Here is a 56,339-nt window from a genome sequence, read left to right as displayed (position 1 = left end):
GCCGGATGGGCGCGACGACGTACGCCGTACCGGCCCTGGTCGTGCTGATGTCGTGGCTGGCGCTGGGTGAGGTGCCGGGACCGGTGACCCTGGTGGGCGGGGCCCTGTGCCTGGCCGGAGTGGCGGTCTCCCGCTCCCGGCCGCCCCGCCGGGCCTCCCGTACGGCGCACGAGGAGCCCCGTCCGGAACGCGTGCCCTGACCCGGGCACGCGCGGCGGGTCTCAGAACACCACCAGCGCCCGGCCGCCCTTGCCGGCCAGCATGTTCTCGAAGGCGGCCGGGATGTCGTCCAGGGAGATCCGGTCGGTGACCAGGGTGGTCAGGTCCAGCCGGCCGGTGCGGACGTGTCCGGCGAGCACGGGCAGGTCCCTGGCCGGGTCCGCGTTGCCGTAGACGCAGCCGGTCAGGGTGCGGCCCCAGTGGAAGAGTTCCAGGGCGTTGAAGGTGACCTGCTCGTCCTTTCCGCCGATGCCGACGACCGTCGTACGGCCGCCGCGGCGGGTGGACTCCCAGGCGGCGCGGATGGTGACCGCGCGGCCCACGCACTCCACGGCTGCGTCGACCCCCTGTTTCCCGGTGAGGGCGCGGATCTCGCGGGGGATGTCCGCCGTGGCGGGAAGGAAGTCCGTGGCGCCCGCCCGGCGGGCGAGTTCCTCCTTCTCCGGGGAGACGTCCACGGCGACGATCCGCTCGGCGCCCGCGATCCGGGCGGCCTGGAGGGTGGCGAGGCCGACTCCGCCGACGCCGAACACCGCGACCGTCTCGCCGGGGCGCACCTTCGCCGCGTGATGGACGGCGCCGTAGCCGGTGAGCACGGCGCAGCCGAGGAGCGCGGCGTCGGTGACCGGGACGCCGTCCGGGAGGGGCAGCACGCAGGAGGCGGCGACCACCGTCTCCTCGGCGAAGGCGGCCACGTTCAGGCCAGGGTGCAGCTCGGTGCCGTCGGCGGTGCGGGCGTGGACGTCGGCGGCGCCGTTCATCGCGTTGGCGCACAGCCAGACCTCGCCGAGCGAGCAGGCGTGGCATGTCCCGCAGGACGGGGCCCAGTTGAGCACCACCGTGTCGCCCGGCGCGACCTGGGTGACGCCCTCACCGACCGCGACGACGGTCCCCGCGCCCTCGTGCCCGAGGACGGCGGGCACCGGAACCCGCAGGGTGCCGTTGGTCAGGGACAGATCGGAGTGGCAGACACCGGCGGCAGCGAGCCGCACCCGGACCCGGCCGGGCCCGGGCTCCGGCAGCTCGATCCCGATGACCTCCAGCAAAGACCCGACGGCGGGCAGAACGGCGGCACGTACGGCCATGGCGCGTGACTCCCTTAGAACTGGAGGGACTTGGTCTGGAGATATTCGGTGAGGCCGTGGGTGCCGAGTTCGCGGCCGACGCCGGACTGCTTGTAGCCGCCGAAGGGGGCGAGGGGGTTGAAGCGGCCGCCGTTGATGTCGACCTGGCCGGTGTCCATGCGGCGGGCGAAGGCCACCGCCTCCGACTCGTCGCCCGCCCAGACGGCGCCGGCGAGGCCGTAGACCGTGCCGTTGGCGATGCGCAGGGCGTCCTCCTCGTCGTCGTAGCGGAGGACGGTGAGGACCGGGCCGAAGATCTCCTCCTGGGCGACGGTCATGCCGGGGGTGACGTCGGCGAGGACCGTGGGGCTGACGAAGTAGCCGCGTTCACGCGGGGGTTCGGTGCCGCCCGCGACGAGGCGGGCGCCCTCGGCGACGCCCTTGTCGATGTAACCGCGCACGCGCGCCCGCTGCTCGGCGTTCACCACGGGGCCGATGCGCTCGCCGTACTTGGCGGCGGCGGTCGCGGCCAGTCCGACCGCCTCCTCGTACTGGTCGCGGTGGACCAGCATGCGGGTCCAGGCGCTGCACGTCTGGCCGGAGTTGGACATGACGTTGGCGACGCCGACGTTCACCGCCCTGGCGACGTCGGCGCTGGGCAGGATGACGTTGGCGGACTTGCCGCCCAGTTCCAGGGCGACCCTCTTGACCGCGCCGCCCGCGATCGCGCCGATCCGCCGGCCGACGGCGGTGGAGCCGGTGAAGGAGACCAGGTGCACGTCCGGGTGTTCGGCGAGCGCCTGCCCGGCGACCGGGCCGACCCCGGTGACCAGGTTGAACACGCCCGCCGGGAACCCGGCCTCGTGGACCGCCCGGGCGAACAGCCGGGCGGTGAGCGGGGTGTCCTCGGCGGGCTTGAGGACGACGGTGCAGCCGGCGGCCAGCGCGGGGGCGGCCTTGGCGACGATCTGGTGCAGCGGGTAGTTCCAGGGGGTGATCGCGCCGACCACGCCGGCCGGCTCGTGGTACACGGTGGAGTTGCCGGTCTTCTCCTCGAAGGCGTACGTCGCCGCGAGCTCGGCGTAGGAGCCGGCGACCGCGATCGGCACGCCCGCGTGGACCGTCCGCGAGAAGGCGAGCGGCGAGCCGAGTTCGGCGGTGACGGTCTCGGCGATCTCCTCCTCGCGGGCCGCCAGCACGTCCCGCAGGGCGGCCAGCCGGGCGGCCCGCTCGGCGGGCGCGGTCGCGGACCAGCCGGGTAGGGCGGCGCGGGCCGCGCGTACGGCCGCGTCGACGTCCTCGGCGGTGCCCGCGGGCACGGTGCCGATCACCTGCTCGTCGGCCGGGTTCACCACCTCGATGACGTCGCGGCCCGCGGCGGGACGCCAGGCGCCGTCGATGTACATGCCGTCGTGTGCCTTCATCGTGCTCCTCCGGGGCGGGGGCCGTCGTCGGTCTCGTCCGCGTGAACACCGTCGCGGATGCTGACAGTCCACAAACTAGCGCCGGTAGCTTCGCCTCGCGGCACGCCCCTCACGCGGCCGGCCCCGCCGGGGGTGCTTCACTCCTCCAGGTCGGGCAGGCGGTCCGGGGCCGGGCAGATGCGCTCGCCGCGCTGGTCGAAGACGAACAGCCCGGCCAGGTCGACCAGGAGCGGCACCTGCATGCCGTGCCGCAGCTCGACGTCCGGTGTGGTCCGCACGACCAGGTCGCCGGGCAGGCGCGGTTCGGGCGCCGCGACCGGATCCGGCGTGGGTCCCGCGGGGTGGTCGAGCACCACCACGGGGCCCGCGCGCAGGGCGCCCCGCCCCCGCAGCCGGTTCAGGACCGTCCCCTCGCGCCGGCGCCGCCGGGTCGGGCGCCGGGTGGGGCGCGGCGCCTCCAGGTCCGGTACGACAGCCGGGCGGGAGCCGGTGTTGAAGTGGACGAGGACCTCGTGGCCCTGGAACTCCATGTGCTCCACCAGCCCGGTGATCGCCACCTCCCCGGGCCTGGCGGCGAGCGTGGAGCCTCCCGGCCGCCGGGACGAGGCCGAGAACTTGGGGGCGATCCGGACGGCCTCCGAGCGCAGCCCCACGATCACCTCGCGGCCCTGCTGCACACGCAGCAACTGGTGGTCCAGGGACAGGGGTTCGGGCAGGCGCAGGAACTGCTTGCCCAGGCTGATGGTCATGGCGCCGTCGAGCGGGGCGCGGATCAGGCCGCGCAGCAGGTTGATGCGCGGGGTGCCGATGAAGGCGGCGACGAAGACGTTGCGGGGCAGCGCGTACACCGCGCGCGGGGTGTCCACCTGCTGCAGGACGCCGCCGCGCAGGACGGCGACCCGGTCGCCCAGGGACATCGCCTCGGACTGGTCGTGGGTGACGTAGACCGTGGTGACGCCCAGCTCCCTGGTCAGCTTGGATATCTCGGCGCGCAGGTGGTTGCGGAGCTTGGCGTCGAGGTTGGACAGCGGCTCGTCCATCAGGAAGGCGGAGGGATGCCGGGAGATCGCGCGGCCCATGGCGACGCGCTGGCGTTCGCCGCCGGAGAGCTGGCTGGGGAAGCGGTCGAGGAGGTCCTCGATGCCCAGCATCCGGGCGGTGGCGTCGACACGGCCGCGGGGGTCGGTGCCGGGCGACTCGATGCGCAGCGGGAAGCCGATGTTGTCGCGGCCGGTCATGTTCGGGTAGAGCGCGAAGTTCTGGAAGACCATCGCCATGTCCCGGCCGGAGGGCGGCAGTTCGTTGCCGTACTCGCCGTCGAGCAGGAGCTGGCCCTCGGTGATCTCCTCCAGTCCGGCGATCATCCTGAGCACGGTGGACTTCCCGCAGCCGGACGGCCCGAGCAGCACCAGGAACTCGCCGGGCGCGATGTCGAGCGAGAGGCGGTCCACCACGCGGACGCCCTTGGCGTAGGACTTGCTCACGTCGTGCAGAGAGATGGCGCGTGTCATGAGGCATTCCCCCGGGACTCACCAGAGCACTGAGGCTCCGCGGGTCGAACGCCTCGTGCGGGTCGTACGGGGCGTATGAGTCACGGAAGTTAACGGACGGTGCGCGCCCGGGGGAAGAGACCGGGCAGGATCGGACGCCGCCGTCCGCCGGACGAGAAAGCGGACGATCATGTTCAAGGGCGGGCAGCCTGTCGTGGGCCACCCGCCCGCCGCGCCGCGCGGGGTCAGGTCGTCGAGGTCAGGTGGGCGAAGACGACGACGTTGCTGGAGTAGCCGGCTCTGTGGGTGTAGAGGCCGCCGCAGGTGATCACGCGGAGTTCGGAGCGGCGGGCCGTGCCGTACACCTCCTTGTCCGGGAAGCGGGCCTTGTCGAAGACCTTGACCTTGTCGACGGTGTAGACGGCGGTGCGGCCGTCCTGGCGCCGGACCTCGATGCGGTGGCCCGGACCGAGTTCGCCGAGCGCGGCGAAGACGGCGGCGCCGGTCCTGGTGTCGCGGTGCCCGACCGCGACCGCCGTGCCGGGCTCCCCGGGTGTGGGGCCGCCGTCGTACCAGCCGACGAGCTTGGGCTTGTCGACCGGTGGCGTCTGGAGCTCCCGGTCGCCGTCGAGGCCGATCCGGATGATCGGCGCGTCGACGCCGAGGGAGGGAATGCGCAGGGTGGTCGCGGGTGACCGGGGCAGCGGCGCGGGCGGGCGCGAGGAGGAGGCGCCGGGCCGCGGCGAGGCGGACTTCCCGCGGGCGGGGCCGTCGCCGTTCGAGCCGTCCGCGCCGGAACCGCCGCGCTCCGGGCCGCCGCCGTCCGCCCTGCCGCGGTCCGCCCCGCCGCCGTTCGCCGCGTCGCCGTCCGCGCCGGAAGGACCCGGGCGGGCCGGGGCCAGGGCGCCGGGCCCGGCGGCTCGCTCCGGCGCGGTGGCGTCGTGCTGTCCGCCGCACCGGTTCCCGGCCGTGACCAGGACGACCGCGAGCACGGTCGTCCTGGCCAGGCGGTAGGCGCGGGTCCGGTACCAGGGCCTGCGTCTGCGCCTACGCGGCGCCATGCGGGCGCCGGCGGACGAGCCGCGTGTACACGACTCCGCTGACCACGACCAGCCCGACGGCCGCGGCCCCGGTCACCGGCGAGTAGGCCGCGACCGAGGAGGCGAGGCCGCCGCCGCCCGCGTGGACTCCGCCCCGCGGGCCGCCGCGGTCGTCGCGGCCCGCGCCCGGCACCTCGTGGCCGCGGCCCGGGTCCTCGATCCGGCCGCCCGGACCGAGTGCGCCCTGCCTGCCGCCGTCCGCATGGCAGTTGACGCGGAAGATCTTCTCCTTGGGGGTGCCGGCGATGGTCCAGACGATCTTGTACTGACCGTCGGCGAGCCCCAGCGGGTCGGTGTGGCCGGCGCCGGCAGCCAGCGGGATGGTGCCGGTGACGGTGGCGCTGTTGGGCAGCGGCGGCTGCGGCTGGATGGTGTAGGCGATGCTGGGCAGGACGTCGAAGTTGACGGCGTCCAGGTAGAACCGGCAGACCACGGGGTCGTCCTTCGAGACGCCGAAGGGCACGCCCACCCGATGGATCTTGATGTCGCCGGCCTCCCCCTGGGCCATGGCGGACGGCGCCGCCAGCCACGTGGCACCGGCCGCGGTCAGGGCCGTCAGACCGACGGCGACGGCGCGGGAGCCGAAGGTGCGTGGGATTGTCAGGGTGGGCATGCGTGTTCCTCCGAGTCAGACGATTTTCATACAAATCGCTCTTTCATCTGACTGTCTTTCACATGCGCTCGCGTCACGCGGCGACCCGCACCCGACGCGCCGTCAGGGATCCCCCGGCCGGCCCAACCGTTTCCCGCGGGGGCCTCACGGCAGCCGGGGAACGGGGCTCAGTCCAGCACCCGCGCCAGGTAGGCGCGCAGCATCCGGCGCATCTCCTCGATGATCCGCTCGTCGCCCTGCGCGTCGACACGGAAGGCGAGTTGGACCAGGGTGTCGGCGGTCTCGACGGCGATCAGGAAGGCGCGGCGCAGGTCGTCGTCCGGCGGGCGGCCCAGGTAGCCGGAGAGGAGGTCGGTGAGCCGGTCGGCGACGCGGTGGTTGGGTTCGGCGTGGCGGACGCCGACCGGGATCTGGTTGCCGAAGTCGACGAGGGAGAACCCGGGGGCGGTCCGCTTCATGGCCAGGTACTCGTCGAGAACGGTGTCCATGGCGGCACGCCATCCGCCGTTCCCCGTCTTCCTCGCCTTCCTCAGCCGCTCGGTGACGCGCTCGGTGTACCGGTCGAGGTTGCGCCGGGCGAGCGCGTCGGCCATCGCCCGCTTGTTGCCGAAGAACCGGTAGACCGAGCCGATGGGCACACCGGCGCGCGCCGCGACGGCCCGCGTGGTCAGCGCGTCGTAGCCGACCTCGTCGAGGAGGTCGGCGCAGGCGTCCAGGATCCTGGTCAGCCGTTCGGCACTGCGCCGCTGCACGGGCGCGCGGCGGAGGGGGGTGGGGTGGGACACGGCTTCATCATGCCTTCCCCCGGCGAGCGGGTGAAGCGCGCCTCCCGGCATCCCGGGCCGTCCCTGGCCGCACCCCCTAGGGCGCCGCACCCCCTAGGACTTCGAGGGCAGGGTCAGGGACGACCCGTGCTGGTCCTGCGGCGCGGCCGTGATGTCGGCCGTGCTCTGGACCGGCTTGCCGGCCACCGCCCAGACGGTGCCGTCGTCGGCGTGGAGGCGGACGGTGACGTGATGGGTGCCGTGCGGGACGAGCCCGCCGGAGAGGCGGTACTCCGTGGTCCGCAGGCTGACGACGAGCCTGCCGTCCACGAGCAGTCGGGCGTGTCCGCGCCCGGCCGTCGCCCGGGCCGCCGTGCCGGCCGGGGAGAAGCGGAAGCGGCGCACGGCCAGCCGTACGTCCCAGTCGCCGCCGGCCTCCGGCCGCACCTCGACACGGACCTCGGGAGCGCTCTTCCGGTCCACCTCGCGGTAACGCCGGCCCTCCTCGTCCGTGTGGTCGAGAAGCTTGCCCACGGGCACGGCCGGCTTCTCGTCCCCCTGCCCGTGCTCGACCTTCTGTCCACAGCCCGCCGGCCCGGCGAAGAGCAGGGCCGAGGCCGCGAGCGCAGCGAGTGACCCCCGCGTCCACGACGACATGACGGGGAGCGTAGAGCAGCGGCCGGGCCCGCCGGATCCACCGGAAGTCGGGTTCCGGCCTCCGCCCGGAGTAGGGGGTCTTGCGTCCCGGAAAACGCAATCCTACGGTGTTCCATAGGAATCAGGTTGCAAGGGAGCGATCATGAGCGGGGACGCACGCAAGGCCGCCGAGAAACTGACCTATCTCTCCGGGTTCGGCAACGAGCACAGTTCCGAGGCGGTTCCGGGCGCCCTGCCCGACGGCCGCAACTCCCCGCAGCGCGCCCCGCTCGGGCTGTACGCGGAGCAGCTCAGCGGTACGGCGTTCACCGAGCCCAGGGCGCACAACCGCCGCTCGTGGCTGTACCGGATCCGCCCGTCGGCCGCGCATCCGGCGTTCACCCGGACCGGTAACGGCACCATCCGCACGGCGCCGTTCACCGAGACGGTGCCCGACCCGAACCGGCTGCGCTGGAACCCGCTGCCCGAGCCCGCCCGCGGCACGGACTTCCTCGCCGGCCTGTGGACCCTGGGCGGCAACGGCGACGCCACGCAGCGCACCGGCGTGGCCGTGCACCTGTACCACGCCGACTCCTCGATGGAGCGCGTCTTCAGCGACGCGGACGGCGAGCTGCTGATCGTGCCGGAGCGCGGCGGGCTGCTGCTGCGCACCGAGTTCGGGCTGCTGCACGCCGAGCCGGGGGAGGTGGCGCTCATCCCGCGCGGGGTGCGCTTCCGGGTGGAGCTGCTCGACGCCACCGCCCGCGGCTACGTCTGCGAGAACTACGGCGCCCCGTTCCGCCTCCCCGACCTCGGCCCCATCGGCGCCAACGGGCTCGCGAACGCACGGGACTTCCGCGCGCCGGTCGCCGCCCACGAGGACACCGAGGGCCCGGTGGAGGTGGTGAACAAGTTCTGCGGCAACCTGTGGACCGCCACCTACGACCACTCCCCGCTCGACGTGGTGGCCTGGCACGGCAATCTCGTGCCGTACGTCTACGACCTGCGCCGCTTCAATGTGATCGGCACGATCTCGTACGACCACCCGGACCCGTCGATCTTCACGGTGCTGACCTCGCCCTCCGACACCCCGGGCCTGGCCGGCGTGGACTTCGTCGTCTTCGCGCCGCGCTGGCTGGTCGGCGAGGACACCTTCCGGCCGCCGTACTTCCACCGGAACGTGATGAGCGAGTACATGGGCCTGATCGAGGGCGCCTACGACGCCAAGGCGGAGGGTTTCGTGCCGGGCGGCGGCTCGCTGCACAACATGATGTCGGCGCACGGTCCGGACCGGGAGACCTTCGACAGGGCGAGCGCGGCGGAGCTGAAGCCGCAGAAGGTGGACGACGGGCTGGCGTTCATGTTCGAGACGCGCTGGCCGCTGACGCTCACGCCGCACGCGGCCGGGGCCGGGCACCTTCAGCGGCGGTACGACGACGTGTGGCAGGGGCTGGAGCGGAACTTCCGCCCCTTGCCCTGATCGATTACCTACCGGTACGGATGACCCGTGACCTCCTTCGCTCCGGATTCGATCGTCCTCAACCGCAAGTTGCCGCTGTGGTACCAGGTGTCGCAGTCGCTGCGCGCCTCGATCCTCGGCCGTTCGCCCCAGGATCCGCTGCGCCTGCCCACCGAGGAACAGCTGGCGGGGCACTACGGGGTGAGCGTGCTGACCATGCGGCAGGCGCTGAAGGAGCTGGAGGACGAGGGGCTGATCAGCCGGCACCGGCGGCGCGGCACGTTCATCGAGCCCGGTGCCCGGCGGGGCGCCCCGGTGCGGCTGCTGGGCTCGGTGGACGCCATCGTGGCCCAGCAGTCCGGTATGACCACGGAGCTGCTGGCCCACGGCACGGAGGCGGTGCCCGCCGAACTCGCCGAGTTCTTCCCCGATCTGGACGACGTGGCGGCCTATCACCGGCTGCGCGGCGACGAGAAGACCGGTGAGCCGACCAACCACGCCCGCAACTACGTCCGTCCGGAGCTGGCCCGCCGGATGGCGCCGGAGGATCTGGTGCGATGGCCGATGACCAAGGTGCTGCGGGACGTGGTGGGCGCGGACATCAGCCGGATCACGGACACCGTCGAGGCCCGGCTGGCCGATCCGGAGACGGCCCGGCTGCTGCGCGTCCCGCTGCTCAGCCCGATCCTGCACTACACGGGGATCACCTACGACACTGCGGGGCGGCCGCTGGACGTGGCGGTGATCCACTACCGGGGGGACCGTTTCTCCTTCACGGTCAGCCTCGACGCCACCTGACCCGGCCGCCCGGGTCAGGTCGTACGATGCCCGGCGTGACGCACGACGACGCTCCGCCGCTGGCCGACCTCATGCCGTGGTCCGTCGCACCGCCGCGGCTGGGCCGGGGCTGGCCGGTGGCCCCCGACGCGGGCTCTCTCAAGGCCCGTTGGGAGGCCCTGCTGAAGGCCGAGGGCCCCGACCGGGAGGCCCTGTTCGAGCCGACGCGGTCGCGCACGCCGTACACGGCCGTCGGGCAGCTGCCGGGACGTACCGGCGGCACCGAGAGGCTGATCCGCGCCTCCGGTCCCTGTCCGGAGCCGGTCCGTGTGCTCGTGGCGCCGTTCGACGAGCAGTGGCTGATCCCCGACCACCGCCTGATCGACGCGGCCCGCCCCGAGTTGTGGCGGGTGGCGGACGCCCGGCAGGTCTTCGTGGCGGAGACGGCCGCCGCGCCCGGCGCCGGACCGCCCCTGCTGGCGACGTCCCTGCTGCCCGTCCTGCGCACCGGCCGGATCCGGCCCCTGTACCGCCGCCCGGCGGCGGCGGAGCCGAACCTGGCGCCCGGCCTGCTGGACCACCTCGCCGCCCGCCTCGGGCACCGCCCCGCCCCGGAGGACGTCCTCGCCTGGACACTCGCGGCGGCGCGCCCCGGTCCGGACGGCCCGGTGGTCCCGCTCACCGGGGACGCCGAGGCGTGGTCGGCCGGGGTGGAGCTGGGCCGCCGAACGCTGTGGCTGATGCGCCGCGACGGCGAGCGCCCCAAGCTGCCCGGCGGGCGCCGCCCCTACGTCCGCGCCCCACTGCCCGCACGCCCGCCGGCCCCGCGCTACGACCGCGACGAGGAGACCCTGTACCTCGACGAGGGCCGCATCTCCCCCGTTCCGCCGCAGGCCTGGGACTTCGAGGCCGGCTCGGAGCGGGTCCTGGAGCAGTGGTTCGCCGCGCGGACCGCTCGGGGCGAGCCGGGCACCCTCGCGGCCGTGCGACCGGCGACCTGGCCGCAGGCCTGGACGTCCGAGCTGCTCGAGCTGATCACGGTCCTCGCCCTGCTGGCGGAACTGCGGCCGGGCCGCGAGTCGTTGGAGGTGACCGCCCCGATCACCGCGACCGACCTGCGCGCCGCGGGAATCCTGCCGGTACCGGCCACGGCCCGCCGGCCGGCCTCGGTCCTCGATCACCGCGAGGAGGGTCCGGAGGGTCAGTTCGCCCTGCTCTGAGGGGCTGCCTCAGCCACGCGGAGCGAATCCGTCCAGAACCGGAACCGTGCCGGCGGGCCGGGCGGGATCGCTCGCCTGGTGCGGGCTCCTGATGGCCCTGTGCGTCCCCCTGGCCGTCCGGCGCCACACCCGCGGAGCGGGCTGACAGGAGGCATCGGAATGCGGGCAAGCGGGCCCGCGCCCCGGCCGATTGGAGGGCACGGGCATCGCCTGCGCGCGGCTGAGAGACGTGCACGAGCTCGCGGGACATCCTCAACTGGCGGCCCGGGAGCGGTGGTGGGAGGTGGGGACGCAGGCCGGGCCGCTCAGGGCGCTGCTGCCACCGATCACGCTGCCGGGCGGGACCGGGCCGAGCACGGGGGACGTGTGCCCGCGCTCGGACGGCACACCAGGGCGCTGCCGCGTGCCGTGGGAATGACGGACGGCGAGATCGTGGCGGCTGCGCCGGGACGGTGTGGTGGTCTGAGCGCGGGTCAGGCGAGCGGGCCGGGGTGTGGCCGGCCGGGACTCAGCGGGCGCCGAACAGCGAACGGCGCAGCCGGCGCAGCGGTGCGAACAGCGACACGCGGTGGACCCGGGCGCGCCTGCCCGTGCGGTCGTGGGGACCACGCGCGGTCAGCTCGCGCATCAGCGACGTCGCCTCGACCGTCTCCCGCTGCGGCACGGCGGGGCCGGCCAGCACCGACAGATGGCGGTCGAGACGCGAGCTGGTCGCGCTGCTCCCGCAGGTGATCGCAGGGACCCTGGCCCTGCTGCGCACTGTTATCTGCTCCATGTCACTCCCCACCCGTACGAGTCCACCCGGCCCGGGCAGAGTAACCCTATCGCCCCGCCCGGGCACTCGTGTATCGCGGTGCCAGGATTCACCTTCCCTGGAGGGGTGTTGACGATTACTCTCCGAATCCGACAGATTTCAAGGCGAGTTGCACCATTGGTTGCGTAGTGGGCTGAGGCGACCCCCCGTCGGGTTCGACGGTCACGGCGAGTGATGTAGCCGACCGGGTGAGACCCGCGACGACCAGGGGCGCGTCATCCGCGAACAGGCCGAGGGAGCGCGGTGGTGCGCCGGGGCGCATGAGCCACAGCTGGCGTACCCGGCCACTGGGCGGATCCGCGTACCCGCCCAGGGTCACCACGGCCCGCCCCCGGGAGGCGGAAGCGATCACTCCGATACTGCGGCCCCGCGCGTCCCGGCTGGTGGCGGCCCGTGTGTCCGGGGCGGCGAGAACGTGGTCGATCTCACGCGCCCGCTCCCGCTGGACCGCCAGCTCGTCCTGGGTCCGGTTCGCCTCGACGGCGAAGAGCGCGGCGACGACGAGAGCCGCGGCGGCGGTCACGGTGGCGAACGGGACGAACAGGGGGCGCGGCCGGGGCGCACGGGTGCGCGCGGGCGGTGGCCGGTTGCCCCAGACGTGCGGGGGCAGTTGGGGTGTGTGCTGCTCCCGCGCCGGCGCGGGATCCTGAGGAATGTCCCGTATCGCGGTCAGCACCCGCTCGCGCAGCGCGGCGGGCGCCGGTACGGCGGTGGACCGGGCCAGCCGCACCGCGTCCTCGGCCAGGGCCCGCACCTGGGCGGCGCAGGCGGGGCAGTTCCTCAGGTGCTTCTCGAAGCGGACCCGTTCGGCGGGTTCCAGGGCGTCGAGGGCATAGGGCGCGGCGAGGGAGTGCGGGTCCTCGCGGCGCAGCAGGCGGTCGAGCAGGCTCATGCGGCACATCCCAGGCACTCGCGCAGCCGGATGAGCCCGTCGCGCATCCGCGTCTTGACCGTGCCCAGCGGCAGGGACAGCCGCTCGGCCACTTCACGGTACGTATAGCCGTCGTAGTAGGCCAGGGTGACGGACTGGCGTTGCAGGGCGGTGAGGCGGTCCAGGCAGCGCCGTACCCACTCGCGTTCCAGGCCGGCCTCGACCTCCTCGGCGACATGGTCGAAGGCGGGCGAGGCGGCGCGCGCGGCCTCGCGCCGCTCCCGCTCGCCCGCGGCGCGGGCGCTGCGCACCCGGTCGACGGCGCGGCGGTGGGCGAGGGTGAGCACCCAGGACAGGGCGCTGCCCCGCCCGGGGTCGAACCTCGGGGCGGAGCGCCACAGTTCGAGCAGCACCTCCTGGGCGACCTCCTCGGACTGGGCCGGGTCGCGCACCACGCGCCGCACCAGCCCGTAGATGGGCCCGGACACCAGCCCGTACAGCTCCTCGAACGCCTTGTGGTCGCCCCCCGCCACGAGCACCAGTAGCTCGTCCGCCTCCACTCGCCGTCCCCCCTCCGCCGGCCGCCGTGGGCCGCGTCCTCGCGCACGCGGGGCGCGCCGCGTGCGCGCCCCTTCGATGAGGTACGGATCGGCGGGCCGAAAACGCGGGTCGGGCGGGGAGAAAAGAAATCCGGCGAAGGACCGATCCGCACCGGCCCGGTCTCCGAATCCCCGTGCGACAGGCAAGTCGGCACTGAGGACGGATCGGCATGACAAGTTTCTCCAGTCTCTCCAGGCGCGGCGGGGGCGCCTCCAGGCGTTCGGCTCCCGGGGAGGGACGCAGAGGCCTCGCCTCTCTCCTCTGCGGCGCGCTGGCCGCCGGGAGTCTCGCGGCCGCCGGCACGGCCGTGCTCGAACCCGGGCGGGCCGCCGCCTCCAGCCACCGGGAGGCGCCGCTCGTCTCGGGCACCCCGCAGTACGACAACACGGACCTGTACGCGTTCGTCAGCCCGGACAAGCCCGGCACGACGACCATCGTGGCGAACTGGATACCGTTCGAGGAGCCGGCCGGGGGCCCGAACTTCTACACGTTCGCGGACGACGCCCAGTACGACCTGCACATCGACAGCGACGGTGACGCGCGGAGCGACCTGGTCTTCCGGTACACGTTCCGGACCCATGTCAAGAACAAGAACACGTTCCTCTACAACACGGGTCCGGTGCACAGCCTGGACGACCCGAACCTGAACGTGACCCAGACGTACGACGTCGACCTGATCAAGCTGCGCCACCAGAAGGAGGTGTCCTCGACACGGCTGGCGGACGGTGTGCCGGTGGCGCCGTCGAACGTCGGCAAGGCGTCGATGCCGGACTACGGCGCACTGCGCAGGCAGGCCGTCCACAGCACGGCGGGCGGTGCGGTGACGTTCGCCGGGCAGGCCGACGACCCGTTCTTCGCGGACCTGCGCGTCTTCGACCTGCTGTACGGCGGGGACCTCTCCGAGGTCGGCAACGACACGCTCGCGGGATACAACGTCAACACGATCGCCCTCCAGGTGCCGAACGACCTGATCCGCGAGTCGGCCGGGCAGCCCGTCGTGGGCGTCTGGTCGACCACGCAGCGCAGGAACGCCCACGGCGGCTTCACCCAGGTCTCGCGGCTGGGCAACCCGCTCGTCAACGAGGTCGTCAACCCGCAGAAGGACAAGGACACGTTCAACGCGTCCTCGCCGGACGGCGACGCGCAGTTCCTGGGGAACGTCACCCATCCCGAACTGCCCAAGCTCATCGAGCAGATCTACGACATCAAGGCGCCCGCGGAGCCGCGCGACGATCTCGTGGAGGTGTTCCTCAAGGGCGTGAAGGACCTCAACCAGCCGCCGTACGTGCGGCCTTCGGAGCAGCTCCGGCTGAACACCTCGATCGCGCCGAGCCCGCACCCGAAGCGTCTTGGCGTCCTCGACGGCGACATCGCGGGCTTCCCGAACGGCCGCCGGCTCACCGACGACGTGGTCGACGCCGCGCTCCTGGTGATGGAGGGAGCGCTGCTCGGCGCGAAGAACGACCTGAGCGACGGGGTCGACGCGAACGACCAGGAGTTCGAGAACTCCTTCCCGTACGTGGCCGAGCCGGCGTCCGGCTCGCAGGCACGGGCCGCGGCGAGTTCGAACGCTGAGGTGCGCAGCGGGCTGGGCGGCGCGCTGCGGCCGGCGGGCGACTCCGGCGACACGATGCTGATGGCCGGCTCGGCCGCCGCGGGAGCGGCCGGGGTCCTGCTGATCGGCACGGGCCTGTCCTGGTGGCGCCGCCGCGCGCAGCGCCCGTACTGACCCACGCCCCCACCGACCGGCGCGGTCCGCGTTTCCACCCATCCCCCACGACGCGGGCCGCGCCACCCACGCGACCACGGCCGTACGTGCGGTACGGCCCGAAGCACCCAGGCGACCAAGGAGAGGGCATGGCCCGGCGCGACGACCCCACCCCACCGAACCACGAACACGCCACGGGCCCCACGCCGCCCCCGGAACCCGAAACCCCCGAGCACGACCGCACCCCGGCCACCCCACCGGGGGGAGGCGGCCACCGCGAACACCCGCACGAGGACACCCCCACGTCCCCTGCGGAACGCGGGGCCGAGGACCCGCAGGACGGCACCCCCGCCACCCCGGCGGAACGCGGGGCCGACGGCCCCGGCGACAACGACGCCGCAGCTCCGGTGTCCCCGGATGGGCGGGGCGCCAGGGTGGGGCGTCGGCGGCGGTGGGTGCCGATGGCCGGGATGGTGGTGCTGCTGGCCGTGGTCATGACCGGGAGCGCGCTGGCCGTGGGGGCGGTGCGGGACGGCCGCAGGGTGACCGGCCCCGCGGCGCCGGATCCGCTCGCCGGCGGACGTCAAGGCGCCGACGTCACGTCGCTTCAGGCGCATCTGCGGGCGCAGCCGAAGGACCACGGCGGATGGGCCGCCCTCGGGCTCGCCCTCGTCGAGGAGGCGCGGACCAAGGGCGACCCCTCGCGGTACCCGCAGGCCGAGAAGGCGCTGGCGCGGTCACTGAAGCCGGCGCCCGGGAACGAGCAGGCCCTCGCCGGCCGCGCAGCCCTCGCCGCCGCCCGGCACGACTTCGCCGGCGCCCTGGCCTACGCGGACCGGGCCCTGAAGCAGAACCCCTACAGCGAGCGCGCCCTGTGCTCCCGCATCGACGCCCTCGTCGAACTCGGCCGGTACGACGAGGCGTCCCGGGCCGCCGACACCGCCGACGCCCGGCGTCCGGGAGTGCCGGTCTTCACGCGCTACGCCTACCTGCGCGAACTGCGCGGCGACGTCACCACCGCCCGCCGCGTCCTCGAACAGGCGCTCGCCTCCGCCACCTCCCGTGGCGACATCGCCTACGTCGCCACCCAGCTCGGCCAACTCGCCTGGAACCAGGGCGAGTACAAGGAGGCCCTCAGCCGCTACGCCCGGGCCCTGGCCGCCGACGACGGCTACCTGCCCGCCCTGGAGGGCCGCGCCCGCGCCCGGGCGGCGAGCGGTGACCGCGCCGGCGCCGTCAAGGACCTGGAGGACGTCGTCTCCCGTTACCCGCTGCCGGGGCCGCTCGTCGAACTCGGGGAGCTCTACGAGACCCGCGCCGCCACCGGCGACCGGGCGAAGGCGGAGAACCAGTACGCCCTCGTCGACGCCTGGATCGCGCTCGCCCGCGCGGGCGGTGTCAACGCCGACCTCGACACCGCGCTCGCGGCGGCCGACCACGGCGACGCCCGGGCGGCGCTGCGCGCGGCCCGTGCCGAGTGGGCCCGCCGGCACACCGTGCACACCGCCGACGCGCTCGCCTGGGCGCTGTACCTGAACGGCCACGCCCAGGAAGCCCTCCCCCTCACCCGGCAGGCCACGGCCACCGGCTACCGCAACGCCGCCTTCCTCTACCACCGGGGCATGATCGAGCGCGCCACCGGCCACGCCGGCGCCGCCCGCACCCACCTGACCGCCGCCCTGCGGCTGAACCCCGGCTTCTCCCCGCCGGCCGCCCGTGCGGCACGTACGGCCCTGAAGTCCCTGGAGGCGGGCCGGTGAAGCACCTCCGTACGCTCCGCGCCGCTGCGGCCACCCTCACCGCGGCCTGCGCGCTCGTCCTCGTCCCGGCCGGCGGCGCGAGCGCCCACCCGCTCGGGAACTTCACCGTCAACCGCTACGACGGACTGGTCGTCTCCCCCGGCGCGCTCCGCGTGGACCACGTCGAGGACCTCGCCGAGATCCCGGCGACCCAGGCCAAGCCGGACATCGAGCGGACCGGCCTGGCCGGGTGGGCCCGGCAGCGGTGCGAGAAGGCCGCACGGGACAGCGCCGTAACCGTCGACGGGCGCACGGTCGCGCTCACCGCGCACAGCAGCCACGCGCGCGTGCGCCCCGGCCAGGCGGGGCTCGACACCCTCCGGGTGGAGTGCGGGCTGAGCGCGCCGCTGCCCGAGGACGCCGCCGCCGTCGGCTTCCGCGGCCCGGAGGCGGCGTCCGGGCCCGGCTGGCGGGAGATCACGGCGCGCGGCGACCGGATGACGCTCACCGCGTCCGATGTGCCGGCGATCTCCGTGTCCCGTGAACTGACCCGCTATCCGGAGCGGTTGCTGTCCTCTCCCGCCGACACCTCCGCCGCGTCCCTGCGGGTGCGGCCGGGCGGCCCCGCGCTCGCCGACGACCGGCGCGACGCGCCCGCCGCCTCGGTGCTGCCCCGCGGCGCCGACCGCTGGACGCGGGCCCTCGACGACCTGGTCGCCCGGCACGACCTCACCCTCGGCTTCGCCGTCCTCGCCCTGGCCGTCGCGGTCGGGCTCGGCGCCCTGCACGCCCTGGCACCGGGCCACGGCAAGACCGTGATGGCGGCGGTGGCGGCGGCACGCGGCGGCCGGGCCCGCCTGCGGGACGTCCTGCCGCTGGCCGCCTCGGTGACCGTCACCCACACCCTCGGCGTGGTCGCCCTCGGGCTGCTGGTCGCCGCCGGCTCCGCGGCCGCGCCCTCGGTGATCGCCTGGCTGGGCATCGCGAGCGGCGTCCTGGTCACCCTGGGCGGCGCCGCCCTCGTACGCCGCGCCTGGCACCACCGCGACCACGGGCACGGTCACAGTCACGCACACGGGAACGGACACGGGCACAGTCACGATCACGACCACACTCCCGGCCTCGAACACACCCACGGCGGCCACACCCACACCCACCCCGCCGTCCCCACCCTCCGCGGCACCCTGCTCCTGGGGTTCGCCGGCGGGCTCGTGCCCAGTCCGTCCGCCGTGGTGGTCCTGGTGGGCGCGGCGGCGCTGGGGCAGGCCTGGTTCGGGCTGCTGCTCGTGGTGGCGTACGGCGTCGGGCTCGCCCTGACCCTCACGGCGGCCGGGTTCGCCGTGGTCAGGCTGGGCAGCGGGATGAACCGGCTGCTGGACGGGCGTCCCCGCTGGGCCGCGGGCCCGGCGGCGGCCCTGGTGCGCAGGACCGCGCCGCTCGGGTCGGCCTGCGTGGTCGTCGCTCTGGGAGCCGGGCTGATGCTCAAGGGGGCGGTGGCGGCGCTCAGCTGATCCACCGCCACCCGGATCGCCCCGGAAGCGGATCGGCCCGGAGCGGAGACCCCGGCGGGCGCGGGTCTCCGCTTCGGGCCGCGAAGAAGGCCTGGGTGGTGACGGAGGGTCAGGCCGCCTTGGTGAACACCGGGAGGTAGCCGCCGGAGTGGCCGGCCGCCGTCGGGTGGTAGGAGTCGCCGATGCTGAGCCAGTTGACGCTGTGCAGCCAGGAGCTGCCGGAGCAGATCTCGTGGCCGGTGAAGCTGGCGCGGACGTCGCCGAAGGCGAAGCCGTGGTTCGCGGCGATCTTGGAGATGGCGGCGTCGATGTAGTCGGCGGCGCCGTTGATGGCGGAGCGCTTGGCCTCGCTGAGACCGAGGCAGAGCTGCCCGAGCAGGTAGAAGCGGGGGTAGCCGATGACGACCACGCGCGCGTTGGGGGCCTTGGCGCTGATCGTCGAGTAGAGGTTGTTCAGCTTGCCGGGCAGCGTCGAGTCGATGTACGCCCTGGCGGTGTTGATGCGCGAAATGCAGTCGTTGTCGGACTGGAGCACACAGGTCGTCATGACGTCGGAGAACCCGGCGTCGTTGCCGCCGATGGTGATCGAGACGAGGGCGGTGGCGGAGTTGAGCGAGCCGAGTTGGTTGGCCAGTACGTCGTCGGTCCTGGCGCCCGAGCAGGCGTTGAAGGAGAACGAGGACGGGGAGTGGGCCGCGTTCCACAGGTAGGGGTACGCGTTGGTGCTGCGGTTGCAACTGCCGCTGGAGCTGATGTAGCTGCCGGCGCCCACCCCGGAGGAGTAGGAGTCGCCGAGGGCCACATACGGCCCGTTCGCCGCCAGTTGGGATGCCTGCGCCGTCGTCGCCCCGGTGAGGGCGAGGCCGATGGCCAGGAGGAGGGAGCCGACATAGGCGGAAATTCGGGAACTTCGTCTCATGGAACCTCCCTTTAGCAGGATCTCTGCCGTAACTGTGGTAGCAGCTACGCGTGTTGACGCGGAAGTGTCCATGCCAAAACTTTCCAACGATCAACGAAATCCGTTGTGACACAAGGGGGTTGGGAGGTAAGGAACCGGACGCCCGAGAGGGGCGCACGGGCGCGCGTGAACCCGTACGGCCGCCTCCGCATCTTGACGGGGCAGCGGGGCTGCGCGACATTGAAGCCCGGCATCCGGCGCTTCGGGGGGCAAAGTCGCCAATGCAGACCATACGCATCAAGTCAGTTGCAACACCGGGCACACAGCGGGCACGGCCAGGGCCGGGGAGGGACCTGTCACCGCTGTTCGCGGGTGCCGCGACGGTGGCCGGGGGGATCGGCGCGCTGCTCGCGCTCACCGGCTCCGGCTCACCTCTGCGCGGCCCGCTGACGCTGTTCTTCCTGCTCGCGGCGCCGGCCGCGGCCATCGCCGCCGCGCTGCGCGGGCTGGATCCTTTCGGCCGCGCCCTCGTCTCGGTGGCGGGCGCGGTCGCCCTCGACATGCTGGTCGCTCAGGGGATGCTGGCCGTGCACCGGTGGTCCGTCGGCGGCGGGCTGCTGGCCGTCACCGCGTTCTGCTCCCTCGTTCTCCTGCTGGTTCTGGTGCGGCGAAGGCGCGGCCGTACGGCGAGAAGACAGGGCTCCTGACGTGGACATCAGCGTGTACCGCCCCGGCGAGCTGACCGCCGCCGACCGGGCGGCGTGGACCGCGATGCAGTCCAAGGCTCATCTGCACGGCGCGGAGGAGCTGGCGAACCCCTTCCTGTCCCCCGAGTTCGTGCTCGCGGTGGGCCGGTGCAGACGCGGGGTGCGGATCGCGGTGGTCCGCGAGGACGGCGAGCCCGCCGCGTTCTTCCCGTTCCAGAGATCGGCCACCGGCGTCGGCCGGGCCGTCGGACTCGGCGTCTCCGACTGCCAGGGCCTGGTGCACCGACCCGGCTTCACCTGGGACGCCCGTGAGCTGCTGCGGGACTGCTCGCTGGCCGTCTGGGAGTTCGACCACCTGGTGGCGGGCCAGGAGCCGTTCGAGGCGGGAGCCTCCGGCAGCTTCCCGTCCCCGGTCATGGACGTCGACCAGGGATACGACACCTATCTGAGCGAACTGCGGGCTCGCTCACCGAAGTTCACCCGGACCACCCTCGCCAAGGAGCGAAAGCTGGGCCGCGACGCGGGCCCGGTGCGCTACGTCCACGACGAGCGCGACCCCGCCGCCCTGCGCCGGCTGATGGTCTGGAAGTCCGCCCAGTACCGGCGGACCGGGCGCAGCGACCGCTTCGCGCACGAGTGGATCAGCCGACTGGTCACGCAGTTGTTCCACACCCGCTCCGACCCCTTCGCGGGGATCCTTTCGGTGCTGTACGCGGACGGCCGGCCGGTCGCCGCCCACTTCGGACTGCGCACCGAACGGGTGCTGGCCTGCTGGTTCCCGGCCTACGACCCGGCGTACGCGAAGTTCTCCCCGGGACTGATCCTGCATCTGCGCATGGCCGAGGCGGCCGCCGCCGACGGCATCGCGTACCTGGATCTCGGCCGGGGCCAGAAGGAGTACAAGGACTCCCTGAAGACACGCGAACTCAGCGTGTCCGAAGGGTGGGTGACGCGTCGTCACCCGGTGGCGGTCGGACACCGGGCGCGCCGCGCCCCGGTCCGGGCGCTGCGCAACGCGGTGCTGTCGCGGCCGGAGTTGTTCGAGCCCGCGGACCGGGTCCTCAAACGCATGGGACACATCCGCTCCAGGCGATGAACAGGACGCACAGGGTCGCGTGACGACAAAACCAACAAAAACGTGAGACCTCGGTCCAGGTCTTGCCATACTGGTCCAATCATCAATACCGTCGTACATCTCACCCGCATCGGACCGTCTGCAAGCGGCTCAAGGGGAGGGCTCAGGGGCCGGGACGTTCCGGCGCGGAGCGCGGTAGGGGGGTGCCGTGCTCGGTGACCGCAGGTGTGACCGAGCCGTGCCGCGCGACCGGCTGCCGTTCTTGTGGCAGGCCGGACAGCTTTGCCAGCTCACCCGGCGTGCCCGAAAGAGCCTCTGCGGCGCGCCACGGGTGATCAACCCCCCTTTCGAACCGGACACACAGCCGGGCCGCCCGAGGGGCGGGCGGTCCGCCGGACGAGAGGGAACACGACTCATGAGCTCCGTTCTGCGCTCGCCTTCGTCGGAGGAGGATCCGACGCTCGCCGCGGAATACCGGCCCATCTCCTCGCATCTGGCCATCACTCCGCCGGTGAGCGTGGTGATCCCGGCCATGAACGAGGCGGAGAATCTGCCCTACGTCTTCAAGACGCTTCCGGACTGGATCCACGAAGTGGTTCTCGTGGACGGCAACTCCACCGACGGCACCGTCGAAGTGGCCAGGGAACTGTGGCCCGAGGTGAAGGTCGTCGGGCAGCGCGGCAAGGGCAAGGGGGATGCCCTGATCACCGGCTTCGAGGAGTGCACCGGCGACATCATCGTGATGGTCGACGCGGACGGCTCGGCCGACGGCGGCGAGATCGTCTCCTACGTCTCCGCCCTGGTCTCGGGTGCGGACTTCGCCAAGGGGTCCCGGTTCGCCAACGGCGGCGGCACCGACGACATGACGTTCATCCGCAAGCTCGGCAACCGGGCCCTGTGCGCCGTGGTCAACCGGAAGTTCGGCGCCCGGTACACCGACCTGTGCTACGGGTACAACGCGTTCTGGCGGCACTGCCTGGACAAGATCGAGCTGGACTGCACCGGCTTCGAGGTCGAGACGCTGATGAACATCAGAGTGGTCAAGGCCGGACTGAAGGTGCAGGAGATCCCCAGCCACGAGTACCTCCGCATCCACGGCGTCAGCAATCTGCGTGCCGTGCGGGACGGGCTGCGGGTGCTGAAGGTGATCCTCGAGGAGCGCTCGAACCGGCGCGAACTGCGCCGCCAGGCTCGCCATGTGCGCCGGTCACCGATGCTCGACGCGGTGCGGGGAGAGGCGTCTTGAGCAGTCTCGGCATCTCCGTCGTGATCTGCGTCTACACCGAGGACCGCTGGGAGGACATCCTCGCGGCGGTCTCCTCGGTGCGGGCGCAGTCCCGGCCCGCCCTGGAGACCCTCCTGGTGGTGGACCACAACCCGGTACTGCTGGAGAGGCTGGCCAAGGAGTACGCGCAGGAGCAGGCCGGCGGGGAGGTGCGGGTGCTCGCCAACGCGGGTCCGCGCGGCCTGTCCGCCGGCCGCAACACCGGCATCGCCGCCTCCCGCGGCGAGGTCGTCGCCTTCCTCGACGACGACGCCGTGGCCGAGCGTGACTGGCTGCGGCACTTCGCCGAGGGGTACGCGGACCCACGGGTCATGGCCGTGGGCGGCCGGACGGTACCGGTCTGGGCGTCGGGCCGCCGGCCGGCCTGGTTCCCGGAGGAGTTCGACTGGGTGGTGGGCTGCACCTACCGCGGCCTGCCGCCGGGCCGGGTCCGGGTGCGCAACGTGCTCGGCGGCAACGCCTCCTTCAGGCGTACGGCGTTCGACGCGGCGGGCGGCTTCGCCACCGGTATCGGCCGCGACGGCGACAAGCGGCCGCTGGGCTGCGAGGAGACGGAGCTGTGCATCCGGCTCACCCGGGCCCGGCCGGACGCGGTCCTCCTGATCGACGACCGGGCGGTCATCCACCACCGGGTGCCCGGGGCGCGCGAGCACTTCCGCTACTTCCGCACCCGCGTCTACGCCGAGGGCCTGTCGAAGGCACTGGTCGCGCGGAGCGTCGGCGCGCGGAAGGGCCTGGAGTCCGAGCGCCGTTACACCACCCGGGTGCTGCCCGCCGGGCTGGCCCGCGGGCTGCGCGACGCCCTGCTGGCCCGCCCGGGCGCCGCGGGCCGCGCCGGCGCGATCGTCGCCGGCGTACTCACCGCCGCGGGCGGCTACGCCGTCGGCAGCGTGAGGGCCCGGCGGAGGGGTACGACGTTCGCGGCGGCCGGCATCGAGGGGACCCCACCGGGCGGAAGGACCACGCAGGACCCATCCGGCGGGACGACCGCGCAGGACCCGTCCAGCGGAAGTGCCGCACGGACCCCGTCGAGCGAACCGGGGGGAAGGACCGCTCGGACGCCGCCTGACGACAGGGCCGTGCCGACCACGCCGAGCGGGGCAACCCCGCAGGCACCGCCGGGCGAAGGGCCCGCGCAGACCCCGCCGAGCGTGACGACAACGCAGCCGCCGCCAGGCGGAGGGGCCGGGCAGGCCCCGCCCAGCGGGATGACCACACAGCCGCCGCCAGGCGAACAGACCGCACAGACCCCGCCCGGCGGGCGGACCGCGCAGGACGAGGGGGGACCCAACGGATGAACGGCCGTGCCGGTGTGCCCGTGCCCGTGCTCATGTACCACGCGGTCTCGGCGGAGCCCAACGAGGCCACCCGGGAGCTGTCCGTGACGCCGGAGGCGTTCGGGGAGCAGATGGCCGTGCTCAAGGACCGGGGCTTCCAGCCGGTCACCACGGCACGGCTCGGCGCGTACTGGCGGGGCACGGGCCTGCCCCCGCTGCCCGCGAACCCCGTCCTGATCACCTTCGACGACGGATACGAGGGCGTGCACCGCTACGCCCTGCCGACGCTGGACCACTACGGCTTCCCCGCGACGCTGTTCGTCTCCACGGGCTGGATCCGCGGCGCCCACGACACCGGCGGCGGCCTGGACACCATGCTCGACTGGGACCAGGTCCGCGAACTCGCCGCCGGCGGGGTCGAGATCGGCGGGCACAGCCACACCCATCCGCAGCTCGACCAGCTCGACGACGACTCCCTGTGGTCGGAACTGATCCGCTGCAAGGAGATCGTCGCCGCCGAACTCGGCACCGTGCCCGCCTCGTTCGCCTACCCCTACGGCTACTCCAGCCGCCGGGTGCGGGCCCTGGTGCGGGCCGCCGGCTTCACCCAGGCCCTCGCCGTCGGCAACGCCCTCGCCCGCCGGCGTCAGGGCCCGTACGCCCTGCGCCGGCTCACCGTGCGCCGCGGCACCACCACCGAGGAGTTCGAGCGGATCGTCCAGGGCCGCGCGATCACCCGGAACTTCGCCAGGGACCGAGCCCTCACCAAGGGCTACGCCATGGTCCGCAGAGCCCGACAGGTCCGCCGGAAGGCCATCCGTACCCGTGTCTGACACGACCACCACCACCGAGGCATCCGCCACCGGGCCCGAGGCGCCCGAACAGCCGGGGCGCCGTCTGCGGCTGCCCGGACGGGGCCGGTCCCCCGGCGGCAACCCGCTGTTCCGCAACGCCTACGCGCTGATGCTCAACACCGGGATCTCCGCGGTGCTGGGCCTCGGCTACTGGCTGGTCGCCGCCCGCTACTACTCCGACGACGCGGTCGGCCAGGGCTCGGCCGCCATCGCCGCGATGAAGCTCCTCGCCGGGCTGACCGCGGTCACCCTCACCGGGGCCCTGGCCCGCTTCATACCCATCGCCGGCCGCGCCACCAGGCACCTCATCGCCCGTACGTACCTGGGCAGTTCGGTGATCGTGGCGTGCGCGGCCGGGGTGTTCCTGCTCACGCTCGACGTGTGGGGGCCGTCGTACCGCTTCCTGCACGGCCTCACCCACGGCCTCGGTTTCGTCGTCGCCGTCATGGCGTGGAACCTGCTCACCCTCCAGGACGGGGTGCTGACCGGGCTGCGCAGCGCGCCCTGGGTCCCGGTGGGCAACACCGTCTTCTCGGCGGTGAAGCTGGCCCTGCTGGTGGGGCTCGCCGCCGCGATCCCGACGACCGGTGTCTTCGTCTCCTGGGTGGCGGCGATCGCCTTCTCCATCGTGCCGCTGGGCTGGCTGGTGTTCCGGCGCCTGGTGCCCCGGCACGTGCGGGCCACCGAGGACCACGCCAAGCCGCCGACAGCGAAGGAGCTGGGGCGGTTCCTGGCGGGCGACTACACCGGCTCGCTGTTCTCCCTCGCGGTCGTCTACCTGGTACCGGTGATCATCGCCGCGCAGGTCAGCTCCGCGGACAACGCGTACTTCTACATCACGACCACGATCGGCGGCACCGTCAACCTGCTCGCCATCAACATGGGCGCCTCGCTGACCGTCGAGGGGTCGCACGACCCGGCCCGGCTGGCGGCCAACACCCGTGCCGCGCTCAGGCGGATGGCCCGCATCATGCTCCCCATCTGCGGGCTTCTGTTCGTGCTGGCCCCGTACATCCTGCGCGTCTTCGGCGAGGGCTACGCCAACGCCGCCACCCCGCTGCTGCGCTGGTTCGCCGTCGGCGCACTGCTGCGGGTCGTGATGGAGACGTACTTCGCGGTGCTGCGCGCCCAGAGCCGTACCGCCGGACTGGCCTGGTTGCAGGGCCTGTTGTGCGTGCTGGTCCTTGGCCTGACGCTGCTGCTGCTCCCCCGCATGGGGCTGACCGGCGCCGGCGTCGCGGAGATCTCCAGCCTCGCCGTGATCGTCGCGATCGCCGCACCGAAGCTGTACCGGACCGTCAGGGCCAGGCCCGCCATGGGCGTCCCCGACGACGCGGCACCCGACGGGGACCTCGCCGACCTGGGGGTGCGCGAGGTCCCCGCCCGGACCGCACCGCACCGTCCGCCCGCCTGGGCGCTGGAGTCCGACACCCTCGCCCTGGGCCTCCACGTCGACTTCGACCACGTGGAGCGCCGCCCGGACGTACGGCCCGGACCGGGCACCCCGCCCGCCGGCACCGCCGCGGCGGACCCGGACCGGCCGCCCACCGGCCCTCACGGGCCGAAGGCCCTGGGGCTGCCGGTCGAGGAACGGGGACCGGCCGGCGAACGGGAGGTCGACGCCCCGTTCGGGACGGAGGAGCGCGCCGTCGTACCGGACGGCTCGTACCCCACCGGCGAGCCGGCCGGCGTACCGGAGGCGGCCTCCGCGGGCGCGGACCGGCCCCTCGTGCCGAGGGCCGCGGCCACGGCGCACGAGGCCGCGGAGGAGGAGGCCGTGGAGGAGGCCCCTCCCGCCCCGGACGGCCCCGCACCCTCCTGGCGGGAACGGCTCGCCCCCACCCGGACCGGCGTCCTGCTCGGTTGTCTGCTGACCGCCGCGCTGCTGCTGTACTGGGTGCCCGCGCTGCGCCTGGACGACTCCGACCTGGACCGGATGGGCGGCCTCGGCCTCGTGTCGGTGCTGCCGCTGCCGACCCTGGCCGGCGCCGCGCTGCTGACCGGGGTGTTCGCCGCGCTGCTGGGGCTGCGCCGCGAGCACCGGACGCTGCTGCTGGTGACCCTGGTCGCCACCGTCGTCTCCCTGCACGCGCTGCCCGCGGTGATCGAGAGCGAGCCGCGCTTCGCCACCGCCTGGCAGCACCTCGGTTTCATCGACTTCATCGACCGCACCGGGTCGGCCGTACCGGACCTGGACGCGCGCTGGAGTTGGCCCGGGTTCTTCGCGGCGGCCGCCTTCGTCGCCCGCGCCTGCGGTCTGAGCGACTTCACCGAGGTCATCCGCTGGTGGCCGCTGACCGTCCAACTGCTCTACCTGCCCCCCGTGTTCCTGCTGACCCGGTCGATGCGGGCGAGCTGGCGGGCCAGATGGACCGGTGTGTGGCTCTTCGTGCTCAGCGGCTGGGTGGGCCAGGACTACTTCTCCCCGCAGGGCTTCACCTACCTGCTGTACCTGGCGTTCGTGGCCATCCTCCTCGTCTGGTTCCGGGCGCCGCGGATGCTGTGGACCACGGTGCGGCCGGGCGAGGCGGAGGTCGAGCCGGTCGACCGGCGGCAGCGGGCGGTGCTGCTCCTGGTGATCATCGGCCTGTTCGCCGCGAGCGTCCCGGCCCACCAGCTCACCCCGTTCGTGATGCTCGGGGTGCTGGCCGTGCTTGTCCTGGTCCGCAGGTCCGAACTGCGCGGGCTGCCCGTGCTGTTCGCGGTGATGGCGGCCTTCTGGCTGGGTTTCATGGCCGAGCCGTACTGGTCCGGGCACTTCGACGAGCTGTTCGGCGGGGTCGGCGGGGTCGGCAGCAATGTCTCGACGTCCGTCTCGGGCCGGATCCAGGGCGGTGACTCGACCCACCAACTGGTGCTGTACGCACGCGTGCTGCTGGCCGGTTCCGTGATGACGTTCGCCTGCTGGGGCTGGTGGCGGCGGCGTGAGCACAAGTACCGGGAGCGGTCGCTGCTGGTGCTCACCTTCGTGCCGTTCCTCGGCTTCGGCATGCAGTCCTACGGCGGCGAGATGGCACTGCGGGTCTTCATGTTCGCCCTGCCCGGGGCCGCGCTGCTCGCCGCGCTGGCGCTGTTCCCGCGCACCGGCGCCACCGCGGAGGAACGGGACAAGGACCGGGTGAGCCTGGCGCCGCTCGCCGCGCTGATGGCGGGCCTGCTGCTGATGGGCGGGTTCCTGGTCGCCCGGTGGGGCAACGAGACCTTCGAACGGATCCGGCCCGGCGAGGTCGCGGCCATGGACTACGTGTACGCCCACGACCGGCCGACAGTGCGGCTGCTGTGGCTGAGCAACGACCCGGCCACCAACGTCACTCCGGCCATGCCGTGGGGCGCGCGGGACATGGAGCGCGTCGACTACGTGCCCACCCTGGCGCCGGCCGACCCGGTACTGGTCTCCGGGCTGGTCGACTCGCTGAAGGACGCGGGCCCGAACGCGTACCTGATGATCAACCGCAGTCAGGTGACGTATCTGCGGATGGACGTGGGCTACTCGGCCGCCTGGGAGTCGCGGCTCGTGCGCAACCTCGACGACCGGCGGGAGCTGAGGAAGGTCCTCGCCAACGCCGACGTGACCCTGTACGAGCTGCGCGAACGGCCCGCCGGTCCCGTGCCCGGGCCGCATCCGGGTCCGATCGGGCCGAAGGTGACGTGGACGCCGTGGTCGGTGGTCGGCGGACTCGCGGCCCTGGTGCTGACGGTGATGCTGGCGGCCCGGGAGGTCGTCCGGGTCGCGGTGCGGCCCAGTGTGCGCCGGCAGCGGTGGCTCCAGGGCAGCTTCTGGTTCTCGCTGCCGCTGCTGGCGGTGCTGTTCGCCTCGCTGGTGCAGCGGTTCCTGACACTGGGAGGCGGCTGAGCGGTCGGCGGGTGAAGCGGCTCCTGCGGGCTACCGCCGGAGCCACTTCACCTCGTACGCCCTCAGGTCGAAGCGCCGGCCGTCGACCTGCGCGCTGATCGTGCGGTTCAGGGTGTTGACGACCAGGACCGTCCGGTCGTCGGCCAGGACGCGCACGTTGGGCACGTCGTCCGGGGCGACGGACACCTTCTTGTACTCGGTGCCCGGCGGGAACGCCCGGCTGAAGCGGGAGACCAGGTCGTGCATGGGCAGCGCACGGCCGCCGCCGGACGAGTCCGTCGGGGTCCACAGGCAGCCGGGGCAGTCGCCCGTGCGGTTCTCGGGGTTCCAGTAGAAGCCGGTGGAGGCGCCGCCCCTGGCCATGGCGATCAGACCGGCGGCCTGGACGGCGACGCGGTGCGGTTCGGACCACTCCTTGCGGTCGTCGTTGCGGTCGGCGGGCTCGACGTAGTACTCGGCCCACCACAGCGGCAGCCCGCCCGTCCGCTGCCGCACCCAGCGGCCGACGTCGGTGAGCTTGTCGGTGGCCCGGAACTCGTCGGGCAGCAGGTCGTCGTCCTTGGTGTAGCTGGAGCCGTCCACGACGACGAAGTCGGCGCCCGCCTTGTGCTGGTTCCAGTAGGCGAAGGCGTCCAGGACGCGCTGGTCCATGGCGCCCCAGGGGCCCCGCAGGACGGTGGAGGCGTGCTGCTTCTCCCGCGGGTCGACGCTGTCCATGACCAGGTACGGTCCCCCCACCATGATCTTGGGGTCGACCTGCTTGAGCGCTTTGTGAACCAGGTTGTAGAGGTCTGTGTAGCCCTCGTAGTCCCAGCGGCCCTCGGCGTTGTTCCAGAAACCCTTGAACTCGTTCCAGACGATGAAGTGGCGTACGTCCGGGTAGCGCTTGGCGACGGTCGCGGCGAGGGCCGCGTAGTCCTTGTAGTGGCCGCGGGCCGGGGCGGTCTCCAGGGCCTCCTGGCTCCAGTCGGTGTTGTCCGCGCCGGCCCGGCCGCCCTTCATCCAGTCGGGCGCACAGCACAGCGTGATCACCGGGGTGCCGCCCGAGGCGCGGACGAAGTCGATCCGCCGGTCCAGCGCCTCGAAGTCGTAACGCCCCTTGACCGGCTCGGGGTTGTCGGCGCCCCAGCCCATGATCGCCTGGTTCTGCGGCAGGCCGCCGTCCTTCGACAGCAGCGCCTCGACCCGGCCGGTGGCGGCCGTGCTGCCCTCGTCGGCGCTGAACTGGGTGTGGGTGAAGCCCCAGCCGACGTCCGGCGCGTCCGCGTTGCGCGGGGTCGCCGGTGTGCCGTGCACCCTGTCGCCGTCGCGTGTGGTGCCCTCGGTGTCCGCCCCGCCGGGCAGCGTACTGAGCAGGGCCACGACCAGGGCCACCGCCGTCACTCCCACGCCGAGCAGCGCGGTGAGCCGCCACCGCCCCGCGCCCGGATTCCCCCCATGACGTGTCATCAAGGACCACAGTAAGGGCGGAAATCATCCGCGGGACAGGGTTCCGGCAGGCTCGGCCCACGACGGCCTCCGTCCGGGCGCCCGGACGGGACGCGCGGGGGAAACCGGGTGCGGACGGCGCCCGCGTGACAGATCATGGCGGCATGTCCGCGAACCCACACGACGCTCTGCCGATCCGGCTCACCGTCGACGACTCCGACTCGCCGTCCGACGTCGTCGACGCGCTGTTCCTCGGCCGCTTCGCGACGGGCGAGCAGCCGTACTCGCACGCGGTGAACATCGACCGTGTGCGCACCGGCGCCACCCTGCTGCCCGAGGACGCCCGGGTGCTGCGCGCGGCCCGCGACGACGACCGCAGCGCGACCCTCGCCGAGGGCGAGGGCTGGACCCTGCTGATCTCCCGGTGGAACCGCGGCGCCGACGTCACGGTCACCGCGACCAGCGCCGAGCTGGCCGCGAAGGTGCTGGAGGAGGCGACGGACGGCGCCGCGGACGAGCCGGAGCCGCAGCCGGAGAACGTGACGATGGGCTTCTGGTACGTCTCGCCCCGGCGCGGCCCGCACCGCACCACCCGGCAGATCTCGGCGGGCACCTGGGACGACGTCCGGGCGAACTACACGGCCCCGGTCGCGGACGCCATGGACCGGCTGATGAAGACGACCCCCGAGGACATCGCGGGCCGCCTGCTCCTGCTGCACGGCCCGCCGGGCACGGGCAAGACCTCGGCGCTGCGCACCCTGGCCCGGTCCTGGCGCGACTGGTGCCAGGTGGACTGCGTCCTGGACCCGGAGCGGCTGTTCAGCGACGTCGGCTACCTCATGGACATCGCCATCGGCGAGGAGGACACGGGGGGCAAGGGACGCTGGCGGCTGCTCCTGCTGGAGGACTGCGACGAGCTGATCCGCGGCGAGGCCAAGCACACCGCGGGCCAGGCGCTGTCCCGGCTGCTGAACCTCACCGACGGCCTGCTCGGTCAGGGGCGCAACGTGCTGGTGGGGGTGACGACCAACGAGGACCTGGAGCGCCTGCACCCGGCCGTGGTCCGCCCGGGCCGGTGCCTGGCCCGTATCGAGGTGGGCCGGCTGACCCGCCGTGAGGCGGTGAGCTGGCTGGGCACCGAGGAGGGGGTGGGCCGCGAGGGGGCGACCCTCGCCGAGCTGTACGCGCTGCGGCGGGGCACGTCACCGACGGCGCTGCCGGAGCCGCGCGAGGGCGCCGACGCGGGTCTGTACCTGTGACGGCCGCCAAGGCCTCGGTGCTTTGATGGGCGTATGACCCTGTTCGTCGGAACGTCGGGCTGGCAGTACAAGGACTGGCGGGGCGTGCTGTACCCGCCGGGGCGGCCCGCACGGCTGTGGCTGGAGGAGTACGCCGCCGCCTTCGCCACCCTGGAGGTCAACAACGCCTTCTACCGGCTGCCCGCGCGGGAGACCTTCGAGGCCTGGCGGCAGCGGGTCCCGGCGGACTTCGTGGTCGCGGTGAAGGCGAGCCGGTTCCTCACCCACATCAAGCGGCTGAAGGACCCCGAGGAGCCAGTGCACCGCCTGATGACGCACGCGGCGGGCCTCGGCGACCGGCTGGGCCCGGTGCTCCTCCAGCTCCCGCCGACCCTGCGCGCGGATCCGGAGCTCCTCGACGCCTGCCTGGCGTGCTTCCCGGCCGGCACCCGGGTCGCGGTCGAGCCGCGCCACGATTCGTGGTGGACAGCGCAGGTGCGCGAGGTCCTGCGGGCCCGGGGCGCCGCCCTGTGCTGGGCCGACGCCCACGCCCGACCGGTCACGCCGCTGTGGCGGACGGCCGACTGGGGCTATGTCCGCTTCCACGTGGGCCGCGCCCGGGCCTGGCCGCACTACGGCAGGCGGTCGCTGGAGACCTGGGTCGACCGGATCGCCACCACCTGGCCGGACGCGCGGGACGTGTACGCCTACTTCAACAACGACCCGACGGGGGCGGCGGTCCAGGACGCGGTGGTGTTCGCACGGGTGGCAAGGAGCGCCGGTCTGGCGGTGACCCGCACGCCGGCCCTGACCGGCGACCGGCAGAAGGTCCCACCGGGCCGGTGATGCCGCACGGCCGCCGCTCGGGGACGCCCTACCGCTCCTCGTAGGCCGCCCGCAGCGCGTCCCGCACGGCGGCGAGCGCGTCGTCCTCGGTGAGCCCCAGCCGCCGCACCCGCTCGGCGTACGCCTGGGCGGCGGCCGCCGCCTCCCGCGCCGCCGCCGAGTCCGCGGCGGCGACGAACGTGCCGTTGCGCCCCCGGGTCTCGATCACGCCGTCCGCCTCCAGTGCCCGGTAGGCCTTGGCGACCGTGTTCGCCGCGAGCCCGAGCGACTCGGCCAGCCCGCGCACCGTGGGCAGCCGGTACCCCACCGGAAGCACCCCCGACCGGGCCTGCTCGGAGATCTGCGCCCGCACCTGCTCGTAGGGAGGCGTTCCGTCCTCGATGTGGATCTTCAAGGTCACGCGGTGATTGTCCCGTACGCGTACGCGTACGCGCGTACGGCCCAGCGGAAAAATGGGAGGCGCCCCGCCGGTCCCCGCCGTAGCGTGCGCCACCATGACCGTGATGATCCGGGAGCTGCGCCCCGACGTGCCGGCCGACCTCGAGGGCTTCGCCCGTGTCCGGCACCTCGCGATGCCGTACATACTCGTCACCCCCGACTCGCTCGTCCACGACCTCACCCATCTGCACCCCGACGCCCACTACCGGCCCCTGGTCGCCGTGGCGGACGGCGAGGTGATCGGCACCGCGCAGGTGCACCTGTCCCACGACAGCACCGAGCCCGGCCAGGGCAACATCAACGTGTACGTGCATCCCGGGCACACCCGGCGCGGCGTCGGCACGCTCCTCGTACGGGCCGCCGAGGAGCACATGGCGACGCACGGGGCGGCCCGGCTGCACTCCTGGGTCCTGGACGAGCCGGGCAACCGTGCCTTCGCCCGGTCGCACGGCTACCGGCCCAGCCGCTCCGCCTACTTCCTGCGCCTGGACCTGGCCAACGGCACGCTTCCCCCGCTCCAGGACCCGCCCCCGGGCGTGGAGCTGCGCCGGGGCTCGGACTACGCCGACGACCCGCGTCCGCTGTTCGAGCTGGACGCGGAGACGACCGCGGACGAGCCGGGCGACGTGGACATCGAGTTCACCGACTTCGAGGCCTGGCTGGAGGAGACCTGGCGGCATCCGCTGCTGGATCTCGAGCTGACCTCGGTGGCGGTGGTCGACGGCCGTCCCGCGGCCTTCACCGCGGCCCGTACGGACGGCGGCGCCCGCTACAGCACCGGCATGACGGGCACCGCCTGCGCCTTCCGGGGCCGGGGCCTGGCCAAGCTCGCCAAGAACGACTCGCTGCACCGCGCCCGGGCCGCCGGGTACACGGAGGCGTTCACGGGCAACGACACCGGCAACGCGCCGATGATCGCGATCAACGAGTGGTTCGGGTACGAGGTCTGCGCGACGGAGGTGCGCCATGTCCGCGAACTCGGCTGAGCCCGGTGGTCCGCCGCACGCGCCGGAGGAGGTGGAGGTCGTCCTCGTCAAGGGCGGCCGCGTCAAGATCCGCTACCGGGGCGTGCTCGTGTCCGACGACGGCAGGCGCGTCACCGTCCGGGCGAAGTGGGCGGGCGAGGGCGTCCGCGACTTCGGCTTCGTGCGCTTCGAGCCGGGCGACGTCTTCACCGAGCACTACTGGCGCGACCGGTGGTACTCGGTGAAGGAGGTCCGCGACGCCGTGGGCGCGCTGAAGGGCTGGTACTGCGACGTCACCCGCCCCGCCACCCGCTCCGCCGCGGCACTGGTCGTCGAGGACCTCGACCTGGACCTGTGGCGCTCCGCCGACGGCACGGACGTACGGCGGCTGGACGAGGACGAGTTCCAGGCGAGCGGGCTGCCGCGCGCCGACCCCGGGGCCGCGGCCGCCGCCCTGGCGGCCCTCGACGAACTGGAGGGGCTGGCCCGCGCGGGCGGCTTCGGCTCGCTGCTGTCCTGACTTCCCGCGCCGGCCCAACACCGGCTCAGTCCGAGGCCACCACCGCGTACCGCTCGTCGTCCACCTCCCCGCCCCACAGCCGCGCATCGGCCGACAGTGACTCCAGGTGGATGTGGGAGGCGAGTGGCCGAAGAAGCATGGTCAGCCGGTCCGGGGGTATGCCGACGGGGGTGAGCGTGCCCCAGACACCCTCGATCAGGACGAGCCGGCCGTCCGGCCGCAGCAGTCCCTGCCAGTGCCGCAGCGCGCGGGCGGGGTCGGGCAGCGTCCACAGGACGTGCCGGACCAGTACGGCGTCGAAGCGCTGCCCGCCCACCGGCGGGTCCGCCGCGTCGCCGACCAGGGACACCGCGTCGTGGCCGGCGAGCTTCGCACGGGCCCGCTCCACCATCGCCGGGGACAGGTCGACGCCGGTCACCCGGTGGCCCTGCTCGGCCGCGAGGAGCGAGAGGCTGCCGGTGCCGCAGCCGAGGTCGAGGATCTCGACGGGGCGGTCGGGCAGCCAGCCGCGCAGCCGTTCGGCCCAGGCGGCCCGCACCCCGGGGTCGCGCAGCCCGTGATCCGGTTCCTCGTCGAAGACGGCGGCCTGGGCGTCCCAGTCCACCCCCGCCGCGCCGTCGTCGGTCGTCGTATGCGCACTCATGCACCCCAGAGTGACACCGGCCACTGACAACCGAATCGTGACAGCCGCCACAGACAGAACCGCACCGATGAGCAACTCTCGCCCGAAAGGTCCTGCCTCCGTACGAAGACGGATCAGGTAGGCCTCGAAGGAGGCAGCCATGCGCCGACTGACAGTGCAGAAGCCCCTGAGGAAGACGGACACCCGCCGCGTCCGCGAGGAGGCCGACGAGCGTCCCGCCGGGCGGCCCGAGGTCCGCAAGGACATCGCGCGTACCTGGTGGCCGGAGTCATGACCGGCGGCCGGCCCATGAGACGCGCCGACCTGAGCGCAGTCTCAGCGCTCCCTTAACGCGAGCATAAGGATTTCCCCGCACCGCCTCCGACCGGCGTTTTCGCGGTGCGTTGCGGCTAGCTTCTGACCACCCCCACGGGATCCGTCCCGCCATGTGTCAGAACAGCCGCCCCGAGGAGATTCCTGATGCCCGCACGTCGCACGGCCGCCGCTTGCGCCGTTCTCGGTCTTGCCCCGTTGGCCCTGACCGCGCTCGCCGCGGCGCCCGCGGCCGCGCACGGCTCCATGGGTGACCCGGTCAGCCGGGTGGCCCAGTGCTACGCGGAAGGCCCGGAGAACCCGGTGTCGGCGGCCTGCCGTGCGGCGGTCGCGGCCGGCGGCACCCAGGCGCTGTACGACTGGAACGGCATCCGGATCGGCGACGCGGGCGGCCGGCACCGGGAGCTGATCCCGGACGGCAGGCTGTGCAGCGCCGGCGCCGAGGAGTTCAAGGGCCTTGACCTGCCCCGCGCGGACTGGCCCGCGACGGACGTGCGCGGCGGCGCGTACACCTTCAAGTACCGCGTCACCGCCCCGCACAAGGGCACCTTCACGGTCTACCTCACCAAGCCGGGCTACGACCCGGCCAAGCCGTTGGCCTGGGACGACCTCGATCTGGCGCATCCCGTGGCGACGGCCACCGACCCGGTCGCCGCCGACGGCTTCTACACCTTCTCCGGCACGCTGCCCGAGCGGGCGGGCAGGCACCTGCTGTACGCGGTGTGGCAGCGCTCGGACAGCCCGGAGGCGTTCTACTCCTGCTCGGACGTCGCCTTCGGCGGCGGGAGCGGCGGCGCGTCCGGCGGCTCCGCCCCGGCACCGGCCGCCTCCGCGCCGACCGAACGGCAGATCGAGGACGGCGCCGTCCGGTCGTCGGTCGAGCACCACGGCCACGGGGACGACGACGCCCGGACCACGACGGACCCGGTGCCGCTCGCGTCGGCGGACCCGGCCGCGAGCCCGGCGTCGGACCGTGCGTCGGATCCGGCCGTGCGCTCGGCCGGGGACACGGCCACGGACCGTGCCGCACAGGCCGCCGCGGACGAGCCGAACCGGCCGCGGGCCGCCGGCAGCCCGGTGAACCTGGCCGAGACCGGCGGCGACGGCCGCACCCCGTACCTCGCGGTCGCAGGCGCGGCCGCCCTGGCGCTCGGCTCGGCGGCCCTGTTCGCCTCGGTCCGCCGGCGCGCCGCGGCCGGCGGCGGGCGGGCCCGCTGACACGGCCCGTCGAACGCGGGGCCTGTCCGGCGGCTCAGGCCGGGCAGGCCCCGGGGCACGTCAGCACGTCAGCACGTCAGCACGTCAACTGAAGACCGACGCGCAGGTGGTGGCGGTGGCGTGCGCCGGGTCGAGCGCGTTGGCCACCTCGTGGAAGGCGATGCGGTCGATCGTGCCGATCGCCACATGCTCGGACAGATCGACCGCGCACAGGTCCTGCAACAGGACGTTGCGCACGTCGGGGCCGGTCAGGTACTCGGTCCGCCACGGCGTGACCACCTCGTCGTACTTGGTGGCGATGACCGTGTAGTGCACGCCGGACACGGTGTCGCCGCCCTCGTTGAGCCTGGTGAGGAGGGCGGACCCGGCGATCTGGTCGGCGAGGCCGGGGGTGGCGGCCTTGAGCAGGTCGCTCGCGCCCGGGAAGTAGGGCAGCAGGTTGGTGAGACCGCTGAGGGTCGTGCCGTGGTTGTCGGGTGCGATGCCGACGAGGGCGTTCACCTTGGCGGCTCCGCCGAGGAACTTCAGGTAGTAGCGGGGCATCATCCCGCCCTGCGAGTGGCCGACGAGGTCGGCCTTGGCGGCGCCGGTCGCGCTGAGCACCTTGTCGACGAAGGCGGACAACTGCTCCGCCGACTTGTCGATGGGGCCGAGGCCGTAGAAGAGCGGGACTCCCGGCAACTGGCCGTAGTCGAGGGAGAAGACGCAGTACCCGCGGTCCTTCAGGTACGGAGCGAGGGACAGCCAGTTGTCGACGGAGTTGCCGAAGGTGCCGTGGACGAGGACGACGGGGCGGGGGTGCGCCGCGGAGGGCTTGCAGCTGTAGTTGTTCCAACCGCTGGTGGGAGCAGCGGCCGCGTGGGCGCCGGCGGCGGGGACGGTGGCGAGGGCGGCGGCCAGCAGCAGGGCGGCGAGTGGTCTGAGGGCGCGCTTGAAGGGCAGCATCGGGTGATCTCCTTGCGGCTCAAGGGAGGTGCGACGGCACTACGCCCTGTGATCCGGATCACGGGATGCTGTTCACTCGTCAAGTTACGGACGAGTAGCTCCAGTGGGAAGTTACGCGTCAGTAAAAACTTCAACCGGCAACCGGAGAAGGCCGGGAGTCACGCGGCCAGCGTGCCCGGCATCACCGCCCGCGGCCCGAACCGGGCTCGCGCGCGGTCCGCGACCTCCTCGATACGGCGGACCTTCTCGTCGACGGGGTCGAACGTGAGCTGGTGGGAGGCGTGTTCGGCGGATCCGAGGCCCTCGGCGCGCAGGGCGAGCCCGCGGACCCGGGCGCGCTGGAGCCCCAGCGCCTCGTACAGGGCGTACGCGGTCCCGGTCAACGCGGCCGAGTGCGCGGTCGGTTCGGCCAGCGTGCGGCTGCGGGTGGTGGCGGAGCAATCGGCGTAGCGCACGGTGAGGGTCAGGGTGCGGCAGACCTTGCCCAGGGAGCGCAGCCGGGAGCCCAGTTCCCCCGCGGCCGACAGCAGCGCCCTGCGGTGCCGGTCGGGGTCGAGTTCGTCCCGGTCGAAGGGGCGTTCCGCCGCGAGGATGGGGGTCCCCCCTGCTCGAGCGCAGCCGAGAGCTTGGGGGAGGGAAACGGCGTTCGGTACCACCCGGCCGCGGTCGACGCCGTTCGCCTTCTCGTGCAGTTCACGGCCCGCCTTCGCGCCCACCAGGCGCTGGAGGGTCGGCAGGGGCGCGGCGGCGACCCGGCCGAGGGTGTCGAGGCCGTACTCGTCCAGGGTGCGGGCCGTCGCCGCGCCGACGCCGGGCAGCGCGGTGACGGGCCGTTCGGCCAGGAACCCCGCCACGGCGTCCGGTTCGCCGGGCACCGCGCGCGTGAGTCCGGGCCGGGCGCCCTGCAGGGCCATGCGGGCCAGCATCGGGCCCGGTCCGGCGCCGATCACGCAGTCCACGCCGTGCAGCGCGAGGGCGCGGACCCGGATCACCGACGCCAGTTCGACCGCGTCGCGCCCGAAGTACCGTTCGGCGCCCAGCAGATCGGCCAGCGCGCCGTCCGGTGGCAGCGCCTCGACGACCGGGGTGAACTCCTCGAGGAGCCCGAGCAGCCCCGGCAGGGCGGCCTCGTGCATCGGCGGCAGCTGGAAACGTACGCAGAGAACCGTCATCCCGCACTCCCTGGACTCTGGTGCCACAACTTCCTTCCACCCGGCGGGCCTTCGCCCGCGGGGCGCAGATCGGCCCAGGGGTGCATCTCGTACCCCGTGGGCATGCGGATCGTCCGGCCGCGCGCGGGGGCGGCGCCGTCGCCGGGCCCCTCCGGTGCCGGTTCGGCCAGGCGCGCCGCCACTTCGTCGAGTCCGCCCTCGGCGCGCAGTTCGGCGAGTTCGGCGAGGTTCCAGGCGGCGGCGCCGACCACGCTGACGCTGCGCGGGCCGCGCCGCTGCACCACTCCGCGCACCAGCAGCAGCCAGGAGTGGAAGACGGTGTGCGCGCAGGCGTCGTGGGAGTCGTCGAAGAAGGCGAGGTCGACCAGTCCGGTGCCGTCGTCAAGCGTGGTGAAGACGACCCGTTTGCCGGACCGGATCGGCGGGGTCTGGGTGGCCGCCTTGGCGCCCGCGACCAGGACCGTCTCGCCGTGCCGTGCCTCGCGCAGCCGGCGTGCCGGGACCACGCCCAGTTCGTCGAGGAACGTCCGGTGGTCGTCCATGAGGTTCCGTGAGACGTCCATGGACAGTACGCCCAGCTCGGCGCTGAGCCGTTCGGCGTCGGACAGGTCGGGGAGCCCGGCCGCGGCCGTCTTCCTCCCGCCGGCCAGGGGCAGTTGGCCGCCGCCCGCGCCGCGTGCGCCGCGGTGCAGTTCGGTCAGGTGCAGTTGCAGGTCGCGGCGGTTGGCGCCGAACGCGTCCAGCGCGCCCACCTGGGCGAGCCGGGCGGCGACCGGGCGGCTGGGCCGGGCCCGTTCCCAGAAGTCGAGCAGCGAGGCGTAGGGCTGTCCGTCCGCGATCCGCGCCGCCTCGGCCTCGCTGATGCCGTGCACGTCGGAGAGGGCCAGCCGGAGTCCCCACCCGCCGGAGGAACCGGCCCTCGACTCAGACACCAGTTCGATACGGTGGGCGATGCCCGACCTGTTCACGTCCAGCGGCAGGATCGGCACCCCGCGCCGCCGCGCGTCCGCCAGCAGCAGCCGCTTCGGGTACATCCCGGGGTCGTGCGTGAGCAGCCCGGCGTAGAAGGCGGCCGGGTGATGGGCCTTCAGCCACGCCGACTGGTACGTCGGCACGGCGAAGGCGACCGCGTGCGCCTTGCAGAAGCCGTAGGAGCCGAACGCCTCGATCACCTCCCAGGTGCGGTGAATCGTTTCCGCGTCGTATCCCTTCGCCGCCGCGTGCTGCGCGAACCACACCTTGATCCGCCCCTGCGACTCCGGGTCGGACAGCCCGCGCCGCACCCGGTCCGCCTCGTCGCGTCCGCAGCCGGTCATCAGGTGCAGGATGTGGATGATCTGCTCGTGGAAGACGACGACCCCGTACGTCTCCTCCAGCGGTTCCTCGAGGTCGGGGTGCGGATAGCGCACCGGTGCCCGTCCGTGCCGGGCCTCGATGAACGGCCGCACCATGTCGGCGGCGACCGGTCCTGGCCGGAACAGGGAGATGTCGACGACCAGGTCGTGGAACGTGGCCGGCTGGAGGCGTCCGACCAGGTCGCGCTGGCCCGGGGACTCGATCTGGAAGCAGCCGAGGGTCTCGGCGGAGCGGATGAGCCGGTACGTCGCCGGGTCGCCGTCCGGCAGGGAGTCCAGGGCGATCCGCTCCCCCGTGGTCCGCGCCACCTCCGCGACCGCGTGCGCCATCGCCGACTGCATCCGCACGCCCAGCACGTCCAGCTTGAGCAGCCCGAGGTCCTCCACGTCGTCCTTGTCGAACTGGGACATGGGGAAGCCCTCGCCGCTGGTGGGCACGACCGGCGTACGGGACGGCAGTGAGGCGTCGGAGAGCAGGACACCGCAGGGGTGCATGGCGACCCCGCGCGGCAGGGCGTCCAGGGCCTCGACCAGCTCCCACAGCCTGCCGTACCGGTCCCGCTCCCCCGCCAGCGCCCTGAGTTCGGGCAGCTCGTCGAGCGCCGCGCGGGCGTCGCGGGCGCGGATGTGCGGGAAGGACTTGGCGATGCGGTCGATGTCGGCGGGGTCCATGGACAGGGCGGCCCCGACATCGCGGACGGCGTGCCGTACGCGGTACGTCTCCGGCATGGCGACGGTCGCGACCCGCTCGGTGCCGAACCTGCCGATGATCTGGCGGTAGACCTCAAGCCGGCGCGCGGACTCCACGTCGATGTCGATGTCGGGCAGGGCCGTGCGCCGCTTGGACAGGAAGCGCTCCATCAGCAGCCCGTGCTCGACCGGGTCGGCGTGGGCGATGCCGAGGAGGTGGTTGACGAGGGAGCCGGCGCCGGAGCCGCGGGCGGCGACCCGGATGCCCATCTCCCGTACGTCGTCGACGACTTGGGCGACGGTGAGGAAGTAGGTGGCGAAGCCGTGGTGGGCGATGATGTCCAGCTCCCGGTGCATCCGCTCCCAGTAGCCCCGGCGGCCGGCGTAGCCGCGCAGCACCATGCCCGCCGCCGCCCGGGAGGCGAGCACGCGCTGGGCGGTGCGGCGGCCGGCGCCGACGAGGCGCGGCTCGGGGAAGTGGACGGTGCCCAGGCCGAGGTCGTCCTCGGGGTCGACCAGGCACTCGGCGGCCGTGGCCCGGGTCTGTTCCAGCAGGCGGTGGGCGGCCCCGGGGCGGAATCCGGCGGCCTCCACGATCCGCTCGGCCGCGCGCAGCATGGCGTCCGGTTCCTTCAGCCAGGCCTCGCCCGAGTCCAGTTCCTTGGCCGGGTCGATGGGGACGAGCCGGCGGGCGGCGTCCAGCACGTCGGCGACCGGGCCCTGGCCCGGGTCGGCGTACCGGACGGCATTGCTGAGCACGGGCCGGATCCGCTGCTCGGCGGCGAAGCCGACGGTGCGGGCGGCCAGGCGCAGCGAGCCGGGTCCGGTGCCCGTGCGGCCGTGCCAGACGGCCTCCAGGCGCAGGGCGTCGCCGTAGGTCTCACGCCAGGGCACGAGGAGTCTCGCGGCCCGGTCGGGGCGGCCGGCGGCGAGGGCGCGGCCGACGTCGGAGTCGGGGCCGAGCAGGACGGTCAGACCGTCGGCGTGGTCGCCGGTCCAGGGCAGCAGCGGGGCGCCCGGGGACGGGGGTGCCCCCTGTGCGCGTGGATCCGCGGGTCCGGCGTGGGCGGCGGTGACCAGGCGGCACAGATCGGCCCAGCCACGGGCGCCGGCACGGGCGAGGAAGGTGGCGCGGGGGGCCGACTCGTCGACGAAGGCGCCTCCGCGCACCGGGGCGCGGCGCCGGTCCCGCCGTACGGGGTCCATGGTCTCCACCGCCAGCTCCACGCCGAACAGCGGGCGGACGCCCGCCGCCGCGCAGGCCTTGGCGAAGCGGACCGAGCCGGCCAGGGTGTCGCGGTCGGTGAGCGCGAGCGCGTCCATGCCCCGCTCCGCGGCGCGCTCGGCCAGCCGCTCCGGGTGCGAGGCGCCGTAGCGCAGGGAGAACCCGGAGGCGGTGTGCAGATGCGTGAAGTCCGGCATCCGCACCTCCCGCACTCGTGAGCGTCACCGCTCTCGAACATCCGTTCCCATCTCTCTCACCCCCACCATAAACCAATTTCCGAACGTCTGTGCGACATCTGTTCGAGCGTGTCCCACCTGCGCAAACGCCCGCAACCCGGAGCGCGAGGGGTGCGACGACCACGCGAAAGCCCCGCCCTCGTGAGGGCGGGGCTTTCGCCGGCCGCGGGAGGCCGGGGCCGCGATCAGCCGATCTGGGCGCCGGTCGCCGAGAGGGCCTCGGTGACCGGCTGGAAGAAGGTCACACCGCCCGAGGTGCAGTCGCCGCTGCCGCCGGAGGTGAGGCCGATCGCGGTGTCGCCGTCGAACAGGGAGCCGCCGCTGTCACCGGGCTCGGCGCACACATCGGTCTGGATCAGGCCGCTGACCGTGCCCTCGGCGTAGTTCACGGTGGCGTTCAGACCGGTGACCGTGCCGCTGTGCACCTGGCTCGTCGAGCCGCTGCGGGTCACCTTCTCGCCGACGGTCGCGTCGCCCGCCCTGGTGATCGTCTGCGTCGAGCCGTTGTAGAGGTTCACCGCGCTCGGGTGGTCGACGCTCGCGGTGTACCGGACCAGACCGAAGTCGTCGCCCGGGAAGCTGGACCGCTCGTTCTGGCCGATCACCGTGCCACCGGCCGACCAGGTGGAGATCGCCTCCGTGCAGTGGCCCGCGGTGAGGAAGTACGGCTGGCCGCCCTTGACCACGTTGAAGCCGAGCGAGCAGCGGCCGCCGGAGCCGGTGATCGCGTCACCGCCCGCGACGAAGGTCTTGAACTCCCCCTTCGACCTTCTGAGTTCGGCCTTGGCGCCGAGCCCGTCGACGACCTTGCCGAGCGTGGTCCACTCGGCCCCGGAGACCGTGCTGTCGGCGGTGACGACGACCTTGTTGGTCACGGGGTCCGTCGCCCACGAGGTGCCGGGGATGGCCGCGTCCTTCTCCAGCGTGGCGCGGGCGCCGGTCAGTTCGGCGAGGGAGTTCTGCACGACTCTCGCCGTGGCGCCCGCCCGCTCGACGGTCTCGGCGCTGCTCGCGTCGAGCACGTTCACCACGAGGCTCTTCGTCGTGGCGTCGTAGTACGTGCCCGCGGCGTCGGCGCCGAGGTCCCGCACGAGCGTCGAGGCAAGCTTTCCGGCCGCCGCGGACGAAAGGGTACGGACCTCGGGGGCCTTCGCGGGTTCACTGGCGTTCGCACTCTGGAAGGTGACTCCCGCGGCGAGCAGGGCGGCTACGCCCGCTCCCGCCACGGCCGCACGGCGTCCGGGCATGCGTCGGTGCTTCAACTGACGTCCTCCTGTGGGGGGATCGGCCCGGCAGATAGTGGGGACCCGACGGGCCGGAAGGCGGTTGAACGGCGCCCACTATTCCGACGCCCCCAGGGGCACACAAGGTCGAGTTCTGGACGTGTGTACGTCAACCGGCGTACTCCCCCTGCGTATCGGCCTGCACGCCGGAATCACCGCGGGAGAGTTCACGCAACATTCACAACGCAAACACCGAGGGCGGTGGGCAGGCGCCGTTCCTCGACGCCTAGCCCTGGCTCGAATCCGGCTCCTCGGGCGCGGGATCCACGCGGGGCTCGGGTGCCGGGGCCGCCGCGGGCAGTTGCTGTTGCGCCCTCTCCAGGAACCGCAGCAGTTCGACCGGGAAGGGCAGGACCAGGGTGGAGTTCTTCTCGGCGGCGACCGCCGTCACCGTCTGGAGCAGCCGCAGTTGCAGCGCGGCGGGCGTGTCCGCCATCTGCTGGGCCGCCTCGGCCAGCTTCCTGGACGCCTGGAGCTCCGCGTCCGCGTTGATGACCCGCGCCCGGCGCTCACGGTCGGCCTCCGCCTGCCGGGCCATGGACCGCTTCATCGTCTCGGGCAGCGACACGTCCTTGATCTCGACCCGGTCGATGGTGACGCCCCACTCCACGGCCGGGCTGTCGATCATCAGCTCAAGACCCTGGTTCAGCTTCTCGCGGTCGGACAGCAGATCGTCCAGGTCGCTCTTGCCGATGATGGACCTCAACGAGGTCTGCGCCATCTGCGAGACCGCGAAGCGGTAGTCCTCCACCTGGACCAGCGCCTCGGCCGGGGATGTCACCTTGAAGTAGACGACGGCGTCCACACGCACCGTCACATTGTCCCGGGTGATGCCCTCCTGGGCCGGCACGGGCATGGTGACGATCTGCATGTTGACCTTGTGGAGCCGGTCCACGACCGGGACGATCAGCGTGAGCCCCGGCCCGCGCACCTGGGGGCGCAGCCTGCCGAGGCGGAACACCACGCCTCGTTCGTACTGCTTGACGACCCGTGCCGCCGCCATCAGGCCCACCGCTCCGACGGACGCGAGCGCCACCCCCGCCGTCACCAGTTCCTCGACCATCACGGCCCCCAATCCGGCGCGGACGCACCGGGGTTCACGGTCCTTCGACCGTAACCCGCGCCGCGCCCAAGGGCGAGCCCCCGCACGCCGGTTGCGTGCGGGGGCTCCTCGCTGTCGAGCGCGGGGCGGGCGCCGGGCCGCGCGCATCGCGGCCCGGCACAGGGGGAGATCAGCCGATGTGGACCCCGTACGCGCTCAGCGCGGCGGTGACCGGCTGGAAGAAGGTCGTGCCGCCGGAGGTGCAGTTGCCGCTGCCGCCGGAGGTCAGACCGTAGGCGATCCCGCTGTTGGAGTACAGCGAGCCACCGGAGTCACCGGGCTCGGCGCAGACCGTGGTCTGGATGAGGCCGTTGACGATCTCGCCGTTGCCGTAGTTGACCGTCGCGTTGAGCGCCGTGACCTTGCCGCTGTGGATGCCGGTCGTCGAGCCGCGCCGGTAGACGGTGGTGCCGACGGACGGCGTGGCCGCGCTGGTGATGTTCACGCTGCCGACGGCGCTCGGATGGGCCACCGAGGAGTTGGTGTAGCGCACGATGCCGTAGTCGTGGCCGGGGAAGGAGGAGCCGGCGGTGGTGCCCAGCGTGGTCGAGTGGGAGGAGTTCGACCACCAGGTGCCCGCGCCGTTGGTGCAGTGACCGGCGGTCAGGAAGTAGGAGTTGCCGCTGTTGTCCTTGACGTTGAAGCCCAGCGAGCAGCGCCAGCTACTCGCATAGATGGCGTCGCCGCCGGAGATGAGCTTGTTGAACTTCCCGGAGGTGTGCTTGATGGTCAGGGCAGCGGAGTTGGTCCCCGCCTGCCGCTGGATCCGGGCGATGTCGGCCTGGGAGACCGTGCTGTCGACGGTCACGACGACCCGGTTGGTCTTGCTGTCGACGGCCCAGGCGGTGCCCGGGATGTCGGCCTTGAGCACGGAATCGCTCGCGGTGGTGAGCTGCGCCGCACTGAAGGTGGTGGGGGTGTCGGACGCGCTCGCGTTGGGGACGGCGAACGCGGCTGCGGCCACGAAGCCGGAGGCGACGGCAATCAGCCGGGTCCGTCTCGTCATGCCGCCGAGGGGAGTGGTGCGCTTGATCCTCACTTGTCGTTCCTCCACATAAGGAAGTCGGGGGCCCGCGTGGGGTCGGGGCCCGTGAGGCGCAGTCAGCGGACGGCTGTTCGGATTCCGAACATGCCGTGCCCCTGACAAGCGCTGTGGGGGAGTATTCGGCCGAACGACCGGTCGGCGCAAGGGCGCCTTTCGGCCGTGCGACCATGTGCGATTCGAGTGAACCAAGAGTGATCAGGGCTTATTGACGTGTGGTCGGCAACGGGTGAACGGCCTCGGGCCGGACCGCGTTTCCCGGCCATGGTCACAACGTCGTTGCCACCACGCCCCATATGGCCTCGCGACGCCGTCCGGCCTGGCACTCTCCCAGGTCGGCCCGGAGTGCCGGCGCCGGTCGGGCGTCGTCGGCGGCGTGCCGCACCCGGCCGCCGAAAGGCCGCTCGGCGAGGGCCGGTTCGCCCGCCCCGGCAGCGGCGGCCGCGACCGCCCCGCCCTCGGCCGTCCAGGCTCGGGGGATGTCCGGAATTCGACGCTCCGGATGGCCCCCGAGCCCGGACGCGCCGATCGGCGCGAGCGGGTCGCGAAGCGCCGGCGCCGCCTCCAGGCGGTGCCGGCGCCCCTGCTTCCACTGGTCGGATAGGTCCATCATGAGATGAGCCCTTCCATGCGCGGCACGGCGGCCAAACCCCGCCGCCGCCCACCGCACGGCCCCGAAGCCCGTGGCAGGCCGGCCGCGACCGCGGTCAGCAGTCGCAGCACGAGCAGTCACAGTTGCAGCAGTCACAGCACTCGCAGCAGTCGCAGGCGTCGCCGCACGAGTCGCAGTTGCAGCAGCCCGAGCGCTTCCTGCCCGACCACGGGCCCTCGAACTCGTCGGCGCAGCACACCTTGCAGGTGCAGCACAGCCCGACGGCCGCCACGCACCCGGCCCAGAACCCGCGCCCGGCGGGCCGCGGCGGCTCACCGCCCCCGGCGTACGGGTGGCCCGGCCGGTTCGGATCGTGCGGAGCCTGCGGGGCGTACGGCCCCTGCGGCGGACCGAAGGCCCCCTCGGGCGCGTGCCCGCAGGACTCGGTGCCGAAGGCGCGGTCGACGGAGCGCCGGAGTTCGTGCACGAGCAGTCGGTGGGCGAGCCGTCCGTCGCCGAACTCCACCTCACTCAGGGCGAGCCGGATGCCGTGCACCGCGTCGTCGGCGAGCCGGCGTGCCTCGCCGAGCGGAGTTCCGGTGGCGGTGAGCGGATTCCAGGCGCCGGTGGCCGCGTCGGACGCGCGGTCCTCCACGGCGTCCAGGAGGTGCGCGAGCCGCCCGAACAGGCGCCCGGCCTCGGCGAGCGGGGCGGCGTTGCCCGGCCGCCCGGCGAGGACCGCGGTGTGCGCGAAGGCCGCCGCGGTCGCGGTCTCGGTCGGCTCGGTGACGACGAGGACGGACGTCCCGGGTCCGGCGAGCGCCTCGACGCCGGTCTGCCGGTCCACCGCGTCCAGGAGGACGGCGGTGTCGAATCCGACGCCGGCTCCCGTACGGGCGCCCGCCCGGCTCCAGTTGTCGGCGACCCGGCGCGCGGCGAGCGCCACCGGCCGGCGCGCCAGCAGTCCGTCGCCGTCGGCCACGTGGTCGCGCACCTTGGCCGAGGCCAGTACCAGGGAGACGGCCGCGGCGAGTCGCGGCCCCTCCCCCAGGGCGACGGACGCGGTGCGCATCCCGCGCAGCGGGCACGGCCCGGCGGTGCGCCGCAGGCCGGCGGCCCGGCCGGTCTTCTGCGCCTGAGCCTCCGTCAGGACCGAGACGAGCAGCCCGTCGTAGTTCGTCACGACCCGCGCGAACTGCCCGTGGCCACCGCGCAGGGCCAGGCACAGTCCGCACAAGTGGGCCATCCACTCGGCGCCGAGCCTCTCACCGAGCCGGTGGCGACAGGGCCTGACGATTCCGAACACGACCATCCCCCTTGGTGTGCAGAGCGTGGAGTCGCGGCATCGTATCGACCCCTTCGTTCACTCGTACGCCCCGTCCGTCACCCATGTGCCGAGAACAATCATATTTCACTCTCAGTCAGCAGTCGTGTAGGTCGGAACCCTTGGGGCACACGGGCTCTCGACGTATTAGCCGTGCACCAGTACCGTCACAAACCCCCCGTGCGGCGTGCGTTCACTTGGCGCGTTGTCAGCATCATGGATGACCATAGGGATGCGGAATGCAGGAAAGACCGCTGTGAGAGGAGGCGTCCATGGGATCGGTACGCAAGGCGAGTGCGTGGCTCGGCCTCGTCGACGACAACGATGACGAGCGCTACTACGACGACGACTACACGGAGGGGACCGAGTCCGGGGACGCCTGGGTCACCGATCCCCGCGTGAAGGTGGCGGCGGACACGGCAGAGGACAAGGGCCGCCGGATCGGCACGGTGACACCGGACAGCTTCCGGGACGCCCGCGCCATCGGCGAGCTGTTCCGGGAGGGCGTGCCCGTCATCATGAACCTGACGGCCATGGAGGCCTCCGACGCCAAGCGCGTGGTCGACTTCGCGGCCGGGCTCGTCTTCGGTCTGCGCGGTTCCATCGACCGCGTGTCCACACGGGTGTTCCTGCTGTCCCCCGCCGACACCGAGATCGTCAACGGGGATCCGGCGGTGCACCGTTCGGACGGGTTCTTCAACCAGAGCTGAGGCAGGGCCGTACACCGGCCCTGCCCCGTTCGGTGCTCACCGGAAGGCGTCGAGCCCGGTGAGCGCCTTGCCCAGCACGAGCTGGTGCATCTCGACGGTGCCCTCGTAGGTGAGCACCGACTCGAGGTTGGTCGCGTGCCGCATCACGGGGTACTCCAGGGAGATCCCGTTCGCGCCGAGAATCGTCCGCGCCGTACGGCAGATCTCGATCGCCTCGCGCACGTTGTTGAGCTTGCCGAAGCTGACCTGCTCGGGACGCAGGCGGCCGGCGTCCATGCGCCGCCCCAGGTGGTGGGCGAGCAGAATCCCCTTGTGCAGTTCGACCGCCATGTCGGCGAGCTTGGCCTGGGTGAGCTGGAAGCCGCCGATGGGCCTGCCGAACTGTTCCCGCGAGACCGCGTAGTCGAGGGCGGACTCGAAGCTGGAGCGGGCCGCGCCCATGGCGCCCCAGACGATGCCGTAGCGGGCGTGCGACAGACAGCCGAGCGGTCCGCGCAGCCCGGTGGCCTCCGGCAGTACGGCGTCGGCGGGCAGCCGTACGTCGTCCAGGACCAGTTCGCTGGTGACGCTCGCCCGCAGCGACCACTTGTGCTTGATCTCCGGGGCGGAGAAGCCGGGGGTGCCGGCCGGCACCAGGAAGCCGCGGATGCCGTCCTCGGTCCGCGCCCAGACGACGGCGACGCCGGCCACGGAGCCGTTGGTGATCCACATCTTGCGGCCGTTGAGGATCCAGTCGGTGCCGTCGCGCTTGGCGTGGGTGCGCATGGAGCCGGGGTCGGAACCGTGGTCGGGCTCGGTGAGCCCGAAGCAGCCGATCACCTCGCCGGCGGCCATGGAGGGCAGCCACCGCTGCTTCTGCTCCTCGCTTCCGAACCGGTGGATGGCGTACATGGCGAGCGAGCCCTGCACCGAGACCAGGGACCGGATGCCGGAGTCGGCGGCCTCAAGCTCCAGGCAGGCGAGCCCGTACTGGACGGCGGTGGCGCCGGCGCAGCCGTACCCGGTCAGGGACATGCCGAGGGCGCCGATGCTCCCGAGCTCGCGGGACAACTCCCGGATGACGGGCAGCTCGCCCTTCTCGTACCACTCGGCGACATGCGGCAGGACACGGTCGGCGGCCCACTGGCGCATGGTGTCGCGGACGGCCAGGTCCTCCGGCTCCAGCAGGTCGTCGATCCCGAGCGGGTCGGCGGGGTCGAACGGGGGCAACGGGGACGACTGCGAGGACATGAGGACACCCTCCGGCAACGGCAACTGAAACTACCACCGCTAGTTTTGCGACTCCGGCCAGACGTTACGACGCGGAGCCGTCCACGTCCAGCCTGCACCGCCCGCGTCCAGGCTGCGCCTCCGCCCGCCGCGGGCCGCCGTAGGGCGCCGCAGTGCCGCCGTGGGAAAGAGAGGCGCTCACGCCGAGACGCGGGGCCGTTCGGCCTCCCGCTGCGCGGGCAGTTCGACCGGCGGCTCCTCACAGTGCATCACCCGCGGCAGCCGCAGCGCCATAACCGCCCCCAGCAGCAACAGCCCCGCACTCACCAGCAGCGTCACATGCAGCCCGTGCACGAAGGCGTCCCGTGCCGCCCGCCGCAGCGCGGCCCCGACCGGCCCGCCGAGCTGGTCGGCGACCCCGTAGGCCTCCCCCAGCGAATTCGCCGCCGCCCCGGACGCCTTCGCCGGCACCCCCGGCACATCGGCGAGCCCGGGCGCGTAGGCCGCGTTCATCACCGTGCCCAGCAGGGCGATGCCCATCCCCGCGCCGAGCTGGTACGACGTCTCCCCGATCGCGGCCGCTCCGCCCGCCTGCGCGGCCGGCGACTCGCTCAGCATCGACTCGTACGCGCCGAACAGCGTCATCTCCAGACCGAAGCCGAGCAGCGCGAAGCCGGCGAGGAGCAGCCCCGGGTTGTCCCGGCCGCCCATCGCCGTGAGCAGCACCACCGCGGCGGCGGTCACGCAGAAGCCGAAGCTCACCATCCGCCGCGGTCCGAACCGCCGCAGCATCCGCGCCCCGGCCAGTCCGGCCGCCATCGCGGCGAACGTCAGCGGCAGCAGCCGCAGCCCCGTGGCCAGCGGCGAAAGTCCGAGCACCAGTTGCAGGTACTGCGCCGCGATCAGTTCGAGGCCGACCAGCGCCAGCATGGCCAGCACGATGCAGCCCACCGACGTGCTGAACGCGGGGCGCGCGAACATCCTGAGGTCCACCAGCGGATGCGTCCGCCGCCGCTGCCGCCGTACGAACGTCACCAGCAGCGCCGCGCCCACGACCAGCGGCCCCACGGTGAGCACGCTCAGCGCCGTCTCGCCGCCGCCGAGCCGCTTCACGCCGAGCACCACGCCGAACAGTCCGCCGGCCGCCAGCAACGCGCCGACCACGTCCCAGGGACCGTCCCGGTCGCCGGTCGACTCCGGCAGCAGCAGCCGGCCCACCGGCAGGCTGACCAGCATCAGCGGAATGTTGACGAGGAAGACCGAGCCCCACCAGAAGTGTTCGAGCAGGAAGCCGCCGAGCAGCGGTCCGACCGCCGCGCCCACCGCGGCGACCGCGCTCCAGATCCCGATCGCCAGCGCCCGCTCGCGGCGGTCCGGGAACACCTGCCGCAGGAGCGACAGCGTGGCCGGCATGATCATGGCGCCGCCGACGCCGAGCAGCCCCCGCGCGAAGATCAGCATCTGGGGGTTCGGGGCGAACGCCGCCACGGCGGAGGCGATGCCGAAGAGGGTGTAGCCCAGCAGCAGGATCCTTCTGCGCCCCACCCGGTCGCCCAGGGTGCCGAACAGGATCAGCAGCGAGGCGCAGACAAGGGGATAGGTGTCGACGATCCAGAGCAGTTCGATGGCGCCGGGCCTGAGGTCCTCGGTGACCGCGGGCACCGCCACGTGCAGCACGGTCGCGTCCACCGCCACCAGCAGCAGGCTGACGCAGAGGACGACCAGGACGACCCAGCGGTTGGCACCGGCCCCGGCCGCCCGACGGCGCAGCCGGTCGGCGGCCGCGGTCGTCCCGGACATGTACGTACCTCCCAGATGAACCCTCGCGTTCGGCGGTCCGCGGGACGGGGACTCCCCGCGGCTCGGCCGGAGCGGAGCGGTGGCCCCCGACCTGCGCGTCGACGTGCGAGTGACACATCAGCGTACGCTCATTCGCCCGGATGGCGCGTGGCCCACCTCTCAGAGCGCCGCCGAACCCGTGTGGCGTACGCCACTCCGCTTGCCCGTGGATCCTCCCTGCGGGCCTGGTGAGCGGCCCGTGGGCGTGCCCCGGTGGCGGCTCCGGTTTCCGGCAGCGCCGATAATCGAGTCCGTGAGCGATCTTGCGACGCACGTGGCGGCAGCACGTGCCGGGGCCCTGCGCCGGGCCGCCCCGGCGCTCCTCGGGTACGCCGCCGTGCGCGCGCTGGGCCTGATCACCCTGGCGCTGTGGAGCGCCGAGCGCGGCAAGAGCTGGTACACACTGCTGACCGCCCGCTGGGACTCGCTCTGGTACACCCGGGTGGCCGGGGGCGGCTACGGCTACGAGACACACCTGCCGAACGGGGACGTGCACTCGAACCTGGCCTTCTTCCCGCTGCTGCCCTGGCTGGAGCGGCTGCTCGCGGCGGTGAGCCCGCTGTCGCACGCCGACGCGGGCTTCGCCGTCAGCCTGGCGGCCTCGCTCGCCGCGGTCTGGGGGATCTTCGCGGTGGCCGACCACGTGTACGGCCGCGAGGCCGGCGTCGCCGCCGCACTGCTGTGGGCGGTGCTGCCGGTCGGGATCGTGCAGTCGATGGCCTACAGCGAGTCCCTGTTCACGGCGCTCGCCGCCTGGGCGCTGTACGCCGTGCTCACCGGCCGCTGGGTGACGGCGGGCGCCCTGGCCCTGCTGGCGGGGCTGACCCGGCCGGTGGGGCTCGCGGTGGTCGCCGCGGTGTGGGTGGCGGCGCTTGCCTCGTTCGTGGGAGACCGGAGCGCGACGGCGGCGGACGACGCGCGGGACACGGGGCACGCCCCGGCCCTCGCCGGGCACGCCACCGCCCGCCGCCTGCTCGGCATGGCGCTCGCCCCGCTCGGCGCCGCCGGTTACGTCCTGTGGGTCGGCCACCGCACCGGCAAGGGCCCGCTCGGCTATCTCGACGTCCAGGCAGGCTGGCGCAACGGCTTCGACGGCGGCTACGCCTTCGCCCGCTTCGTCGCCGACAAGTTCACGTCCTTCCCCTCGGCCCTCGCCGGGATCGGGCTGATCGCCGGGGTCGCCGGGGTGATCTGGCTGTACGTCGTCGGCGTACGGCAGCGGCAGCCGCTCGCGCTGCTGGTCTACTCGGGTGTGGTGACCGCGCTCGCCCTGTGCGCGTCGAGCTACTTCGGCTCCAAGCCGCGTCTGCTGCTGCCCGCCTTCCCTCTGCTGCTGCCGCTCGCGTCGGCGCTCGCCCGGACGCGCGTGGCCCGGTCGGCGCTCGTCGTGGGCGGCGTCGCGGTGGCCTCGGCGGTCTACGGGGCGTTCTGGCTGAACGGCTCCGGTCCCCCGTGAGCGGTGCCGCCCTGCCGAGCGCGCACGGAATTTCCATCCAGGCGTTCGGTCAACGCATTCATAAGCGCCGCATAAGCGTTCACCGGAATGATCAAAGGAAATGCGGGACGGGTTCGTTCGTGATTGCGGATTCCGTGGATATAAAGCCCCGTTGAGAGCAATCCCACATCACGTGGTCATCACAAATCACGTGCTTCGTCAGGGAACACACCTCACTCGCTGTAACGTCGATTGGGTGCGTACCGAACGAACCCTCACCCGCCTGGACCGGGTGTTCGCCAGGCTGGACCGTGAGCCGCAACGGCCGGCGCACATCGACATGCCGCGAATGAGCCGCCACCGGTTCGTGCTCTTCTCGGCGACGCTCGCCTTCTACCTGGCGATCGTCTGGGCCGTGGTCACCACCTCCTGGCTGGTCCGGCTCGACTGGCAGGTCATGTTCTTCCGGCCGTACCAGCAGTGGCCGCAGATCCACGCGTTCCTCGACTACTACGTGGTGCTCGGCCAGCGCGGCCCCACCGCCGTGATGGTCTGCGCGTGGCTGGGCTGGCGCTCCTGGCGGCAGCACACACTGCGCCCCCTGCTGACCCTCGCCGCCTCGCTGCTGCTGCTCAACGCCACGGTCGGCGCCGCGAAGATCGGCATGGGGCGTCTGGGACCGCACTACGCGACCGTCATCGGCTCCAACGAGATGGGCCTCGGCGGCGATATATTTCCCAGCGGCCACACCGCCAACGCCGTGGTGACCTGGGGCATCCTGGCCTATCTGGCCTCCACCCCGAGAGCGCGCCGCTGGCTGTCGGCGCTGTCCGCGGTGACGGCGCTCGGCGTCGGCCTGACCACGGTGTACCTGGGGACGCACTGGCTGAGCGACGTGCTCCTCGGCTGGGCCGCGGGGCTGCTGATCCTGCTGGCGCTGCCGTGGTTCGAGCCGCTGATCGCCCGGACCGAGGTCGCCCTGTTCGACCTGCGCGACCGCTGGCGCGCCCGTCGCGGCCGCCGGACGCCGGTGCCCGCGCCCGCCGCACCGGTCGGCGCCCCCGTCGTGCTCACCCCGCGTTCGGCGGCCTCGGACGAGACCCCGGCGGCCCACGGGACGGTCGGCGCCGGACACGCGTCCCGGACGCCGCCCCACCTCGCCCAGGGCCGGCACCCGAGCCGCTCGGAGCGCACGCCGGTCACCCCGGCCGGCAGCCGCAGACCGCCGCACCCCGAGCGGGTCACGCGCAACACGGCGTCGGCGGCCCGCCCCCTGACGGGCAGTTGACGGTGTGCCGCCGCGGGGGCCGGGAGCGCCCGCGGCGGTTCAGCCCTTCCAGGACCGTGCCACGCGGCCGTCCCTGACCTCGAAGTTCAGCCGTCCGAACCGGTACTCCATGGTGATGATCGCGCCCGGCGGCAGTGACCGCACCGTGCTCCAGCCCCGTTCACGCGCGAGCCGTTCGGCCTGTCCGGCCTCGAGGCCGACATAGGCGTCGGGGTTGTCCTGGGGTTCCGCCGGCGTACTGGGATTCGATGCCATACCGCCACGCTAGGTGCCGGGCCGCCGCGAGGAAAGCCCGGCCCGACACACGGGTCACTTCAGCCACTTCACTCGCTCCTGTCACGTTTCTGTCACAGGCCCCAACGCCCGGAGCGGTCTCAGCGCGTCACACGTACGGGCGGTTCCGTCCCTCTTCCGCGATCGCGCGGACACAATTTCCGGCAGCCGGGACAGCACCGGTAAAAGCCCCGCCGAATGTGCCGTGAGAAGCGTTCCCGGACCTCCCCCGGACCGCCTCGCATTCGGAATCCGCAGCCGCACCGGGGAGTCGGCACGGCAGAGGAATTCGGCCGTGCCGGAGCCTGCGCCCCGCCGGACGGCACCAGGCCCCGCCCGGTCGGTGGACCGGACGAGGCCCGGTGCCCTTGGCGCGAGCCCGAGCGGCTCAGATCTCGAGGCGCTGGCCGGGCACGATCAGGTCGGGATCGTCCCCGATGACGGACCTGTTGACGGCGTGGAGCCGCTGCCACGTGGTGCCGTGCCGCGCGGCGATGCCGCTCAGCGTGTCCCCCGCGCGCACGGTGTACTCGCCGCGGGAGGCACCGCGGCCGGTGTGGCCCGCCTCGCGCGCCGGCGCCGTCGCCGGCCGCCGCGGCGGGACCGCGTTCCGTGCCCTTGGCCGGCCGCCCCCCTGGACCGGCTTGTCCGCCGACTTCCGTGCGCTCCGCGCCGATCCCTCGGTCGTGTTCCCCGTACCCGGTCCGGCCGCGGGTGCGCTGCCGTACGCTCCGGCCCGCGCCGAGCAGACCGGCCACGCCCCCCAGCCCTGGGCCTGCTGGACCCTGGTGGCGACGGTGATCTGCTGGGCCCTGGAGGCCCGGTCGGCGGTGGGCGCGTAGGCCGTGCCGCCGTAGGCGCGCCAGGTGCCGGCGGCGAACTGGAGCCCGCCGTAGTAGCCGTTGCCGGTGTTGATGTGCCAGTTGCCGCCGCTCTCGCACCGGGCGATGCGGTCCCATACGCCGCCGTCCGCCGCGTGGGCGTCGCCGGTGGCTGCCAGCAGCCCGAGCGGGGCGAGCAGCGCCGCCCCGGCGAGAGCCGCCGTCGTCCGTGCCCTGCGGGCGTTGTCGCGCATGGTGTCGTGGCTCTTATCGGCACATTCGGACATGTGGATCCCTCTCGGAACACCCGGGGTCCCCCAGGGCGGGCACGCCCTCCGCGCATGGACGCGGTCGGCGTGCTCGCCCCGTCCGCCGGACGCGGCCGGGCCGATTCGTGCTCGGCCCGGTGCGGTCGGCGGACGTTCCCGAGCGGTGCTCGTTGCACACGGCTGAGGAATGTAAGGAGCGGGCGGAGCCCGGAGCAACCAACGGCCCGTTGTGCCAGGCCAGTTCGCCGTTACCGGCGGTATCGGCATTTTTCGGCCACCCACTTCATTCGCTGATTTCGTGATTTTTCGACCACCCGCATCGGTGATCTGTGACTCACTTCACCGGCCCAACCCCCTTGCACTTGGAGGGAGTTGACCGTGAGTGCCGGATTCCGCGCGTGGCGTCACCCTCCGCACGGGATGGTTCGATTCCGTTCGCCGGAGGGCGTGACTCCCGCCACAGATCGCCCGTTGTCTTCTTCATGAGCCGGGTCCCTCCCGGTTCATGGGCCGGGAGCCACCCGGCTCCGCCACGTACCGCATCCCGAGGGAGCCACCCGTGCCGCGCATGCTCGACGTCAGTGACGCCGTACGCGCCGAGATCGGCGACGAAGAGGCCGACCGGCTGCTCGCCGGACAGAACGCCCCGGGCAGTTACGACTGCACGTCCTGCCGCACTCCCGGCGATTCCGAACAGGAGCGCACCAGCACCGTCCTGTTCGTCGGGGACGAGACCGCCGTCCTCGCCTTCGCCCACGCCACCTGCCTGCCCTCGCAGGTCGTCCAGGTCACCGAGGAGCAGCTGCGGGGTGCGGTCCGCTCCATCCACTCGGACACGAACCCCTCCGGCAGGGTTCCGGAGCAGGCCCCGCCGCAGTGGTCCACGACCGAGCAGGCCGCGCCGCAGAGGGCGGTGCCGGAACAGGCCGTGCTCGGGGTGACCAGCGGACTCGTCCTGATCGCCGGGGAGTTGCACCCCGCCCTGGTGGTCGAGCCGACCGCGCCCATCGTGCGTCCGGGCTCGCTGGGCGCCGGCGACGAGTTCCTGTCGCTGCTCGTGGAGCAGGGCTACGTCCCGGTGACCGAACTCGCCGCCGTGCCGCCGGTGCTGCACGGCTGGTCGGTGCTGCTCGCCATGGGCCAGCTGCACGCCGTCCTCCAGCCGCAGGCAGGCGGCGGCCAGCCGGTGGCCTGGTGGCAGGCGCACCAGCCGCTCCAGGTCACCGACGGCTGGCGGGCGGCCGCCAACAAGCACCAGCAGGTGATCATGTTCGCGGCGCCGGTCGGGTCCATCGGCCGTCAGCCGCGGGAGGACCTGCTGCGGGACGCGCTGGACAAGGCCGCGGCGAGCGGGCGGCTGGTCGCGGCGACCCTGCCCCTCGCCGGGACCTGAGCCGCATCCCTTCCGGTTCGGGGTCGTTTGGAGATACGTGCACGCATATGACGTTCCCCGCCGCCAGTTCTATCCGCCGCTCCCTCCCGCAAGCTCCCGACTGCGCTCGGGCAGGGAGGTACCTCCACCGCGGGCACCTCAGGATCATCACGGCGGCCCCTCGGCCACGCCGATCTACGACGCGCTCTACGCCGAGTTCGTCACGTCCTACCGGACTCTGCCGGGCGACCGCAGCGGCGAGGAGGATCTGGGCTTCGTAGCGTTCGGGAACCTGCCGCACGACACGGGCTCCACCGTGTACGACGCCTACAGCCTGGGGGCCTACAGCACCCGCCATGTCACGGGCCGGCAGCAGGCGCAGTGGCAGCGGGTCGGGACGATCGGGCGGCAGGACACCGGGATGCATCACGTTCCGGCGGCCCTGCCGCCCGCTCCGCGTCGCGGAATCTGATCCGGGGGGGGGGGGGGGGGGGGGGGGGGGGGGGGGGGGGGCGGCGCGCCCCCCCCCCCGCCCCGCGGGCCGGGGCCCCCCCCCCCCCCCGGCCGCGCGCCACGCCCACACGAACAAAA

At 73.2% G+C, this 56,339-nt stretch carries 49 protein-coding genes and 2 pseudogenes (1 of these 51 cut by a window edge); 25 read left to right on the top strand and 26 right to left on the bottom strand.

The window, feature by feature from the left end:
• Window positions 1–200 carry the final stretch of a DMT family transporter gene (locus ACF09J_RS15400; RefSeq protein WP_392306196.1) on the top strand. It extends 724 nt beyond the left edge of the window, so 200 of the gene's 924 nt are visible here — the last part of the coding sequence; the start codon falls outside the window, past its left edge; its stop codon occupies window positions 198–200.
• A gap of 21 nt (window positions 201–221) precedes the next feature.
• On the opposite strand, the gene ACF09J_RS15395 is transcribed toward ACF09J_RS15400, so the two are convergent.
• The 7 genes from ACF09J_RS15395 to ACF09J_RS15365 all read right to left on the bottom strand — a co-directional run bounded on the left by ACF09J_RS15395 (window position 222) and on the right by ACF09J_RS15365 (window position 7,331).
• Window positions 222–1,304, bottom strand: coding sequence for a Zn-dependent alcohol dehydrogenase (locus ACF09J_RS15395; protein WP_392305919.1), 1,083 nt, complete (start codon window positions 1,302–1,304; stop codon window positions 222–224).
• Window positions 1,305–1,318: 14 nt separating this feature from the next.
• Window positions 1,319–2,707 (bottom strand): aldehyde dehydrogenase family protein, encoded by a 1,389-nt coding sequence (locus ACF09J_RS15390; RefSeq protein WP_392305918.1) that lies wholly within the window; start codon window positions 2,705–2,707, stop codon window positions 1,319–1,321.
• Window positions 2,708–2,844: 137 nt separating this feature from the next.
• Window positions 2,845–4,218, bottom strand: a complete 1,374-nt coding sequence (locus tag ACF09J_RS15385) for an ABC transporter ATP-binding protein (RefSeq protein WP_392305917.1) — start codon at window positions 4,216–4,218, stop codon at window positions 2,845–2,847.
• A gap of 224 nt (window positions 4,219–4,442) precedes the next feature.
• A complete protein-coding gene (locus tag ACF09J_RS15380; protein ID WP_392305916.1) occupies window positions 4,443–5,258 on the bottom strand; it encodes a class F sortase in 816 nt (271 codons plus the stop codon).
• Entirely contained in the window at window positions 5,245–5,910 is a 666-nt protein-coding gene (locus tag ACF09J_RS15375) for a hypothetical protein (RefSeq protein ID WP_392305915.1), read from the bottom strand. Before ACF09J_RS15375 ends, ACF09J_RS15380 begins: the two co-directional genes overlap by 14 nt.
• Window positions 5,911–6,077: 167 nt before the next feature.
• On the bottom strand, window positions 6,078–6,746 hold the full coding sequence (locus tag ACF09J_RS15370; protein WP_392305914.1) for a TetR family transcriptional regulator: 669 nt from the start codon (window positions 6,744–6,746) through the stop codon (window positions 6,078–6,080).
• Window positions 6,747–6,788: 42 nt separating this feature from the next.
• Window positions 6,789–7,331, bottom strand: a complete 543-nt coding sequence (locus ACF09J_RS15365; RefSeq protein ID WP_392305913.1) for a hypothetical protein — start codon at window positions 7,329–7,331, stop codon at window positions 6,789–6,791.
• Window positions 7,332–7,473: 142 nt separating this feature from the next.
• Between ACF09J_RS15365 and hmgA the strand changes: the two genes are divergently transcribed.
• The 4 genes and pseudogenes from hmgA to ACF09J_RS15345 form a co-directional block, all read left to right on the top strand.
• Window positions 7,474–8,790, top strand: coding sequence for a homogentisate 1,2-dioxygenase (gene hmgA, locus ACF09J_RS15360; RefSeq protein WP_392305912.1), 1,317 nt, complete (start codon window positions 7,474–7,476; stop codon window positions 8,788–8,790).
• A 27-nt stretch (window positions 8,791–8,817) separates the two neighbouring features.
• On the top strand, window positions 8,818–9,567 hold the full coding sequence (locus ACF09J_RS15355) for a GntR family transcriptional regulator (RefSeq protein WP_392305911.1): 750 nt from the start codon (window positions 8,818–8,820) through the stop codon (window positions 9,565–9,567).
• Between the two features lie 26 nt (window positions 9,568–9,593).
• Window positions 9,594–10,766 carry a type ISP restriction/modification enzyme gene (locus ACF09J_RS15350; RefSeq protein ID WP_392305910.1) on the top strand — a complete coding sequence of 391 codons (1,173 nt, stop codon included), beginning with the start codon at window positions 9,594–9,596 and terminating at the stop codon, window positions 10,764–10,766.
• 187 nt (window positions 10,767–10,953) lie between these two features.
• Window positions 10,954–11,232: pseudogene (locus ACF09J_RS15345) on the top strand (CoA transferase); the annotation flags it as partial.
• 42 nt (window positions 11,233–11,274) lie between these two features.
• Here the strand turns inward: ACF09J_RS15345 and ACF09J_RS15340 are convergent.
• The 3 genes from ACF09J_RS15340 to ACF09J_RS15330 form a co-directional block, all read right to left on the bottom strand.
• Window positions 11,275–11,541, bottom strand: coding sequence for a hypothetical protein (locus ACF09J_RS15340; RefSeq protein WP_390828021.1), 267 nt, complete (start codon window positions 11,539–11,541; stop codon window positions 11,275–11,277).
• A 115-nt stretch (window positions 11,542–11,656) separates the two neighbouring features.
• On the bottom strand, window positions 11,657–12,472 hold the full coding sequence (locus tag ACF09J_RS15335; protein ID WP_392305909.1) for an anti-sigma factor domain-containing protein: 816 nt from the start codon (window positions 12,470–12,472) through the stop codon (window positions 11,657–11,659).
• Window positions 12,469–13,011: a sigma-70 family RNA polymerase sigma factor gene (locus tag ACF09J_RS15330; RefSeq protein WP_392305908.1), complete on the bottom strand. Its 543-nt coding sequence runs from the start codon at window positions 13,009–13,011 to the stop codon at window positions 12,469–12,471. Before ACF09J_RS15330 ends, ACF09J_RS15335 begins: the two co-directional genes overlap by 4 nt.
• 209 nt (window positions 13,012–13,220) lie before the next feature.
• On the opposite strand from ACF09J_RS15330, the gene ACF09J_RS15325 reads away from it, so the two are divergent.
• The 3 genes from ACF09J_RS15325 to ACF09J_RS15315 all read left to right on the top strand — a co-directional run bounded on the left by ACF09J_RS15325 (window position 13,221) and on the right by ACF09J_RS15315 (window position 18,009).
• The gene (locus tag ACF09J_RS15325; RefSeq protein ID WP_392305907.1) at window positions 13,221–14,780 is read left to right on the top strand and encodes a DUF4331 domain-containing protein; all 1,560 of its coding nucleotides are present in this window, start codon (window positions 13,221–13,223) and stop codon (window positions 14,778–14,780) included.
• Between the two features lie 128 nt (window positions 14,781–14,908).
• The gene (locus ACF09J_RS15320) at window positions 14,909–16,519 is read left to right on the top strand and encodes a tetratricopeptide repeat protein (RefSeq protein WP_392305906.1); all 1,611 of its coding nucleotides are present in this window, start codon (window positions 14,909–14,911) and stop codon (window positions 16,517–16,519) included.
• The gene (locus ACF09J_RS15315; protein ID WP_392305905.1) at window positions 16,516–18,009 is read left to right on the top strand and encodes a nickel transporter; all 1,494 of its coding nucleotides are present in this window, start codon (window positions 16,516–16,518) and stop codon (window positions 18,007–18,009) included. Before ACF09J_RS15320 ends, ACF09J_RS15315 begins: the two co-directional genes overlap by 4 nt.
• A 109-nt stretch (window positions 18,010–18,118) precedes the next feature.
• Here ACF09J_RS15315 and ACF09J_RS15310 read toward each other — a convergent pair whose 3' ends face one another.
• A complete protein-coding gene (locus ACF09J_RS15310) occupies window positions 18,119–18,928 on the bottom strand; it encodes an SGNH/GDSL hydrolase family protein (protein ID WP_392305904.1) in 810 nt (269 codons plus the stop codon).
• A 362-nt stretch (window positions 18,929–19,290) separates the two neighbouring features.
• Here ACF09J_RS15310 and ACF09J_RS15305 point away from each other — a divergent pair, with 362 nt between their 5' ends.
• The 6 genes and pseudogenes from ACF09J_RS15305 to ACF09J_RS15280 all read left to right on the top strand — a co-directional run bounded on the left by ACF09J_RS15305 (window position 19,291) and on the right by ACF09J_RS15280 (window position 27,958).
• Window positions 19,291–19,614, top strand: a complete 324-nt coding sequence (locus ACF09J_RS15305) for a hypothetical protein (RefSeq protein ID WP_392305903.1) — start codon at window positions 19,291–19,293, stop codon at window positions 19,612–19,614.
• A 1-nt stretch (window position 19,615) separates the two neighbouring features.
• Window positions 19,616–20,710 (top strand): GNAT family N-acetyltransferase, encoded by a 1,095-nt coding sequence (locus ACF09J_RS15300; protein ID WP_392305902.1) that lies wholly within the window; start codon window positions 19,616–19,618, stop codon window positions 20,708–20,710.
• Window positions 20,711–21,104: 394 nt separating this feature from the next.
• Window positions 21,105–21,935 carry a glycosyltransferase family 2 protein gene (locus ACF09J_RS15295; RefSeq protein WP_392305901.1) on the top strand — a complete coding sequence of 277 codons (831 nt, stop codon included), beginning with the start codon at window positions 21,105–21,107 and terminating at the stop codon, window positions 21,933–21,935.
• A pseudogene (locus tag ACF09J_RS15290) lies at window positions 21,932–22,915 on the top strand (glycosyltransferase family 2 protein); the annotation flags it as partial. The gene ACF09J_RS15295 and the pseudogene ACF09J_RS15290, both read left to right, overlap by 4 nt.
• A gap of 353 nt (window positions 22,916–23,268) precedes the next feature.
• Window positions 23,269–24,084 carry a polysaccharide deacetylase family protein gene (locus tag ACF09J_RS15285; RefSeq protein WP_392305900.1) on the top strand — a complete coding sequence of 272 codons (816 nt, stop codon included), beginning with the start codon at window positions 23,269–23,271 and terminating at the stop codon, window positions 24,082–24,084.
• Window positions 24,077–27,958 (top strand): lipopolysaccharide biosynthesis protein, encoded by a 3,882-nt coding sequence (locus ACF09J_RS15280; RefSeq protein ID WP_392305899.1) that lies wholly within the window; start codon window positions 24,077–24,079, stop codon window positions 27,956–27,958. The genes ACF09J_RS15285 and ACF09J_RS15280 overlap by 8 nt, the downstream gene beginning before the upstream one ends.
• A gap of 30 nt (window positions 27,959–27,988) precedes the next feature.
• On the opposite strand, the gene ACF09J_RS15275 is transcribed toward ACF09J_RS15280, so the two are convergent.
• Entirely contained in the window at window positions 27,989–29,407 is a 1,419-nt protein-coding gene (locus ACF09J_RS15275) for a xylan 1,4-beta-xylosidase (RefSeq protein ID WP_392305898.1), read from the bottom strand.
• 143 nt (window positions 29,408–29,550) lie between these two features.
• Between ACF09J_RS15275 and ACF09J_RS15270 the strand changes: the two genes are divergently transcribed.
• Together ACF09J_RS15270 and ACF09J_RS15265 are read left to right on the top strand one after the other, a co-directional pair.
• Window positions 29,551–30,645, top strand: coding sequence for a DUF5925 domain-containing protein (locus tag ACF09J_RS15270; RefSeq protein ID WP_392305897.1), 1,095 nt, complete (start codon window positions 29,551–29,553; stop codon window positions 30,643–30,645).
• A 33-nt stretch (window positions 30,646–30,678) separates the two neighbouring features.
• Window positions 30,679–31,470, top strand: coding sequence for a DUF72 domain-containing protein (locus ACF09J_RS15265; RefSeq protein ID WP_392305896.1), 792 nt, complete (start codon window positions 30,679–30,681; stop codon window positions 31,468–31,470).
• Window positions 31,471–31,498: 28 nt separating this feature from the next.
• On the opposite strand, the gene ACF09J_RS15260 is transcribed toward ACF09J_RS15265, so the two are convergent.
• On the bottom strand, window positions 31,499–31,870 hold the full coding sequence (locus ACF09J_RS15260; RefSeq protein ID WP_392305895.1) for a GntR family transcriptional regulator: 372 nt from the start codon (window positions 31,868–31,870) through the stop codon (window positions 31,499–31,501).
• A 94-nt stretch (window positions 31,871–31,964) separates the two neighbouring features.
• On the opposite strand from ACF09J_RS15260, the gene ACF09J_RS15255 reads away from it, so the two are divergent.
• The gene (locus ACF09J_RS15255) at window positions 31,965–32,894 is read left to right on the top strand and encodes a GNAT family N-acetyltransferase (protein ID WP_392305894.1); all 930 of its coding nucleotides are present in this window, start codon (window positions 31,965–31,967) and stop codon (window positions 32,892–32,894) included.
• Window positions 32,875–33,393 (top strand): DUF402 domain-containing protein, encoded by a 519-nt coding sequence (locus ACF09J_RS15250; protein WP_392305893.1) that lies wholly within the window; start codon window positions 32,875–32,877, stop codon window positions 33,391–33,393. The genes ACF09J_RS15255 and ACF09J_RS15250 overlap by 20 nt, the downstream gene beginning before the upstream one ends.
• 25 nt (window positions 33,394–33,418) lie before the next feature.
• On the opposite strand, the gene ACF09J_RS15245 is transcribed toward ACF09J_RS15250, so the two are convergent.
• Entirely contained in the window at window positions 33,419–34,036 is a 618-nt protein-coding gene (locus tag ACF09J_RS15245) for a class I SAM-dependent methyltransferase (RefSeq protein WP_392305892.1), read from the bottom strand.
• Window positions 34,037–34,175: 139 nt separating this feature from the next.
• Between ACF09J_RS15245 and ACF09J_RS15240 the strand changes: the two genes are divergently transcribed.
• Together ACF09J_RS15240 and ACF09J_RS15235 are read left to right on the top strand one after the other, a co-directional pair.
• Window positions 34,176–34,310, top strand: coding sequence for a hypothetical protein (locus tag ACF09J_RS15240; protein WP_392305891.1), 135 nt, complete (start codon window positions 34,176–34,178; stop codon window positions 34,308–34,310).
• A 185-nt stretch (window positions 34,311–34,495) separates the two neighbouring features.
• Window positions 34,496–35,566, top strand: coding sequence for a lytic polysaccharide monooxygenase (locus ACF09J_RS15235; RefSeq protein WP_392305890.1), 1,071 nt, complete (start codon window positions 34,496–34,498; stop codon window positions 35,564–35,566).
• Window positions 35,567–35,650: 84 nt separating this feature from the next.
• Here the strand turns inward: ACF09J_RS15235 and ACF09J_RS15230 are convergent, their stop codons facing one another.
• The 8 genes from ACF09J_RS15230 to ACF09J_RS15195 form a co-directional block, all read right to left on the bottom strand.
• A complete protein-coding gene (locus tag ACF09J_RS15230; RefSeq protein ID WP_392305889.1) occupies window positions 35,651–36,511 on the bottom strand; it encodes an esterase/lipase family protein in 861 nt (286 codons plus the stop codon).
• 158 nt (window positions 36,512–36,669) lie between these two features.
• Window positions 36,670–37,683, bottom strand: coding sequence for a hypothetical protein (locus tag ACF09J_RS15225; protein WP_392305888.1), 1,014 nt, complete (start codon window positions 37,681–37,683; stop codon window positions 36,670–36,672).
• A complete protein-coding gene (locus ACF09J_RS15220; RefSeq protein WP_392305887.1) occupies window positions 37,680–41,150 on the bottom strand; it encodes a DNA polymerase III subunit alpha in 3,471 nt (1,156 codons plus the stop codon). Before ACF09J_RS15220 ends, ACF09J_RS15225 begins: the two co-directional genes overlap by 4 nt.
• A 224-nt stretch (window positions 41,151–41,374) precedes the next feature.
• On the bottom strand, window positions 41,375–42,451 hold the full coding sequence (locus ACF09J_RS15215; RefSeq protein WP_392305886.1) for a S1 family peptidase: 1,077 nt from the start codon (window positions 42,449–42,451) through the stop codon (window positions 41,375–41,377).
• A gap of 247 nt (window positions 42,452–42,698) precedes the next feature.
• A complete protein-coding gene (locus tag ACF09J_RS15210) occupies window positions 42,699–43,535 on the bottom strand; it encodes a slipin family protein (RefSeq protein WP_392305885.1) in 837 nt (278 codons plus the stop codon).
• A gap of 169 nt (window positions 43,536–43,704) precedes the next feature.
• A complete protein-coding gene (locus ACF09J_RS15205; RefSeq protein ID WP_392305884.1) occupies window positions 43,705–44,613 on the bottom strand; it encodes a S1 family peptidase in 909 nt (302 codons plus the stop codon).
• Window positions 44,614–44,884: 271 nt separating this feature from the next.
• On the bottom strand, window positions 44,885–45,229 hold the full coding sequence (locus ACF09J_RS15200; protein ID WP_392305883.1) for a hypothetical protein: 345 nt from the start codon (window positions 45,227–45,229) through the stop codon (window positions 44,885–44,887).
• A gap of 94 nt (window positions 45,230–45,323) precedes the next feature.
• A complete protein-coding gene (locus ACF09J_RS15195) occupies window positions 45,324–46,514 on the bottom strand; it encodes a DUF5685 family protein (RefSeq protein WP_392305882.1) in 1,191 nt (396 codons plus the stop codon).
• A gap of 290 nt (window positions 46,515–46,804) precedes the next feature.
• Here ACF09J_RS15195 and ACF09J_RS15190 point away from each other — a divergent pair, with 290 nt between their 5' ends.
• Window positions 46,805–47,242, top strand: coding sequence for a cell division protein SepF (locus ACF09J_RS15190; RefSeq protein ID WP_392305881.1), 438 nt, complete (start codon window positions 46,805–46,807; stop codon window positions 47,240–47,242).
• A gap of 36 nt (window positions 47,243–47,278) precedes the next feature.
• On the opposite strand, the gene ACF09J_RS15185 is transcribed toward ACF09J_RS15190, so the two are convergent.
• Window positions 47,279–48,472, bottom strand: coding sequence for an acyl-CoA dehydrogenase family protein (locus ACF09J_RS15185; protein WP_392305880.1), 1,194 nt, complete (start codon window positions 48,470–48,472; stop codon window positions 47,279–47,281).
• A 177-nt stretch (window positions 48,473–48,649) separates the two neighbouring features.
• Window positions 48,650–50,251, bottom strand: coding sequence for an MFS transporter (locus ACF09J_RS15180; RefSeq protein WP_392305879.1), 1,602 nt, complete (start codon window positions 50,249–50,251; stop codon window positions 48,650–48,652).
• A gap of 292 nt (window positions 50,252–50,543) precedes the next feature.
• On the opposite strand from ACF09J_RS15180, the gene ACF09J_RS15175 reads away from it, so the two are divergent.
• On the top strand, window positions 50,544–51,746 hold the full coding sequence (locus tag ACF09J_RS15175) for a mannosyltransferase family protein (protein WP_392305878.1): 1,203 nt from the start codon (window positions 50,544–50,546) through the stop codon (window positions 51,744–51,746).
• Window positions 51,747–51,981: 235 nt separating this feature from the next.
• Window positions 51,982–53,013, top strand: coding sequence for a phosphatase PAP2 family protein (locus ACF09J_RS15170; protein ID WP_392305877.1), 1,032 nt, complete (start codon window positions 51,982–51,984; stop codon window positions 53,011–53,013).
• A 39-nt stretch (window positions 53,014–53,052) separates the two neighbouring features.
• Here the strand turns inward: ACF09J_RS15170 and ACF09J_RS15165 are convergent, their stop codons facing one another.
• Both ACF09J_RS15165 and ACF09J_RS15160 read right to left on the bottom strand, forming a co-directional pair.
• Window positions 53,053–53,268 carry an I78 family peptidase inhibitor gene (locus tag ACF09J_RS15165; RefSeq protein WP_392305876.1) on the bottom strand — a complete coding sequence of 72 codons (216 nt, stop codon included), beginning with the start codon at window positions 53,266–53,268 and terminating at the stop codon, window positions 53,053–53,055.
• Between the two features lie 406 nt (window positions 53,269–53,674).
• A complete protein-coding gene (locus ACF09J_RS15160; protein ID WP_392305875.1) occupies window positions 53,675–54,394 on the bottom strand; it encodes a transglycosylase family protein in 720 nt (239 codons plus the stop codon).
• Between the two features lie 541 nt (window positions 54,395–54,935).
• Here ACF09J_RS15160 and ACF09J_RS15155 point away from each other — a divergent pair.
• Both ACF09J_RS15155 and ACF09J_RS15150 read left to right on the top strand, forming a co-directional pair.
• Window positions 54,936–55,769: a hypothetical protein gene (locus ACF09J_RS15155; RefSeq protein WP_392305874.1), complete on the top strand. Its 834-nt coding sequence runs from the start codon at window positions 54,936–54,938 to the stop codon at window positions 55,767–55,769.
• A 37-nt stretch (window positions 55,770–55,806) separates the two neighbouring features.
• Window positions 55,807–56,220: a hypothetical protein gene (locus tag ACF09J_RS15150; protein WP_392305873.1), complete on the top strand. Its 414-nt coding sequence runs from the start codon at window positions 55,807–55,809 to the stop codon at window positions 56,218–56,220.
• Window positions 56,221–56,339 lie beyond the last annotated feature (119 nt).

This window comes from Streptomyces sp. NPDC014889, assembly GCF_043081205.1.
GTDB lineage: Bacteria > Actinomycetota > Actinomycetes > Streptomycetales > Streptomycetaceae > Streptomyces.
The sequence above is the reverse complement of the archived record's forward strand: the minus strand, read 5'-3'. Positions and strand labels throughout refer to the sequence as shown.

What these genes read in the sequence shown, in the direction of transcription:
- ACF09J_RS15395 (WP_392305919.1), bottom strand. Translation starts at nt 1,304, where the DNA reads ATGGCCGTACGTGCCGCCGTTCTGCCCGCCGTCGGGTCTTTGCTGGAG.
- ACF09J_RS15390 (WP_392305918.1), bottom strand. Translation starts at nt 2,707, where the DNA reads ATGAAGGCACACGACGGCATGTACATCGACGGCGCCTGGCGTCCCGCC.
- ACF09J_RS15385 (WP_392305917.1), bottom strand. Translation starts at nt 4,218, where the DNA reads ATGACACGCGCCATCTCTCTGCACGACGTGAGCAAGTCCTACGCCAAG.
- ACF09J_RS15380 (WP_392305916.1), bottom strand. Translation starts at nt 5,258, where the DNA reads ATGGCGCCGCGTAGGCGCAGACGCAGGCCCTGGTACCGGACCCGCGCC.
- ACF09J_RS15375 (WP_392305915.1), bottom strand. Translation starts at nt 5,910, where the DNA reads ATGCCCACCCTGACAATCCCACGCACCTTCGGCTCCCGCGCCGTCGCC.
- ACF09J_RS15370 (WP_392305914.1), bottom strand. Translation starts at nt 6,746, where the DNA reads ATGCCGGGAGGCGCGCTTCACCCGCTCGCCGGGGGAAGGCATGATGAA.
- ACF09J_RS15365 (WP_392305913.1), bottom strand. Translation starts at nt 7,331, where the DNA reads ATGTCGTCGTGGACGCGGGGGTCACTCGCTGCGCTCGCGGCCTCGGCC.
- hmgA (WP_392305912.1), top strand. Translation starts at nt 7,474, where the DNA reads ATGAGCGGGGACGCACGCAAGGCCGCCGAGAAACTGACCTATCTCTCC.
- ACF09J_RS15350 (WP_392305910.1), top strand. Translation starts at nt 9,594, where the DNA reads ATGCCCGGCGTGACGCACGACGACGCTCCGCCGCTGGCCGACCTCATG.
- ACF09J_RS15340 (WP_390828021.1), bottom strand. Translation starts at nt 11,541, where the DNA reads ATGGAGCAGATAACAGTGCGCAGCAGGGCCAGGGTCCCTGCGATCACC.
- ACF09J_RS15335 (WP_392305909.1), bottom strand. Translation starts at nt 12,472, where the DNA reads ATGAGCCTGCTCGACCGCCTGCTGCGCCGCGAGGACCCGCACTCCCTC.
- ACF09J_RS15325 (WP_392305907.1), top strand. Translation starts at nt 13,221, where the DNA reads ATGACAAGTTTCTCCAGTCTCTCCAGGCGCGGCGGGGGCGCCTCCAGG.
- ACF09J_RS15320 (WP_392305906.1), top strand. Translation starts at nt 14,909, where the DNA reads ATGGCCCGGCGCGACGACCCCACCCCACCGAACCACGAACACGCCACG.
- ACF09J_RS15310 (WP_392305904.1), bottom strand. Translation starts at nt 18,928, where the DNA reads ATGAGACGAAGTTCCCGAATTTCCGCCTATGTCGGCTCCCTCCTCCTG.
- ACF09J_RS15295 (WP_392305901.1), top strand. Translation starts at nt 21,105, where the DNA reads ATGAGCTCCGTTCTGCGCTCGCCTTCGTCGGAGGAGGATCCGACGCTC.
- ACF09J_RS15285 (WP_392305900.1), top strand. Translation starts at nt 23,269, where the DNA reads ATGAACGGCCGTGCCGGTGTGCCCGTGCCCGTGCTCATGTACCACGCG.
- ACF09J_RS15275 (WP_392305898.1), bottom strand. Translation starts at nt 29,407, where the DNA reads ATGACACGTCATGGGGGGAATCCGGGCGCGGGGCGGTGGCGGCTCACC.
- ACF09J_RS15270 (WP_392305897.1), top strand. Translation starts at nt 29,551, where the DNA reads ATGTCCGCGAACCCACACGACGCTCTGCCGATCCGGCTCACCGTCGAC.
- ACF09J_RS15265 (WP_392305896.1), top strand. Translation starts at nt 30,679, where the DNA reads ATGACCCTGTTCGTCGGAACGTCGGGCTGGCAGTACAAGGACTGGCGG.
- ACF09J_RS15255 (WP_392305894.1), top strand. Translation starts at nt 31,965, where the DNA reads ATGACCGTGATGATCCGGGAGCTGCGCCCCGACGTGCCGGCCGACCTC.
- ACF09J_RS15250 (WP_392305893.1), top strand. Translation starts at nt 32,875, where the DNA reads ATGTCCGCGAACTCGGCTGAGCCCGGTGGTCCGCCGCACGCGCCGGAG.
- ACF09J_RS15245 (WP_392305892.1), bottom strand. Translation starts at nt 34,036, where the DNA reads ATGAGTGCGCATACGACGACCGACGACGGCGCGGCGGGGGTGGACTGG.
- ACF09J_RS15240 (WP_392305891.1), top strand. Translation starts at nt 34,176, where the DNA reads ATGCGCCGACTGACAGTGCAGAAGCCCCTGAGGAAGACGGACACCCGC.
- ACF09J_RS15235 (WP_392305890.1), top strand. Translation starts at nt 34,496, where the DNA reads ATGCCCGCACGTCGCACGGCCGCCGCTTGCGCCGTTCTCGGTCTTGCC.
- ACF09J_RS15230 (WP_392305889.1), bottom strand. Translation starts at nt 36,511, where the DNA reads ATGCTGCCCTTCAAGCGCGCCCTCAGACCACTCGCCGCCCTGCTGCTG.
- ACF09J_RS15225 (WP_392305888.1), bottom strand. Translation starts at nt 37,683, where the DNA reads ATGACGGTTCTCTGCGTACGTTTCCAGCTGCCGCCGATGCACGAGGCC.
- ACF09J_RS15220 (WP_392305887.1), bottom strand. Translation starts at nt 41,150, where the DNA reads ATGCCGGACTTCACGCATCTGCACACCGCCTCCGGGTTCTCCCTGCGC.
- ACF09J_RS15210 (WP_392305885.1), bottom strand. Translation starts at nt 43,535, where the DNA reads ATGGTCGAGGAACTGGTGACGGCGGGGGTGGCGCTCGCGTCCGTCGGA.
- ACF09J_RS15200 (WP_392305883.1), bottom strand. Translation starts at nt 45,229, where the DNA reads ATGATGGACCTATCCGACCAGTGGAAGCAGGGGCGCCGGCACCGCCTG.
- ACF09J_RS15190 (WP_392305881.1), top strand. Translation starts at nt 46,805, where the DNA reads ATGGGATCGGTACGCAAGGCGAGTGCGTGGCTCGGCCTCGTCGACGAC.
- ACF09J_RS15185 (WP_392305880.1), bottom strand. Translation starts at nt 48,472, where the DNA reads ATGTCCTCGCAGTCGTCCCCGTTGCCCCCGTTCGACCCCGCCGACCCG.
- ACF09J_RS15180 (WP_392305879.1), bottom strand. Translation starts at nt 50,251, where the DNA reads ATGTCCGGGACGACCGCGGCCGCCGACCGGCTGCGCCGTCGGGCGGCC.
- ACF09J_RS15165 (WP_392305876.1), bottom strand. Translation starts at nt 53,268, where the DNA reads ATGGCATCGAATCCCAGTACGCCGGCGGAACCCCAGGACAACCCCGAC.
- ACF09J_RS15160 (WP_392305875.1), bottom strand. Translation starts at nt 54,394, where the DNA reads ATGTCCGAATGTGCCGATAAGAGCCACGACACCATGCGCGACAACGCC.